We start from the raw sequence: 56,636 nt of genomic DNA, 5'->3' as shown, positions 1-56,636 counted from the left end.
GCCATTGGGAAATCGCCGCCTTGCCTGTCCGCTTCGACTGGGGCTATTTCCCGGACACGGTTCCCGCCTTTCCAGCCGAGCTGACCGAAGCGATCATTCGCGAAGGAAAGGTGCCGGGCATTCTCGGCAATTGCCATGCTCCGGGCACCGAGATCATCGAGCGGTACGGCGAGGAGCATGTCCGCACCAGCAAGCCGATCTGCTACACTTCGGTCGACTCCGTCCTGCAGATCGCCGCGCATGAAGTTCACTTCGGCCTGGAGCGGCTCTACGAATTCTGCAAGGTGGTGCGCAGGCTGGTCGATCCCCTGAACATCGGACGGGTGATCGCGCGGCCATTCATTGGGGAATCCGCCGCCAGCTTCGAACGGACGCACAACCGCCGGGACTATTCGGTGCCGCCACCCGAACCGACGCTGCTCGACCGGCTGACGGCGCGCGGCAGCCGGGTGATCGCGGTCGGCAAGATCGGCGACATCTTCGCCCATCGCGGCATTTCGGAAGTGCGCAAGGCCGCCGGCAACATGGCGATGTTCGACAAAGCGCTCGGCGCGATCGACGACGCGGGCGACGGCGATCTCGTCTTCGCCAATTTCGTCGATTTCGACACCGAGTTCGGCCATCGGCGCGACGTTGCCGGCTATGCCGCCGCGCTCGAGGCCTTCGACCGGCGGCTGCCGGAGGCGCTTGCACGGCTTAGGGAAGGCGACCTTCTCATCCTCACGGCCGACCATGGCAACGATCCGACCTGGCACGGCACCGATCATACGCGCGAACGCATTCCGGTGATCGGAACCGGACCAGGCTTTGGCGGCGACATCGGGTTGAGAGCGACGTTCGCCGACATCGGTGAAACCGTCGCCGAGCATCTTGGGTTGGCACGCGGCCGTCACGGCACCTCCTTCTATACGACGATAGGCGGCCATGCCTGAGTTGCCTGAGGTCGAAACGGTGCGGCGGGGCCTGCAGCCGGTTCTGGAAGGCGCCCGCATCGCCCGCGTCGAGGCGCGCCGGCCCGACCTGCGCTTTCCATTTCCCGAGAATTTTTTGGAGAGGCTGACCGGCAAGACGATTACGGCGCTCGGCCGCCGGGCCAAATACCTGACGATGCACCTGGAAGGCGGTCCGGTGCTGATCTGCCATCTCGGCATGTCGGGCTCGTTCCGCATCGAAACCTCCGATGGCAGCGAAATGCCCGACAGCAGCGAAATGCTGCGCGCGTTCTATCATGAGCGCCCGAAAAGCGCGGTGCACGACCATGTCGTCTTCCATATCGTCTCTCCCCAAGGCGCTCGGTCCCGGGTGACCTTCAACGATCCGCGCCGTTTCGGCTTCATGCTGTTTTCCGAAGGAGCGCCTGACACGCATCCGATGCTGGCGGGGCTTGGCGTCGAGCCGACAGGCAATGCGTTGGACGGCGAGCTGCTTGCCTCGCTGCTGAAAGGCCGGAAGTCGCCGCTAAAGGCAGCACTTCTCGATCAGCGGCTGATCGCCGGGCTCGGCAATATCTATGTGTCGGAGGCGTTGTGGCGCGCCGGCCTGTCGCCGTTGCGCGAGGCAGGCACCATCGCAAAGCCTGGAAAGAAGGCCAAACAGCAGCGCGACGCCCTGGCCGAAGCAATCCGCGCGGTGATCGCCGATGCGATCGCCGCCGGCGGATCGTCGCTGCGCGACTATGTGCAGACCGACGGGTCGCTGGGCTATTTCCAGCATTCGTTCGCGGTCTATGATCGCGAGGGCGAGCCCTGCTCCAAGCGCGGCTGCAGCGGCCATATAGAACGCATCGTGCAAAGCGGGCGTTCCACCTTCTATTGCCGGACCTGTCAGTTGTGACTTAGGTGGGGGTGTAAGCCAGGTGCCGGGTGTGAGTTGGACGCCTGATGCAAGGAGATGACCGAGTGAGGAGATACAGTCATGGCCTATGAAACGATTATCGTCGAAACCCGCGGCAAGGTCGGGCTGATCACGCTGAACCGGCCGAAGGCGCTCAATGCGCTGAACTCGCAGGTCCTGGCGGACGTGGTCGCGGCCGTGAACGGCTTCTGCGCGAATGCCGACATCGGCGCGATGGTCATCACCGGCTCCGAAAAAGCCTTCGCGGCAGGTGCCGACATCAAGGAAATGCAGGCGATCTCCTTTGTCGACGCCTATGTGCAGGATTTCTTTATCGGCTGGGAAGAGCTCACCCGGGTGCGCAAGCCTGTCATCGCGGCGGTGGCCGGCTATGCGCTCGGCGGCGGCTGCGAACTGGCGATGATGTGCGATTTCATCATCGCCGCCGACAACGCCAAGTTCGGCCAGCCCGAGATCACGCTCGGCGTGATGCCCGGCATGGGCGGATCGCAGCGCCTGACCCGTTTCGTCGGCAAGTCGAAGGCGATGGACATGTGCCTGACCGGACGGATGATGGATGCGGCGGAAGCCGAGCGTTGCGGCCTGGTGTCGCGTGTCGTGCCCGCCGGCGAATTGCTCGAGGAGGCGTTGAAGGCGGCGGCCAAGATAGCCGATTTTTCGCTGCCGTCGGTGATGATGGCGAAAGAGGCCGTCAACCGCGCCTATGAAACGACACTGGCCGAGGGGCTGCGGTTCGAGCGCCGGCTGTTTCACTCACTGTTTGCGCTCGATGACCAGAAGGAAGGCATGGCGGCCTTTGTCGAGAAGCGGAAGCCAAATTTCTCGAACCGGTAGCCAAATTTCTCGAACTGGTAGATGGCGACGACATCAGCCGGGAGCGAGCGACAGCAGCGGCCCAAAAAGAAGGCGAAGCAGCGTTGACGCGCCGGAAAAGCTGAACTATAAGCCGCACCAACCGAGGCGGCCCTGTGGCTGCCCGTTTGTTTTTTGCGCCTTGCGGCATCCCGCATGCGCCCACCAGATCAGAAGAGAGGCATCATGGCCAATACCTCCTCGGCCAAAAAGGCAACGCGCAAGATCGCCCGCCGCACGGCGATCAACAAGAACCGCCGCTCGCGCGTGCGGACCTACATCCGCCAGGTCGAAGAGGCGCTCGCCTCGGGCGACAAGGCGGCCGCGCAGGCTGCTTTCAAGGTGGCTGAGCCGGAATTGATGCGCGCCGCGAGCAAGGGCGTGGTGCACAAGAATACGGCATCCCGCAAGGTGTCGCGCCTGGCCCAGCGCCTCAAGGTGTTGTCGGCCTAACCGGATAACCGGGCTGATATACCTTTACTAAACTTGTCCTTTTCAGACCCGGCCGCTCGTGCCGGGTTTTTTCGTTTGCCGGCAAGTACTTAAAAAGAAAGCCCGCAAGCAACACCCCGCACGATTTCGAAGTTCGAATTGCTTTGCCGGCATATACATGCCGGCTGACAGGCGCAGCCGCTGAAAGCGTTCACGGCGAAAATATCAACTGTCGAAAATCACCTTTATTTTTCAAACGGTTGCGGACGGTCATCCACAGCTTGTTCACATCGGGTGCGGGGGATGGGGGACAATTGCCTGTCAAGAAAATTATTTGATAAAATTTCGCGCGACGCGGCCTTTTTCACATTCGCCGGAAAAGGGTTTGAATCACAATGGGTTTGTCAAAACAAGCCAGTGCAACGCAGGCTCCGAACACGTTTGCGCTAACCACATTCCTTAAAAATCCGTTAGTCGTGGCCTTGCCCTATCCACAGCGATTTCGCTAAGGTCTGTCTATCGAGAGGGACGGGCCGTTGGCCCTTAACCCAGCCTGAATCGGCCAGCACAAAATGGCAGAATTCATGACGCGGATCATCTCCGCGTACGGGTTTGGTTTGCCTTTTCGATACGGTAGGGGAATGGCGTAATTGTACATGGCAGATCAATGACGCGCCGGCGTTTCGCCGGGCGGAATTGTATTGCCCTGACATGACCAAAGCGGGCTGGCTCCGAGGAGCCGGCGCCGGTTCCCCGACAATGAGGCGACATCAGCTGCCGGCGGCGGCGATGGTGTCGCTGTGAGGACACGGTCGCCGGAAACATGGATGCAGGAGGCGCATTCCCGGCGGAAAAAGGTACAAAAGGACAAGGAACTCGATCATGCAGAGCGGCATCGAAAGGGAGCTTACGGGCGACCTCCCATTCCCTGGGACCTTAACCGGAGGGGACGCTATGTCGGCTTCCATCGACGCGGAACAAAAGTTCGACCGGGTCAAGGCCCAGTTGAAGGCGCGTCTGGGAACCGAAGTCTATTCGAGCTGGTTCGGGCGCATGAAGGTCGCCGAGGCGTCCCGGGGCATTGTCCGCATCTCGGTGCCCACCGCCTTCCTGCGCTCGTGGATCAACGGCCACTACCTCGACCTCATCGCCGAGCTGTGGAAACACGAGGATCCTGAAATCCTCAAGATCGAGATCGTCGTGCGCACCGCTACCCGCCCGGGGCGCAACGGCGTCGAGCCCGAAGTGGCCCCGGCGCGCAAGATGACCAGGCAGGCGCAAACGGCGCTGGCCGCGGGAACAGCGGCCCCCGGCAGGGTGGAGCGGGTACCGGCACCTCGCCCGGGAATGCCTGCCGAGACCGAGTTCCGGCACAATGTCCTCGGTTCGCCGCTTGACCCGCGCTACACGTTCGGCTCCTTCATCGAAGGACCGTCGAACCGGGTGGCCTTTGCCGCCGCCAAGGCGGTGGCGGAATCGCAGTCGAGCGCGGTGCGCTTCAATCCGCTGTTTCTGCACGCGACGGTGGGGCTGGGCAAGACGCACCTGCTGCAGGCGATCGCGGCGGAATCGCTGAAGCAGAATCCGAAATCGCGCGTCGTCTATCTCACAGCCGAATATTTCATGTGGCGGTTTGCCACCGCGATCCGCGACAACAACGCGCTGACGCTGAAGGAACAGTTGCGCGACATCGACCTCCTCATCATCGACGACATGCAGTTCCTGCAAGGCAAGTCGATCCAGCATGAATTCTGCCATCTTATCAACATGCTGCTCGACAGCGCCAAGCAGGTGGTGGTCGCCGCCGACCGGCCGCCGTCGGAACTGGAATCACTGGAGCCCCGCGTCCGCTCGCGCCTCAACGGCGGCGTCGCGCTCGAAATGTCGGCACCGGATTTCGCCATGCGGATCGGCATGCTCAAGCTGCGCCTTGCCACCGCCAAGGCCGACGATCAATCGCTCGACATCTCGGAGGAGATCCTCAACCATGTCGCCCGCACGGTGACCGGCAGCGGGCGCGAGCTCGAAGGTGCGTTCAACCAGCTTCTGTTCCGCCAGTCGTTCGAACCGCAGATCACCATCGACCGCATCGACGAGATCCTCGGCCACATCTATCGTTCGGGCGAGCCGAAGCGGGTGCGCATCGAGGACATCCAGCGCATCGTCGCGCGCCACTACAATGTGTCGAAGACGGAACTTCTGTCCAACCGGCGCACCCGCACCATCGTCAAGCCGCGGCAGGTCGCCATGTACCTGTCGAAGGTGATGACACCGCGCTCCTTGCCGGAGATCGGGCGGCGTTTCGGTGGCCGCGATCACACGACGGTACTGCATGCCGTGCGCAAGATCGAGGATCTTTCAGGCGTCGACAACACGCTGGCGCAGGAGCTCGAATTGCTGAGAAGACTGATCAACGATCAGGCCTGACCGGCCCGAAAAACAAAGGCGTGTCGCGTCTGGATGGCCGCGACGCGCTCGTTATCTTCGCCCTTATGCACGTCGTTGCCGCAAAACCGCTGCGCACCCTCGGGCCTGACCCGAGGGCATACTTTTGGGCGACGAGCATTGGCTTGCGGGCTTGCCCAGTTTTATCCTGGGAAAGCCCGTGTAACCGGCCCGAACCGTCAGCACGGGCTTGCGTTCACCGGTTTTTTCCTGTCAGTTTGTGCAGATTCTGAGCCTGTTCAGACCTTTCGCGGGTTGCCGCTTGCCGGAGACCCGCTCATTCATTCAAGCGAGCCTGTTTCGTCATGCGTGTTATCCTGGAACGGTCAAATCTCCTGAAGTCGCTCAACCACGTTCATCGCGTGGTCGAGCGGCGCAACACCATACCGATCCTGTCGAACGTGCTGCTGAGCGCCGAAGGCGCCACCCTTGAAATGAAGGCGACCGACCTCGACCTGGAAGTGACCGAAGCCACGCCCGCCAAGGTCGAGCGCGGCGGGGCGACGACGGTTCCGGCGCATCTGCTCTACGACATCGTGCGCAAGCTCGCCGACGGCGCGGAGGTGATGCTGAAGACCGACGAGGACGGCAACGCCATGACGGTGACCTCGGGCCGCTCGAGCTTCCGCCTCCAGTGCCTGCCGCAATCCGATTTCCCGGAGCTTTCGGCCGGATCGTTCTCGCATATCTTCCGGCTCGATTCGGTCGCGCTCAAGGGCCTGATCGAGAAGACCCAATTCGCCATCTCCACCGAAGAGACGCGCTACTACCTGAACGGCATCTACCTGCACACGCATGACGCCGACGGCAGGCTGAAGCTGCGCTCGGTAGCGACCGACGGCCATCGGCTGGCGCGCGCCGAGATCGACGCGCCGGCAGGATCGGAAGGCATGCCGGGCATCATCATTCCGCGCAAGACGGTCAGCGAACTGCAAAAGCTCGTCGATGACCCTGATATCGCGGTGACCACCGAATTGTCCGACACCAAGATCCGCTTCACCATCGGCAGCGTCGTCTTGACCTCGAAGCTGATCGACGGCACCTTCCCGGACTATCAGCGGGTGATCCCGACCGGCAACGACAAGAAGCTGATCATCGACCGCCAGAGTTTCGCCGCCGCCGTCGACCGCGTCTCGACCATTTCGTCCGAACGCGGCCGGGCGGTGAAGCTTTCGATTGGAGAAGGCCAGGTCACGCTTGCTGTCAACAATCCGGATTCGGGCAGCGCCACGGAGGAACTGGCCGCGGATTATTCGTCCGACGCGATCGAAATCGGCTTCAACGCCAAATATCTGCTCGACGTCGCCGCCCAGTTGACCGGCACCGAGGCAAAATTCATGCTGGCGGATGCCGGCTCGCCAACGCTGATCCACGACATGGCCGACGAAACCACGCTCTACGTGCTGATGCCGATGCGGGTCTGATGCATGTCGCGCAAAAGTGTGCAGCGGTTTTGCGATAACGACATGCATAAAACAACAACCTAAAGCGCGTCGCATGAGGCCGGTCAAACGCGGCGCGCTTTAGGCCGGAACGAGGCCATCTTGCTGTCATGACCGGAGTTGCGAAGCAGCCTGAGCGCGATCAGCAGACTCACATAAGTAAGCTTTCGCTTACCAATTTCCGCAATTACACAACACTGTCGATCGATCTCGATCCCGGCCCTGTGGTTTTTTCCGGTGACAATGGTGCCGGCAAAACCAATCTGCTGGAGGCGATTTCCCTGCTGACGCCGGGGCGCGGCCTGCGCCGTGCGCCTTATGCCGACGTGGCGCGCGAAGGCGGCGACGGCGGCTTTGCCATCCATGCCCGGCTCGATGGGCCGGACGGCCCGGTCGAGATCGGCACCGGCATCGCAGGCGGCGACGCCGCCGAGAGCGGCCGGCGGGTGCGGATCAACGGCGCGGCGGCGCGCTCGGCAGAGGACATGCTGGAATGGCTGCGCGTCGTCTGGCTGACACCGGCGATGGATGCATTGTTCACCGGGCCGGCCGCAGATCGGCGGCGCTTTCTCGACCGGCAGGTGATGGCGATCGATCCGGGCCACGGCCAGCGCGCGCTCGACTACGAAAAAGCGATGCGCGGCCGCAATCGACTGCTCGCCGAAGGCTCGCGCGACGGCGCCTGGTTCGATGCGATCGAGACGCAAATGGCCGAAACTGGTGTGGCGATTGCCGCGGCGCGTGCCGAACTGGTGCGCCTGCTCGCCGCCATGATCGACAGGCTGCCAAGCTCCGGTCCGTTTCCGCAAGCCGACATCGGCCTGTCCGGCGCACTGGAAAGCGAGGTCGCAACCAGCGCGGCTGTCGATGTCGAGGAGCGGTTCCGCCGCACTCTTGCCGAAGCGCGCGATCGCGACCGCGCCGCCGGGCGCACGCTCGACGGGCCGCACCGGTCGGATCTCGTGGTACGGCACCGGCCAAAGGCGATGCCGGCCGAACTCTGCTCGACCGGCGAGCAGAAGGCGCTGCTGGTCGGCATGGTCCTGTCGCACGCCCGGCTGACCGGCGAGATGTCTGGCATGACGCCGATCCTGCTGCTCGACGAGATCGCCGCCCATCTCGACGCGGGCCGACGCGCCGCGCTGTTCTCGATCCTCGAAGAGCTGAATTGCCAGGCTTTCATGACCGGGACCGATGCGGCGCTGTTTTCCAGTCTCAACGGACGCGCGCAGTTTTTGACCGTCGATCATGGGGTAGTGAGTAGGGAGTAGGGAATGGTGAATGGTGAATGGTGAATGGTGAATGGTGAATGGTGAATGGTGAATGGTAGTGAGTGCACCCTCACTTCACTGTCCACTGTCCACTGTCCACTGTCCACTGTCCCCCGCTACTTGCTACCAGCTACTCACCACTCACTATTCACCATTCACCATTCACTATTCACCCCCTATATGGTCTGGCGATGATCACCACCGCGCTCACCAACGAAGAACTCGAACGCTACGCCCGCCACATCGTGCTGCCCGAGATCGGCGGCGCCGGCCAGCAGCGACTGAAGCGGGCTCGCGTCCTGGTCATCGGCGCCGGCGGGCTGGGAGCGCCGGTGCTTGAATATCTTGCCGCAGCCGGCGTTGGCACACTCGGCATCGTCGACGACGACAGCGTCTCGCTGTCGAACCTGCAAAGGCAGGTGATCCACGGCACCGGCGCTGTCGGCATGGCAAAGACCGACAGCGCCAAGGCGGCGATCGCCCGCATCAACCCCAACGTCGCCGTGGAACTGCACAATCTCAGACTGACGGCGGACAACGCCCCTGCCCTTGTCGCCGGTTATGACATCGTCGTCGACGGCTCCGACAATTTCGAAACCCGTTATGCGGTGGCCGACGCCTGCGCTGCGGAAAAGCGGCCGCTGGTCCATGCCGCCGTCGGCCGCTTCGACGGCTCGGTGACCGTACTGAAACCGTTCGAGACCGGCACGGACGGCAGGCCGAATCCGAGTTATCGCGATCTGTTTCCGGAACCGCCGCCGCCGGGCCTGATGCCATCCTGCGCCGTGGCCGGCGTGCTCGGCGTGCTGACCGGCGTCGTCGGCACGCTGCAGGCCATGGAGGCGATCAAGCTGATCGCCGGCATCGGCGAGCCGCTGGTCGGCCGGCTGCTGCTTTACGATGCGTTGGCAGCGCGCTTCGACACGATCCGCTACAGGCGCAGCTAGATTTTGGGCAGCCTGGATTCCGTCGCGCAGCTTCCGGCCGATTTCGACCGTTGGGACGAGGTGCTGGCGCTGATTATGCGCGCCTTCGCTGCCATGGACGGCGTCATCGATCCGCCATCCTCGGCGCATCGGCTCACGGTCGAAAATCTCCGGGACAAGGTCCGGCAAGAGACGGGCTTTGCGGCGCTGAAGGGCGGCAGGATTGTCGGCTGCGTTTTTGTCCTGGAGCGGGCCAACGATTTCTATGTCGGAAAGCTCGCGGTCGAACCGGACTTTCAGGGACAAGGCATTGCCAGGCGGCTGATGCAAGCTGTCGAGAATTTTGCCCGCAACCGCGGCAAGTCTGCGATCGAGCTTCAGACGCGGATCGAATTGACCGCGAATCACGCGGCCTTTGCCCGCCTCGGCTTTCGCGAAACGGAACGGACGGCGCACAGTGGCTATGACCGACCGACCTCGATCACCATGCGCAAGGTGCTTTCGTAAGCCTACTCTAACTTACGATGGTAGCCGGTCACGTCCGCAGCGGCAGCACGCGATCCGGCGGCCGATGGCCATCGAAGAAGGCGCGGATGTTGATGATCACCTTCTCGCCCATGTCGATGCGGCCTTCGAGCGTCGCCGATCCCATATGCGGCAACAGCACGACCTTGCCCTTGGCGGCGAGCTTCAGCAATTTGCTGTTCAGCGCCGGCTCATGCTCATAGACATCGAGCCCGGCGCCGGCGATCTTGCCGTCCTGGATCAGCTTGACCAGAGAGTCCTCGTCGATGATGTCGCCGCGCGCCGTGTTGACGATGTAAGCGGACGGTTGCAGAAGCGCCAGCCGCCGCGCCGAAAGCAGATGGAAGGTCGCCGGCGTCGACGGACAATTGACCGATATGATGTCCATGCGGGCAAGCATCTGGTCGAGGCTTTCCCAATAGGTCGCCTCCAGCTCATCCTCGACCGCGGCAAGCACGCGATGGCGGTTGTGATAGTGGATCGACAGGCCAAAGGCCTTGGCCCGTCGGGCGACGGCGGTGCCGATGCGGCCCATGCCGACAATGCCGAGGCGTTTGCCCCAGATACGCCGGCCGAGCATCCAGGTCGGCGACCAGCCGGCCCATTTCTTGTCGCCGGTCAGCACATTGGCGCCTTCCGCCAGCCGCCGCGGCACCGCCAGCATCAGCGCCATGGTCATGTCGGCGGTATCTTCGGTCAAAACGTTCGGCGTGTTGGTGACGGTAATGCCCTTCTTCGCTGCCGCTGACACGTCGATCTTGTCGACGCCGTTGCCGAAATTGGCGATCAGCTTGAGGTTGTCGCCGGCCTGGGCGATCAGCGCCGCGTCGATTTGATCGGTTATGGTCGGCACCAGCACGTCGGCTTCCTTGACCGCCGCGACCAGTTCCGGCTGCGTCATCGGCCGGTCTTCGACATTCAGCCGGGCGTCGAACAGCTCACGCATGCGGGTCTCGACCGGGTCGGGCAGCTTGCGCGTGATGACGACGAGGGGCCTTTTTCTGCCTACCATTGTTTCCTCGAACCCGACCTCGTTGAGACCTCTTTAACCAAGACAGGCGAAACTGCAGGCCGGTCGCGGTGCCAGTTCTCCATGTAACAAGAGGTTCCGCCGAAGACAAAGAAAAAGGGGCGCCAGGGCCGATGAGCCGGCGCCGAAAGGGAACGAAAGTGTCTGGTTTCGCGTCGCTCCGCCTGGCCCTCAGCGCAGCATTTCTCGGCGCTTTGCTTTATTCCCCGGATGTGGCGGCACAGAATGCGGCAGCACCGACCCAGAGCGTCACGCTCGGGCCGAGCGGCCTGCCGCTGCCGCGCTTCGTCAGCCTGAAAGCCGGCCGCGTCAACTCCCGCGTCGGACCAGGCGTCAACTATTCCGTCGACTGGATGTATATGAAGCCCGGCCTGCCGATGGAGATCATCCAGGAATTCGACACCTGGCGTCGTGTGCGCGATGCCGATGGCTCGGAAGGCTGGATCAACCAGTCGCTGCTTTCCGGTCGCCGCACGGCGATCGTAGCACCCTGGCAGCGCGGCAAAGATGCCCGAATCAACCTACTCGACGACCCGCAAAAGGATGCCGGCATCGTCGCAATCGTCGAGCCTGGCGCCATGGGCACGATCAAGTCTTGTGACGGCCAGTGGTGCGAAATGACCTTCAGTGGCCACACCGGCTGGCTCGCCCAGTCGCTGGTCTGGGGCGCCTATCCCGGCGAACGGGTCAAGGACTGACTCTTCTTGCCGGTCGAGTCCGGAGGCCGATACCGGCGAAACGGTATCTCGCGGCCTTATGACGAGCCGGTCACTCGTAGCGTTTGGGGCGCAGCCTCACCACGATATCGACATTGGCGATCTCCATCCCCTCCGGTGGCTCCGGCAGGTTGGAAACCGTGACAGGACCGCTGGCGATGTCGAAAATCCTGTTTTCGCCCTCAATGTAGAAATGATGGTGATCGGAGGTGTTGGTGTCGAAGTAGGTCTTCGACCCCTCGACGGCCAGGATGCGCAGAAGGCCCGCCTGGGTGAATTGATGAAGGGCGTTGTAGACGGTGGCGAGCGATACCGGCACGCCGGCGGCGATCGCCTCCTCGTGCAGTTCCTCGGCCGACAGATGGCGGTCGCCTTTGGCAAAAAGCAGATCGGCCAGCGCAATGCGCTGACGCGTCGGCCTCAGGCCAGCTTCGCGAACCCGCTTGTCCACAGCGACATTTTCCTTCCGGCAGCCCAGATCCATCTATCCGTCCAAGCTCAAGTTTCGCCTCAAGAGCTGCCCAGAACGGCAAAAAACGAACATTGACCGAACCTGGACATAACCCGACATATATTCTGTCGGCCGAATACGATCAATAGCGCGCATTGACCCCGGCAGGCGGGCAGGTTAAGCGCAAACGCCGGTTTCCGGCCGGAAATAGATTGTGTTAGGAACCAACGACAGGGCGCGCTACCGCCCGGACGATTATTGGGGACGGAGACTGATGGCGGTTTCGAAATCCAGCTACGATTACGAGGAACTGCTTGCCTGCGCCCGCGGCGAGCTGTTCGGACCTGGAAACGCCCAGCTGCCCTATCCGCCGATGCTGATGTTCGACCGCATCACCGAAATCAGCGAGACCGGCGGCGCCTTCGACAAGGGCTTCATCCGCGCCGAGTTCGACATCAAGCCGGATCTGTGGTTTTTCGCCTGCCACTTCATCGGCAACCCGATCATGCCGGGATGCCTGGGCCTCGACGCCATGTGGCAATTGACGGGATTCTACCTCGGCTGGCTCGGCGAGCCGGGCAAGGGCATGGCGCTGTCGACCGGCGAAGTGAAATTCAAAGGCATGGTGACGCCGTCGGTCAAGAAGGTAGAATATGGCGTGGACTTCAAGCGCGTGATGCGCGGCCGGCTGGTGCTGGGTATCGCCGATGGCTGGCTGAAGGCGGATGGCGAACCCATATACGCAGCAACGGATCTCAAGGTGGGTCTGTCCAAGCAATCGGCCGCCGCCTGACCGGCGCCTGCGCAGCGCGGCGAGTCCGCGGGAGGCGCAAAGGAAGCTGTAGAACTTAATTTGCGCATCCTTGTCCGGCAGGTTTCGGTCCGGCAGGTTTCGGGTTCATGCGCTGGAAGGAGTTGCGAATGAGACGGGTCGTAGTGACAGGCCTCGGCATCGTGTCGTCGATCGGCAACAACGCCAACGAGGTGCAGGCCTCGCTGCATGATGCCAGATCCGGCATCAGCTTCTCCGATTCCTTCGCCGAACACGGCTTCCGCTGCCAGGTCTGGGGAGCGCCGACGCTCGACCCCTCGGCGCTGATCGATCGCCGCGCCATGCGCTTCCTGTCGCAAGGTGCGGCCTGGAACCATGTCGCCATGGACCAGGCGATCGTGGACGCTGGACTTGGCGAGAACGACATCACCAATGAGCGCACCGGCATCGTCATGGGATCGGGCGGACCATCGACCAGAACCATCGTCGAGGCCGCTGAAACCACGCTCAAGAACGGCAGCCCCAAGCGAATCGGCCCGTTCGCGGTGCCGAAGGCGATGTCGTCGACCGCTTCGGCGACGCTCGCCACCTGGTTCAAGATCCACGGCGTCAATTATTCGATCTCTTCGGCCTGCTCGACCTCGGCGCATTGCATCGGCAATGGCTACGAACTGATCCAGTGGGGCAAGCAGGACATGGTCTTCGCCGGCGGCCATGAGGACCTCGACTGGACGATGTCGGACCTGTTCGATGCGATGGGCGCCATGTCCTCCAAGTTCAACGATCGGGCATCGGCTGCCTCGCGCGCCTATGACGTCGATCGCGACGGCTTCGTCATTGCCGGCGGCGCCGGCGTGCTGGTGCTGGAAGAACTCGAGCACGCCAAGGCGCGCGGCGCCAAGATCTACGCCGAGGTCGTCGGCTATGGCGCGACCTCGGACGGCTTCGACATGGTGGCGCCTTCGGGCGAAGGCGCGGTGCGCTGCATGCGGCAGGCGTTGGCGACCGTCTCTTCGCCGGTCGACTACATCAACACGCACGGCACCTCGACGCCGGTCGGCGACTCCAGGGAGATGGGCGCGATCCGCGAGGTGTTCGGCGAAAACATGCCGTTCATCACCTCGACGAAATCGCTGACCGGCCACTCGTTGGGTGCGGCCGGCGTGCAGGAATCGATCTACTCGATCCTGATGATGCAAGGCGGATTCATCGGCGAGAGCGCCCACGTCGAGCAGCTCGATCCGGAATTCGAGGGTATGCCGATCGTGCGAGAGCGCATCGACGATGCCAGGATCGACACCGTCCTGTCCAACTCGTTCGGTTTCGGCGGCACCAACGCAACGCTGATTTTCCAGCGCTATTCCGCATAAGGACTGCCAACCATGGACGGATTGATGAAGGGCAAGCGCGGGCTTGTCATGGGTGTCGCCAACGACCATTCGATCGCCTGGGGCATCGCCCGGAAACTGTCCGAACATGGGGCGGAACTCGCCTTCACCTATCAGGGCGAAGCCTTCGGGCGCCGGGTCAAGCCGCTCGCCGACAAACTCGGCTCCTCGCTGGTCGTGCCTTGCGACGTCGAGGACAGCGCATCGGTTGCCGCTACCTTCGAGACCTTGGGCGAGGCCTGGGGCGGGCTGGACTTCGTCGTCCACGCCATCGGCTTTTCCGACAAGAACGAGCTGAAAGGCCTTTACGCCGACACCAGCCGCGACAATTTCGTCCGCACCATGGTCATCTCCTGCTATTCCTTCACCGAGGTCGCCCGTCATGCGGCCGCGCTGATGAGGGACGGCGGCTCGATGATCACGCTGACCTATGCCGGTTCGGTCCGCGTCATGCCGAACTACAACGTCATGGGCGTCGCCAAGGCCGGGCTTGAAGCCAGCGTCCGCTATCTCGCCAACGACTACGGCCCGCGCGGCATCAGGGTGAACGGCATATCCGCCGGACCGGTGCGGACACTGGCCGGCGCCGGGATTTCCGACGCACGCCACATGTTTTCCTACCAGCAGCGCAATTCGCCGCTGCGCCGTACAGTGACCATCGACGAAGTCGGTGGTTCCGCGCTTTATCTGCTGTCCGACCTGTCGTCGGGCGTCACCGGCGAAATCCACTATGTCGATTCCGGCTACCACATCGTGTCGATGCCGGCGCTCGACGAGCTGAAGCGGACCGACAGCGGACGAGAGTAATTTCGGCCGCAGATGATGCCTTAAAGCGCGTCGCGTTTGAATGGATTCATGCGACGCGCTTTAAGTTCTTGTTTATGCATGTCGTTATCGCAAAACCGCTGCGCACTTTTGCGCGACATGCATTGGTCCCGTGAACCAGCCTTCAGCGGCGCGCCGCGAAAACCTTGAACATGCCGTCGCGGGCAATCTCGGCATGGCTGGAGAAGGCCGCCAGCACCGGCTCGTAGGGAAGCTGGCGGTTCGCCACCATGAACAGCCGACCGCCCGGCTTCAGCGCCTTTGCCGCGGCGCGGATCATGCCGGCGCCGATCTCGGGCTCGGCCGCCCGGCTGCGGTGGAAGGGCGGGTTCATGGCGATGGCGTCATAGCGCCGCTCGACCGGCTCGCTCAAAAGATCGATCCAGAAGAAGTTGGGTTCCGCTGTGTTGCCGATATTGAATTTCGCCGCCTCCAGCGCATCGAACTCGGCCTCGTAGAGATCGAGCGCCGATATGCCAGGTGAGCGGGCGGCGACCTCGGCCGCCACATAGCCCCAGCCGGCGCAGAAATCGGCAACGCTGCCACGCAGGTCGCCGGGCAGATTGTCGGCCAGCAATCTCGAACCTGCATCGATCTTGTCGAAAGAGAACATGCCTGGTGCGGTGCGGAACCGATCCTCGACCAGAAGGGCTGGATTGGCGGCGCGAAGTGCCGTTGCGAGCGCAGCATCGGCAGGTCGATGAAACCAGAAGGCGATGCCGTGATGTTTCGGCAAATGGCCGTCGAGCGGCACAAGCTCGTCGATGCGCTTGCGCAGGCTGGCAATGCCATCGTCCTTGGCGCCGGCAACGATAATCGATCCGCCCGGCCTCACACACTCGATCGCCTCGGCGATGCGCAATTCGTTCTGCCCGCGATGGCGGCCGGCAAGCACCAATGCCGCATCGAAGCCTTCGCCCTCCAGGCGCGGCGTGACGGTGAAACCGGCCGCCTGCAACGCGCGATAGTGCGGCCGGAAGCCTTGCACCAGATGCAGCGCTGCATCAAAACCTTCGGGCAGGCGGAAGCCCGGCTCAGCGCCCAGAAAGAGGACACGCTCGCCCTTACGCGGCAAGGAAACAGCCTCCGCCTCGAACGGATGGAACAGTGTCTTCAGCGGCTCAGCGGACATTTTTCGATCTCGAAGTGCAGCTGGCTTGACCAGAAAATGAAAGCGGGCGCGACCTGTCGGCGCGCCCGTTTCGATTGTTCGGTCAGATCGCTCAGGCGGCGTCTTCTTCGCCGTCGGCCTTCTTGTCGCGGGCGATTTCCTTGCCGGTGGCCTGGTCGACGACCTTCATCGACAGGCGGACCTTGCCGCGCTCATCGAAGCCCATCAGCTTGACCCAGACCTTGTCGCCTTCCTTGACGACGTCGGAGGTCTTGGCGACGCGATCATTGGCGAGCTGCGAGATGTGGACGAGGCCGTCACGCGGACCGAAGAAGTTGACGAAAGCGCCGAAGTCGGCGGTCTTGACGACCGTGCCCTCGTAGATTTCGCCGACTTCCGGCTCGGCGACGATGGTGTGGATCCACTTCTTCGCCGCCTCGATCTCCTTGGCGTTGGACGAAGCGATCTTGACCGTGCCGTCGTCCTCGATGTTGATCTTGGCGCCGGTCTTTTCGACGATCTCGCGGATGACCTTGCCGCCCGAGCCAATCACGTCGCGGATCTTGTCGGTCGGGATGTGCATGACCTCGATGCGCGGCGCGAATTCGCCGAGTTCGGAGCGCGCGCCGGACAGCGCATGGCCCATTTCGCCGAGGATATGCTGGCGGCCGTCCTTGGCCTGATCCAGCGCGATCTTCATGATTTCCTCGGTGATGCCCTCGATCTTGATGTCCATCTGCAGCGAGGTAATGCCGTTGGCGGTGCCGGCAACCTTGAAGTCCATGTCGCCGAGATGGTCCTCGTCGCCGAGGATGTCGGAGAGCACCGCGAAGCGCTCGCCTTCCTTGATCAGACCCATGGCGATGCCGGCGACCGGCTTGGCCAGCGGCACACCGGCATCCATCAGCGCCAGCGAGGTGCCGCAGACGGTAGCCATCGACGACGAGCCGTTGGACTCGGTGATCTCCGAGACGACGCGCAGCGTGTAGGGGAACTGGTCCGATGTCGGCAGCATCGGGCGGATCGCGCGCCAGGCGAGCTTGCCGTGGCCGATTTCGCGGCGGCCGGGCGAACCCATGCGACCGGTTTCACCGACCGAATAGGGAGGGAAGTTGTAGTGAAGGAGGAACTTCTCCTTGTACATGCCGGTCAGCGAATCGACATACTGCTCGTCCTCGCCGGTGCCGAGCGTGGCGACGACCAGTGCCTGGGTCTCGCCGCGGGTGAACAGCGCCGAGCCGTGGGTGCGCGGCAGGACGCCGACTTCGGAGACGATCTTGCGAACCGTCTTCAGATCGCGGCCGTCGATGCGCGAACCGGTGTCGAGGATGTTCCAGCGTACGACCTTGGCCTGGAGCTCCTTGAACACGGTGCCGATCTGCTCGGACGTATACTTGGCTTCTTCGCCTTCTGCGGGTGCGAACGCAGCCTTGACCTTCGCCTTGACGGCGTCGACGGCGGCATAGCGCTTCTGCTTGTCGGTGATCTTGTAGGCATCGCGAAGCTCGCCTTCGACGATCTTCAGCATCTCGGCTTCAAGCGCCGAATAATCCGGCGCGGTGAAGTCACGCGGATCCTTGGCGGCGACTTCCGCCAGCTTAATGATCGCGTCGATCACCGGCTGGAAGCCGCGATGGCCGAACATGACGGCGCCGAGCATCAGATCCTCGCCGAGTTCCTTGGCTTCGGACTCGACCATCAGCACGGCGTCGGAGGTGCCGGCGACGATCAGGTCAAGCTTGGATTCCTGCATCTCGTCGACATGCGGATTGAGCACATATTCGCCGTTGATGTAGCCGACGCGGGCGCCGCCGATCGGACCCATGAAAGGGACGCCGGACAGCGTCAAAGCCGCCGAGGTGGCGACGATCGACAGGATGTCCGGGTCGTTTTCGAGATCATGCTGGACGACGGTGACAACGATCTGCGTGTCGTTCTTGTAACCGTCAGCGAAGAGTGGGCGGATCGGACGGTCGATGAGACGGGAAACCAGCGTTTCCTTTTCGCTCGGACGGCCTTCGCGCTTGAAATAGCCGCCCGGGATCTTGCCGGCGGCATAGGTCTTTTCCTGGTAGTTGACGGTCAGCGGGAAGAAATCGAGGCCGGGTTTTGGTTCCTTCATCGAAACGACGGTGGCGAGAACCTTGGTTTCGCCGTAGGTGGCGAGCACCGCGCCGTCAGCCTGGCGCGCAATCTTGCCGGTTTCGAGGATGAGCGGACGGCCGCCCCATTCGATTTCCACTTTGTGGTGATTGAACATGTCTTGTCCTTCATATGCGGAAAGGGCCGCGCCATTTCACCGTGCGCGAGTGCCCCTTTCCCTTGGCTTCGTTTCTCGGGCAGCCACGGGCAAGACAACGGGAAGCTCGGGTAAATCCGGCGCGGGTGCCGCGCGAGCGTCCTGCAATCCTGCCCCATGACCGTCCATGGGCGGTTTCGAATGGCCCTGTGCTATATCGAAACCGGGTCTGGCCAATCGATCCGACTGGCCTTGCGCATGACCCGAAAACCGCGGCTCTCGGAAATGCCTTGCGCAAATTCAAAGTTTCAGAGCGTCCCATGTGCGCGTCCAAATCGAAGCGCGGCGCTCTACTTCCTTCATTGGAGCAATGGACTGCTCCAATGCGCGACCGGCGGGCTCTCGAAAGAACCCGCCGGTCAATTCGTCAACGGCGCAGACCGAGCTTCTCGATCAGCGTCTGATAGCGCGCGTCGTCCTTGCGCTTGAGATAATCAAGCAGGCTGCGGCGCTGGGAGACGAGAGCGAGCAGACCACGGCGGGAATGGTTATCCTTCTTGTGGTCCTTGAAATGGTCGGTCAGGTTCTTGATGCGCTCGGAAAGGATGGCCACCTGGACTTCCGGAGACCCGGTATCGCCCTTGGCGGTTGCGAATTCACCCATCAATTCCTTCTTGCGCTCGGCAGTAATCGACATCGTGTTTTTCCTTATCTGTTTGAGGAAACGGGACGCCCTCGGCCGGGATGTCGTCCAGCAGGGGCCGGTACAAGCAACGTGGCATTGCACGATGCTGCGGCGCATATAGGGCAATTCAGGCAAAAACACCAGCCCAATTCACAAGCCGGCTTTTTGCTGCACAAACGAAGATTTCGCCTCGGCTAAAGCCACTTCTTCCATCTGAAGAAGGCGACAAGCCCGAGCGCGACAACGGCCATGAACACCAGCGCTGCCGGATAGCCGTATTGGGCCTTCAGCTCCGGCATGTTCCATGGCGAGGCTTCGGGATCGAAGTTCATGCCCCACACGCCAGCGAGAAAGGTGAGCGGGATGAAGATCACCGAGACGATCGTCAGATAGCTGATGACGTCGCTGGTGCGTGCCTGACTCAGCGACAGATGCATCTCGATCAGACCGGTCAGCATGTCGCGCTGGGTTTCGACCAGTTCGATGAGCCGAAGCGAGTGATCGAGCGTGTCGTTCAGGAAGATCTTGGTCTCGGGCTTGACGTAGGGCACGTCGTTGCGGATCAGCGTCGCCAGCGCGTCGCGCATCGGCCAAAGCACCCCCTTCAGCACGTTGGCGTCGCGCCGCAACTCGTGAAGCCGCCGCATCTGGTGCTTGTCCGTCGCGCGCAGCATCTGGTCCTCGATGCTGTCGACCAAGTCGCCGGCGGTCTCGATCGGCGGGAAATAACTGTCGACGATGGCGTCGATCAGCGCATAGGCGAGATAGTCGGCGCCGCGTGAGCGCAGCCGGTTGGGCATCGAGCTTTCGATGCGCTTGCGCACGGGATCGAACGGATCGCCTTCGCGCTCCTGGAAGGTGACGACGAAGTTCCTGCCGAAGAAGACCGCGATCTGCTCGTAGCGATGCGCGGTGACGTCGTCGATCATCCTGACGACGACGAAGGCATGGTCCTCGAAGAAGTCCACCTTCGGCCGCTGGCCGGTGTTGACGACGTCTTCCAGCGCCAGCGGATGCAGGCTGAAAATCCGGCCGATCTCCTCGATCAGCGGGATGTTGGCGAGACCGGTGCAATCGAGCCAGATGACCGGCCATGCGTTGCAATGACCATTCAGGTCGTTGATGCTGGCATCTTCGATTGTCTCGAATTTGTCGGGCGACATCAGTGTCAGTCGCAGTTCGCTGCGCCGCGCCGCAGGGTCGGCGATCAGTGTGCCTGGTGATGCGCCGATCGGCGGCCGCCGTGCTGTCACCGGCGCCCGCTTCCTGATCGTCTCGGCCTTTGCCATGTGCCCCTCGAATGTACCTCTGATCGAGATTAGACGAGGGGGCTCAGCCGGCAAAGACCCGCTTCGGCTTGAACATGCCTTGCTCGATGGCGCCGATGGCGACCAGCTTGCCGCGCGCCGTGGCGCAGGCTTCCTCGGCTTCCACCGGCGCGTCGCGGCCACGGATGATGACCGGGTTGCCGAGGCGGATTTTTGTTGCCGCGTCGTCGCTGATCGCGATCTGCGGCAGGCAGTCGAGCGCGGCTGACGTGTCGACCAGAAACACGTCGATGGCGTCGAAGTCGACCGGCACCGTGTCCGCTGAATCCGAACCCTCATCGGGCTGTTCGCCGAAGCGGGCGGCTTCCAGCTCGGCGATGGTGACGAAGTCTTCCTGCGTGAACGGCTCGACCTCGATCCGGCGCAGTTCGGCGATGTGACCGAAACAGCCGAGATCGCGGCCCATGTCGCGGGCCAGCGAGCGGACATAGGTGCCCTTGCCGCATTCGACCTCGAAAATGGTGCTGTCAGCACTGTGCTCGATCAGGTCGAGGCGGCCGATCTCGACTTCCCGCGCCGGAATGTCGACCGTCGCGCCGTCGCGGGCAAGATCATAGGCGCGCTCGCCTGCGATCTTGATGGCCGAAAATTGCGGCGGCGTCTGCATGATGACGCCGGTGTATTTCGGCATCAGCAAAAGCACATCGGCTTCAGCCGGACGCTGGTCGGAGCTTTTCGTCACCGGCCCTTCGAGGTCATCGGTCGAACGCTCCTCACCCCAGGCAACCGTGAAGCGGTAGACCTTGGCGCCATCCTGGACATAGGGGACGGTCTTGGTCGCTTCGCCGAGCGCGATCGGCAGCATGCCGGAAGCGAGCGGGTCGAGGGTGCCGGCATGGCCGGCCTTTTCCGCCTGGAACAGCCATTTGATCTTGGAGACGGCTTCGGTCGAACCCATGCCGACGGGTTTGTCCAGCACCAGCCAGCCGGAGATCGGCCGACCCTTCTTCTTGCCGCGACGCGCCACTATTTTTCGTCCTTGTCGTTGTCTTTGTTCTGGTCGCCGATCTGGGCGTCTGGGCCGAGATCGCGCGCCACTTCGGGCGAGTGCAACAATTCGTTGATCTTCTGGAAATTGTCGTAGCTGGTGTCGAGCCGGAAGCGGAATTCCGGCATGTACTTCATCTGCCGGAGCGCGCCGGAAACGCGGCCGCGCACGAATTTCGCATGCTTGTTGAGCGCCTCGACCACCGCATCGGCATCACTGGCGCCAAGCGGCGAGACGAAAGCGGTGGCGATCTTCAGATCGGGCGACATGCGCACCTCCGAGACCGAAACCACCGAATTCTCGATCAGCGGATCGAGGATCTCGCCACGTTGCAAGGTTTCCGACAGCGCATGCCGCACCTGCTCGCCGACGCGAAGCATGCGCTGGGATGGACCTGACGTGGTTGAACGGGGCATTTTTCTCTATCCTGAAATCGTGAGGCACGGGATGGGACCGCGCCGCATGTCTCATATGCTTTAAAGCCTGATCCATCCCGATAGAAATCGGGATGGATCAGGCTCTATTTTTTGTTGACCATGATCTTCTCCGAAAACCGGATACCACTTTTCGGGATCATGGTTTAGGCGGCAGCCTTTCGACCACCGCCCGGTCTGTAAATGCTCGAACTCAAGTTGCTCGAACTCAGAGCGTCCTGGTCACCATCTCGACGCGGAAGCACTCGATGACGTCGCCGACGCGCATGTCTTCGTAGTTCTGGAACGCCATGCCGCATTCCTGGCCACCCGGAACCTCTGCAACTTCGTCCTTGAAGCGCTTCAGCGTCTTCAGCGTGCCTTCGTGGATGACGACGTTGTCGCGGATCAGGCGAACGCCCGCACCGCGCTCGACCTTGCCTTCGGTGACACGGCAGCCGGCGATCTTGCCGACCTTGGTGATGTCGAAGATCTCGAGGATCTCGGCATTGCCAATGAAGGTCTCGCGACGCTCCGGCGACAGCAGGCCGGACAGCGCCGCCTTCACGTCATCCACAAGGTTGTAGATGATCGAGTAGTAGCGGATCTCGATGCCTGCAGCCGCGGCCGCCGCACGCGCCTGCACATTGGCGCGAACGTTGAAGCCGATGATTGCGGCGCCCGAGGTTTCCGCCAGCGAGACATCGCTTTCGGTGATGCCGCCGGCGCCCGCATGAACGATGCGCGCACGCACCTCGTCGGTGCCGAGCTTGTCCAGCGCCGCGCTGATCGCCTCGATCGAGCCCTGCACGTCGCCCTTGATGACCAGCGGGAATTCCTTCAGCCCGCTCGTCTGCAGTTGCGACATCATCTGTTCGAGCGAACCACGCTGGCCGGCATGCTTGGCCACCGCCTTCTCACGCGCCAGACGCTGGCGATATTCGGTGATCTCGCGGGCGCGGGCCTCGTTGTTGACGACGGCGAAGCGGTCGCCGGCCTGCGGGGTTCCCTGCAGTCCGAGCACTTCCACGGGCATCGCCGGCGGCGCTTCCTTGATCTGCCCGCCGCGGTCGTTGACCAGCGCGCGCACCCGGCCCCATTCGTTACCGGCAACAAGGATGTCGCCAGGCATCAGCGTGCCGGTCTGGACCAGCACCGTGGCGACGGGGCCGCGGCCCTTGTCGAGCTGGGCTTCGATGACGACGCCCTCGGCGGTGCGGTCCGGATTGGCCTTCAGGTCGAGGATTTCGGCCTGCAGCAGGATCGCTTCGAGTAGCTTGTCGAGATTGGTGCCCTTGGTCGCCGACACTTCGACGTCCAGCACCTCGCCGCCCATCGATTCGACGAAGACTTCGTGGCGCAGCAGTTCCGAGCGCACCTTCTGCGGGTCGGCGTCATGCTTGTCGATCTTGTTGATCGCCACAATGATCGGAACGCCGGCCGCCTTGGCATGGCTGATCGATTCGATCGTCTGCGGCATCACGCTATCGTCGGCCGCCACTACCAGGATGGCGATGTCGGTCGCCTGAGCGCCACGGGCGCGCATCGCCGTGAAGGCGGCGTGGCCAGGCGTGTCGATGAAGGTGATCTTGTTACCGTTCTTCTCGACCTGATAGGCGCCGATATGCTGGGTGATGCCGCCGGCCTCGCCGGACACAACATTGGCATTGCGGATGGCATCGAGCAGCGACGTCTTGCCGTGATCGACATGGCCCATGATGGTCACCACCGGCGGACGCGGCTCGAGATCCTCGGGACGATCGGCGATGTTGAAGAGGCCTTCCTCGATGTCGGACTCGGCGACGCGGCGAACCGTGTGGCCGAATTCGGTAGCGACCAGTTCGGCCGTGTCGGCGTCGATGACGTCGCCCGGCTTCAGGATCTGGCCCTGTTTCATGAAGAACTTGACCACATCGACGGCGCGCTCGGACATGCGCTGCGCCAGTTCCTGGATGGTGATGGTTTCGGGAAGTATCACTTCGCGCATGACTTTCTCGCGCGGTTCGTTATGCAGCGCGCGCTTGAATTTCTCCTGGCGCCGACGCATCGACGACAGCGAACGCGCACGCGCATCCTCATCGGAAAGTGCGGCATTCAGCGTCAGCTTGCCGCGGCGGCGATCTTCCTCGCCCTTGGTCGGCTTGGCCGGACGCGCCACTTCCGGCGTGACCGGACGGCGCACCGGGGCGCCGGCGCCGGTCCGCTTCGGCTTGATGTCCTCGTCGTCGACTGTCGCCAGTTCGGCGGTCAGCGGCGCGCGGCGGCGCGCCTCTTCCTCGGCACGCCGGCGGGACTCGGCCTCGGCCTGCAGCCGGGCTTCTTCCTCGGCCTGGCGGCGCGCGGATTCCTCGCGCTCGCGACGGCGGCGCTCTTCATCCTCGGCGCGGCGCTTGGCCTCGTCGATGGCGCGCTGGCGATCCTCGACGTCGCGCACCTTCGAACCCTCAAGAGCCCGGCGGCGCGCCTCCATTTCATCGCGCGACAATTGGTTCAGCACCATGCCGCCGCGTTCGACCGGCGGCGGAGGCGGCGGCGCCTTGGGCGCTTCCTGCACAACCGGCGCTGCCGCGACCGGTGGCTTCGGCGTGAAGACGGACACAGGGGCAGCAGCCGGCTCCGGCTTGTCACCAGGCAGCGAGAACTTGCGCTTCTTGGTCTCGACCACGACCGCCTTGGTGCGGCCATGCGAGAAGCTCTGGCGCACGGTGCCCTGTTCCGTACCGGGGCGCTTCAGCGTCAAAGTCTTCTTCGGCGTAACACTCAACGTCTTGTCGTCGCCCGATTTCGTATCGCTCATTCCATATCCTCTGCGGCATCATCTTCGTCAGCAACGGCCGCAAGCATTGCCAGATCGTCCGGGGAACCGCCCCGATACCGGTCGAGCGCAACCATGCGCTTCTGGACCGCCCTGCCCGCGTCTCCCGCGAGAACGGCAGCATGTATCACATTTGTACCCCCCAATGCCAAGCTCAACTCGGCCTCGGAGAAAAGTTTGTAGGCAAGGATGGCGGGGCCACCGAGGTGGACGGTTGCCCGTCGCGCCTGGCTGATCTTGCGGACGCCGTCATCTGACGCCTCGGTCGCATGCAACACGAAAAGCGCCAGCCCGCCACGCACCGCGCTCTCAACCTTGGTGGCGCCGAGCGCGATCGCGCCTGCCTTGCGGGCAAGACCGAGCATGCCCAGAGCGTATCTGGAAAGCAGCCCGTCGACCATGTCGCCGAGATCGGTCGGCACGGTCACCTGCGCCTTGAAGGCGCGAGCGAACAGGTTTTTCGCTGCCGCCTTGTCGATATGTAGGCGGTCGGCAGTCACCCAGCAACCGCGTCCGGGCAGGTTTTTCTTGATATCCGGAACGACGGCCGAATCCGGGCCGACGACGAAACGGATCAGTTCATCCGGTTCGGCCTGTTTGCGCGTGACGATGCAAGTGCGATCGTTCATCTCGTCCAAGGGCGGCTTGTGTGCGATGCGGTTTCACCTCACGCACCAACGGCTTCGTCAGCCGGCACGTCTTCGGCTGCAAGCTCGTCTTCGGTGATCCAGCCGGCCTTGAGGCGAGCAGCCAGAACCATCTGTTCAGCATCGGCCCGCGACACGCCGTGATTGGCGAGCACGCCCGGGAATACCTTCGTCTCGCCGTCCTTGCGTTCCTTCCAACCGGTCAGATCATCGGCCGCATAGCCGGCGAAATCCTCGATCGTCTTCACGCCGTCCTCGCCGAGCGTCACCATCATGGCGGTGGTCACGCCTGGAATCTCACGCAACTCGTCCTTGACGCCCAGCGCCTTGCGCTTCTCGTCATGCTCGGCTTCGATCTTCTCCAGATATTCGCGGGCGCGGGCCTGGATTTCCGAGGCGGTGTCCTCGTCGAAGCCGTCGATCGACGCGATCTCGTCGGCATCGACATAGGCGACTTCCTCGACGCTGGTGAAGCCTTCGGAGGCGAGCACCTGGCCGACCATCTCGTCGACGTTGAGCGCATCCATGAACAGAGCCGAGCGTTCGACGAACTCCTTCTGGCGGCGCTCGCTCTCTTCCTGCTCGGTCAGGATGTCGATATCCCAGCCGGTGAGCTGCGAGGCGAGCCGGACGTTCTGGCCGCGGCGACCGATGGCCAGCGACAGCTGGTCGTCCGGCACCACCACCTCGATGCGTTCGGCGTCCTCGTCGAGCACGACCTTGGCGACTTCCGCCGGCTGCAGCGCGTTGACGATGAAGGAAGCGGCCGAAGGCGACCACGGAATGATGTCGATCTTCTCGCCCTGCAATTCGCCGACCACCGCCTGAACACGGCTGCCGCGCATGCCGACGCAGGCGCCAACCGGATCGATGGAACTGTCACGCGAGATGACGGCGATCTTGGCGCGCGAACCTGGATCGCGGGCGACCGACTTGATCTCGATGATGCCGTCGTAGATTTCCGGCACTTCCATGGTGAACAGCTTCGCCATGAACTGCGGATGGGTGCGCGACAGGAATATCTGCGGACCGCGCTGCTCGCGGCGCACGTCATAGACATAGGCGCGGACGCGATCGCCATATTTGTAATTTTCGCGCGGGATCAGCTCGTCGCGACGGATTATCGCCTCACCGCGGCCGAGATCGACGATGACGTTGCCGTATTCGACGCGTTTGACAGTACCGTTGACGATCTCGCCGATACGGTCCTTGTACTCGTCGTACTGGCGGTCACGCTCGGCCTCGCGCACCTTCTGCACGATGACCTGCTTGGCCGACTGGGCGGCGATGCGGCCGAAATCCATCGGCGGCAGCTGTTCGGCAATGAAGTCGCCGAGCTGGGCGTCAGGATTGCGCTCACGCGCCGAGGATATGGCGATCTGCGTCGCATAGTCGTCGACCTTCTCGACCACTTCCATCAGCCGCTGCAGCTTCATCTCGCCGGTATTCGGATTGATGTCGGCACGGATGTTGGTTTCCTGGCCATAGCGCGAGCGCGCCGCCTTCTGGATCGCATCGGCCATGGCGGCGATGACGATCGACTTGTCGATCGACTTCTCACGCGCGACCGCATCGGCGATCTGCAGCAGTTCAAGCCTGTTTGCGCTTACAACCATCTTTTTTCTCCCGAGCCTGTTGCCGAGCCTTTGCGCCCGGCAGCCCAATCACATTTCCTGTTCGGTTTGATCTTCCGCGCCCGCTTCCACGCCCTCTGGCGCGTCTTCGGGCTCGCCGCGGCGCTTCTTGGCTTCCTTGCGCGCCCTGTTGTCCTTCGACAGTGCGTCGCGGATAAGGTCGTCGGTCAGGATCAGCCGTGCTTCGGCAATCGCATCGTAGGGCACACGCACCGTCGGCTGTTCGCCATAGGCCGCCTTGTCGCGCTCGATCAGCACGCCGTCCGCGTCGCTCTCGGCGATCTTGCCCTTGAAGCGCTTGCGGTCGGCGACGAGGACCGAGGTTTCCATCTTCACCAGATGACCCGTCCAGGTCGCGAAATCCGACTTGCGAACCAGCGGCCGGTCGATTCCCGGCGACGACACTTCGAGATGATACGCCTTTTCGATCGGATCATCGACATCGAGCGCCGGCGACACTGCCCGGCTGACCTCTTCGCAATCCTCGACGGTCATGGTGCCGTCCTCGCGTTCGGCCATGATCTGCAGCGTCAGCCCGTTCTGGCCCGTCAGATGCACCCTGACAAGGCGGAAACCAATGGCACGCAGAACCGGCTGCACGATCAGCGCGATGCGCGCATCGATGCCGCTTTCGCGGATGATGCGGTCGTCGCTGTCGGGTACCGTTGCCGTCATTCTATTCCTGTCGCTTCGTCGGCGGTCGGAAGGTAACAAAAAAGAGCGGGACCGGGTGGACCCACTCTTCGCCATACCGACCAAGAATTTGAGCCTGATATAGACGATCGCAGCCGTCGTTTCAAGTCCGTATGCGGTCCGTGTCGTAAGCAGATGCGTTGTCCGCATGCAGGGTGGGCGAAACTGTCGGGGGCGGCAGCGTTGCACACGGCGCATGGCGGCCATGCGCCAACGTCCCTGTGATATCAGGCAGTACGCGCCTATCTATGTTGCGTTGCACAAAATCAATCACGCATTGCAGCAGGCGAAAGGGCATAATCATGACCAACCGCAAGGTTTTCTCGGCCATCGGCGATTTCTTCACCGTGTTCGGCAGCGCCGTCGCCGCTTCGCACGCCGTCGAAGCCGGCCGCAAGCCGCGCGCACGCGATCTGCGCAATCTCGGCATGGATCCGGCCGCCTTCAACAAGATCGGCCGCGTCTAAGTCCGGCGACGCAGGGACGAGGACATCTCTGGTCCTCGTCGACGGCAAAGTGCGCTAGGCGCGCTTTGAATAGGACTATCTTCGGACGAAGGTGAGGTAGGCTGGCCGCCGGCCTTCGCGAACGGCCTTCGCCTCGTAGCGTGTACCCGGCCAACCCTTATAGGGCCGCTGCCAGTCGGCTGCCTCTTCAGCCTGCCACGCAAACGCTTCATGTGCCCGGCAGTGCAGCAGCGTCCAGTTCACATAGCTATCGATATCGGACGCAAAGCGGAATGTTCCGCCTGACTTCAGCACGCGCGCGAAACGGTCGAGATTGACCGGACTGACGAAGCGGCGCTTCCAGTGTTTCTTCTTCGGCCAGGGATCGGGATAGAGAAGGTCGATGCCGTCGAGCGAGGCTTGCGGGAGCCAGTCGAGCAGGCGCGTGGCGTCGTCGTCATAGACCCGAAGATTGGCAAGCGGCCGTTGCCTGACCGCCATCATCATCTTGGCCATGCCGTTGACGAAAGGCTCGACGCCGACAAAACCGGTCTCAGGAGCCGCCGTCGCCCGATGCAGCAGGTGCTCGCCGCCACCAAAACCAATTTCGAGATGAATGGCGCGGACATCGGCTTCGAACAGGCTGCGCAAGTCGGCCGGCGGTCCGGCCGTCAGATCAAGCCGGTAGGTGCTGAAACCGCTTTCCAGTGCCGCTGCCTGCTGCGGACGGATGGCCTTGCCGCGCCGGCGACCGAAAAATGCTTCGGTCGCACGGCTTGGCCGGTCTTTCGGATCCATGTCTTCCGGATCTATGGACGCCGCGGCTAGGCCGCGACTGCTTCGGCAGGCGCTTCGGCGAGTGCGTCCTTGAGAGCCTTGGCGAGGTCGGTCTTTTCCCAGGAGAAGGACCCGTCGCGGCCGGCCTTGCGGCCGAAATGACCATAAGACGACGTCTTGGCATAAATCGGCTTGTTGAGATCGAGATGGCGGCGGATGCCGGACGGCGACAGATCCATCACGGTGCGCAGCGCCTGCTCGAGCTTTGCCTCATCGACCCTGCCGGTGCCGTGCAGGTCGACATAGACCGACAGCGGCTGGGCCACGCCAATGGCATAGGAAAGCTGGATGGTGCAGCGATCGGCGAGCTTCGCCGCCACCACGTTCTTGGCGAGGTAGCGGGCCGCATAGGCCGCGGAACGGTCGACCTTGGTGGTGTCCTTGCCGGAAAAAGCCCCGCCGCCATGAGGCGCAGCACCGCCGTAAGTGTCGACGATGATCTTGCGCCCGGTCAGGCCGGCGTCGCCGTCGGGCCCGCCGATGACGAACTTGCCTGTCGGGTTGATGTACCAGTTGCAGCTGTCGGCGATCTTAAGGTCGCCCAGCGCCTCGCGAATATAGGGTTCGACGACGTTGCGGACCTTCTTCGAATCCCAGCTGGCGTCGAGATGCTGGGTGGACAGCACGATCTGCGTCACTTCCGCCGCCTTGCCGTCGATATAGCGGACGGTAACCTGGCTCTTGGCGTCCGGCCCGAGCCGGCCGGCATCGCCGTTGCCTTCATGGCGCGCGGCGGCCAGCAGTTCGAGGATCTTGTGGCTGTAGTAGATCGGCGCCGGCATCAGATCCGGCGTCTCGCGGCAGGCATAGCCGAACATGATGCCCTGGTCGCCGGCCCCTTCCTCGCCTTGCCGGTCGGAGGCATTGTCGACGCCCTGGCCGATATCCGGTGACTGGCCGTGCAGCAGAACCTCGATCTTTGCCGTCTTCCAGTGGAAACCGGCCTGTTCATAGCCAATTTCGCGGATCGCCTTGCGGGCGGCCGACTTGAACTTGGCCGGATTGACGAGCGGATGACCGGCGGCATCCATCAGGATGTTGCCGCCCTTGTCCTTCTTGAGCAGGGTCTCGGGAACGCGCACCTCGCCAGCGATGACGACGCGATTCGTGGTCGCCAGCGTTTCGCAGGCGACGCGGACCTTCCAGGGGTCCATGCCGGTCTTTCTGGCCTCGCGATAGACCAGATCGACGATCTCGTCGGAGATACGGTCGCAGACCTTGTCGGGATGACCCTCGGCAACGGATTCCGAGGTGAATAGATAGTTTTGCCGCGTCACGGGTGTCCCCTCTTGAAAAATCATCGGCACGCTGCCGATTGGCGCGCCACGTGTTAGCTGTGCCGAGCAGCGCTCGTCAAGCGGTGGGTGCCATTATCTTGTACCACTTTGACCGCCGGCAGGATGCCGCCAGCCTGCCTGGCTCCAGCACGTGCTTTAGCTTCAACACATTGATGAGAAAGACTTTAAGCATGGCTGTCGAGCAAAATCGATCCGCTCTCCGGCATACCTGCGGGATGTAAATTCCACGATGCGCGAGATCGCAAGAATTTGCATGCCCGCAATGACGGCTTTGCTATCTTCGACGTTTCAACGGCTGCCAATCAATCGACCCAGACCAATCTGCGTAATCAATCGACTGCGTCGGAGGAAAGGGCCTTCACAAGCTCGATAACCTTGCGGCGTATCTTCACGTCGGTGATCTTGACGAAGGCCCGGTTGAGTTGAAGACCTTCAGGACTGCCGCAGAATTCGACGGCAGAAGCCATTGATGCATCCTCCGCAAATCCGCGGTTGCCCACGGCCTCCTGGCCCGGCGCGTCCTCGAAAAAGAAAGCGACAGGCACACCCAATATCGAGGCGATTGCCTGCAAACGGCTGGCGCCAACGCGATTGGTACCCTTTTCGTATTTCTGTATCTGCTGAAACGTTATGCCGAGGTTCTCGCCCAGCTTTTCCTGGCTCATTCCCAACATATTGCGACGAAGCCTGATGCGACTTCCGACATGGATGTCGATAGGATTCGGCTTCTTCTTGTTTTCTTCTGCCATTTTTTCCTCGCCGAATTTTTCCGGCTTTTTGTGTTTTTTCTGCCCAAAACGAAGCCGGCGGCCAGTGCCCCAACAGAACCGACGTGCTGACTTCGAGAAATTTCAGGCGGTTACAGTATGAGTTTCTAATGTGTCGACTGTCAATTCGCCCGTAGCCGTTGCCTTACATTCATTGTGAAAGCGGCGAGAGCGAACAGCAACATGATCATCAGTCCATTAATGCGTCTTTGGCTGGAAGAAACGATGGCTCGATTGGAAATCGGCACGTGGACATCGATGGCTCCGCGGGTGTCGATTGCCAGCGCGTCGAGGATGTGTCCGCGCGGATCGACGACAGCGGAAATGCCGTTATTGGCTGCACGCAACAATGGCACCCCGTTCTCCACCGCACGAATCTGCGCCTGCCTGAAATGCTGGTACGGACCCGGCGTGTCACCGAACCACGCGTCGTTCGTGACATTCACAATAAGCTCAGCTGACGTTGCGTCAACCGCCACCAGATCGGGAAAGATGACTTCGTAGCAAATGAACGGAAGCACGCGGATGCCGCCGGGCAACGCGATCGGGTGCCGCTCATTGCCCGCCGCATAGGTTGTCGGCCCGGCGACGAGTTGTTTGAGCCCCAAACGGCCAAGCAGGTCGGCAAAAGGCAGATATTCGCCAAAGGGCACCAGATGAACCTTGTCGACTGCATCGGCGATTTGACCCTTGTCGTCGATTGCCACCACCGAATTGTAGTACCGCCTGTCGGCATCTTCCGCCGACCCGCCTTCCTCCCGGACGACGCCGGCGATCAGCGTCTGGCCGTCGCCAAGCATCTCTCCCAGCGCGGTCAGCGCATCGGGACGTTCGGCGAAAAAAAACGGCACGGAGGTTTCCGGCCACAGGATCAATTGCGGCTTGGCATGACCAGTCTCTGGCGCCTTGGCCGAAAGCCCCATCAGTGTAGCGAAAATCCGGTCGGGCACTGAAGGGTCCCACTTTTCGCTGAGGTCGACGGCCGGCTGCACGATGCGGACGTCGATTGCGCGGGTTGCGGGTTCGACCTTGGCAGCAAGCCTGACATAGCCGAAGCCGACATGGGCCGCGACGAGAACGGCAGCCAGTGCACCCCCAAGGCGGATATGCCGGCGCGCCGCAAGCAGGGCCGGCAAGGCAAAGACGAAGACCGCCAGCGCGTTGATGCCGACCATGCCGGTCACCGACACGCTCTGCATAAGCAAGGGCACCGGCATCGCCGCGTAGCCGACTGCATTCCAGGGAAAGCCGGTGAACAGAAAGTCGCGCAGCCATTCCGCCAGGCCGAAGCCGAAGGCAAGGGCGGCGATGCGGCCGATGTCGTTGCTCCACAGCAGCCGGGCAACCGCTGTCGCGAAGCCATAGAAAAAGGCGAGCGCCAGCGGAATTCCGACCACTGCGAAGGGAAGCGCCCAGGCGAAACTGTCGGCCTCGACCAGAAGTGCTGAGCCGATCCACCATAGGCCGGCGAGAAAATAGCCGAAGCCGAAGCACCAGCCGACGGCGAAGGCCGGCCGCAAATGCCGGAACCAGCCATCGGAGGCTTCGCCGGTTGCGCCGTCGAGGAGCCAGACCAGCAGCGGAAACGAAACGAAACAGACGGCGAAGAAATCGTAAGGCGCCTGGGCAAGAACCGCCAGCGCACCGGCAAGAAACGCCACAAGCGCGCGGCGCCAGCCCCACAGCAGAATTATCCGGCCGGCCAGGCGCTTCATCGATGCTTCCGAGTCGTGCGAATCACGGCAGAAGATTTATCAGGCCGCAGTCCGCGCTCCAAACGCCACGACTTCAGCCAGCGCGCCGGATTAGGCTGCTGGATGGGCGACCGACGCCGGCAAGATAAGTGTCGCATGTGGCAAGATAAGTGTCGCATGTGAATTGTCGCGCAGACCGCTCGTGCCGGTGTATCGCTATAATGCGCGCGATAGAAAAGCGTTCAGCCGCTCCAGCACGAGATCCGGGGCTTCGAGCTGAGGCAAGTGACCGACGCCAGGTAATGTTTCAAACGATGCCTGCGGGATCAGCGCATGAAGCGCTTTGCCTCGCTCCAGCGGGATCCATGGATCGTCCTTGCCCCAAATTATCTTTACCGGACACCTGATATCCCCGAACGCCGGCTCGACTTCGGCGGTATATTTTTCGTCGGCTTGCGCGAATTGCCGATAGAAGCTTCCGCGTCCCTCTTCGGCAAGCCACGGCTCGACAAGCCTCTCGAAATCTCCGGACGCGATGTTATTTACGATCGCCCCCTTGATATATGCTTCCACGACCGCTCTGTGGATATGCGGCGGCAGGCCCAGAAAGGCATCCACATGGCGACCGACATGATCGAAGAACTCCGATCCCCAAGGGCGCATGGCGACGACATTCATCAGGACATACCGCTCGAAGTCGCAGCCATGCAGCAAATGCGCCCGTAGCGTCGTCGCTCCGCCGAAATCATGGGCAACAACGATGGGCTGCTTCAGGTCCCAATGCGCGAATCTCGGCGAATACTTCTCCTTGCACGTCGAGTGAGGTGCGTTGCTCCGCGCCTTTGTCCGATCGCCCATATCCGGGCATATCGTACCAGTGGACACGATACCGCCTTGCAAGATCTGGAATAATCCGATGCCATGAGAACGAAGACCACGGCCAGCCGTGCGCCAGCATGAGCGCAGGCCCGCTACCAGATCGCCCCGCTGCCACAGTGCCCGCGGATGTTTCCACGGTCTCATCGAGTTTCCACGACATCAGATATTCTCATAGAGCGTCGGCCCTAAAGGTGGAAACCGGTTTTTGGGAAAATCCGACGCTCAAATAAAGCTGGTATTCAGGACAGAGCCGTCCGTACGAATTGGTTCGCAAGTGCTTGAACGGATCGTCGACCGTCATCTGGCGAGCGGCGTCTTTCACGCCTGCTCGGCGCGGACGGCGCGCCGCCGGCGCTCGCTTTTCTGGGTCTCCACGATGCGCACCCGCTTGACGCGGCGTGGATCGGCGTCGAGCACATGGAATTCGAAGCCGGGGATGGCCTGCACCACTTCGCCGCGGGCCGGGACCCGGCCAAGCGTGTTGAAGATCATGCCGCCGATCGTGTCGACATATTCGCCATGCTCGCCGGCGGCGAAATCCTCACCGATCATCTTGGCGACATCGTCGATCTCGGCCTTGCCGTCGACGACGAACACGCCCTCGCCGGTCTGGGTGATCATCGGCTCGTCCTCGTCGTGCTCGTCCTCGATGTCGCCGACCACCATCTCGACGATATCCTCGAGCGAGACCAGACCATCGGTGCCGCCATATTCGTCGATGACCAGCGCCATCTGGGTGCGCATCGCCTGCATCCGCCCCATCAGATCGGAGGCGAGCATCGACGGCGGCACGAAAAGCACCGGGCGGATCAGGGTCAGGTCGCCGATGGTGCGCGTGAGATCGACCTTGGCGAGATCGAGAAGCGTGGCAGGGGCGGCTTTCCTGGTCGTCCTGCTCTTTCTGACGCGGGCCAGCTTGGTGATGTGAGCGAGCACGTCGCGGATGTGGACCATGCCACGCGGGTCGTCGAGCGTCTCCGAATAGACCGGCATGCGGGAATGGCCGGACTGCTCGAACAGCCCCAGAAGATCGCCCAGGTTCGTCGTGATCTCGACCGCCTCGATGTCGGCGCGCGGCACCATGACATCCTCGACGCGAACCTCGCGCAGGCGCAGAATGTTGTTGAGCATGGCCCGTTCGCCGGGCGAAAAGGCGCCGGCATCGCTCGCCGTTTCGGCAAGCGCGTCGGCGATCTCCTCGCGCAGGCTGGTGCCGTTGCGCTGCCTGAACAGGCCGAGCACGCGATCGAACAGGGAAGGACCGGCAGGCGATGGCTCGCTGGCGAAGCTGCCGGTCGTGGTACTCGGACTAGAGTCCTCTTCCGTCTGTTCGGATGGCTTGGTCGCACTGCCGGCGTCTGGGTGGGCGGCAGTCTCTGGTTTGTCGTTCATCGTCGTCCGGTCATTTGATCTTTTTAGTTACGCGTAGGGATCGGGAATGGCAAGCCTTGCAAGTGCTGCGCGTTCGACGGCTTCCATTTCTTCGGCCTCGGCGTCGGTCTCGTGATCGTAGCCCAGCAAATGCAGCAGGCCGTGGATGACGAGATGGGTGATATGGTTGTCGACAGGCTTGTCTTCCAGTGCGGCTTCGCGCGCAACCGTCTCGGCGGCCAGCACAATGTCGCCCAGCATGGGCGGAAGCGGACCGCCCTTGGCGAGCGGAAAAGCCGGGAAAGACAGGACGTTGGTCGGTTTGTCCTTGCCGCGCCATCCCGCATTGAGACTGCGGATATAGGCATCGTCAGAAAAAACGATGCTGAGCTCGGAACGGCCGGCCGCGCCGGTTTCGGCAAACGCGGCGGCTACGGCGCGATCGACCAGCCGCGTCAGCGCGGCCTCATCGGGCCAGTCGCCCGCTTCGACTGCTATATCGATGTCGACGGGGACCGGAAGATCCCCGCCTACAGATTTTTTGTCCTCAGCCATAAGGCTGCATCTTCAGCCTTCGGCGCCCAGGCCCCGGGCCAGCTTGCCGTCGCGGTCGTAGGCCTTGACGATCTCGGCGACCAGCGGATGCCTGACGACGTCGCCTTCGTTGAAGCGCACCGTCACCATGCCGGTGACGCCGTCGAGGATCCTGAGCGCCTCGACCAGACCGGATTTGGTGTTTTGCGGCAGGTCGATCTGGGTCGGATCGCCGGTGACGATCATGCGCGAATTCTCGCCGAGACGGGTCAGGAACATCTTCATCTGCATCGGCGTGGTGTTCTGCGCCTCGTCGAGGATGACGGCGGAGTGCGCCAGCGTGCGGCCGCGCATGAAGGCCAGCGGCGCGATCTCGATCACCTCGGCGGCAATCGCCCGCTCGACCTTGTCGGCCGGCATCATCTCGTAAAGCGCGTCATAGAGCGGCCGCAGATAGGGATCGACCTTCTCCTTCATGTCGCCTGGCAGGAAGCCGAGCCGCTCGCCGGCCTCGACGGCAGGCCGCGATAGCACGATGCGCTCGACCATGCCACGTTCGAGCAGCATCGCCGCATGCGCCACCGCCAGGAACGTTTTTCCAGTGCCAGCCGGGCCGATGCCGAAGACGAGCTCGGACCGCTCCAGCGCGCGCATATAGGCGTCCTGGTTGAGCGAGCGGGCATAGATCGTCTTCTTGCGCGTCGATATCTGGGCGGCTGACACCTTGCCCTTGCGCTCCAGCGTCGGCAGCGTCAGCTGGTCGTCGGCGGCGATCGCCATGCGCACGGCGCCGTCGACGTCCGACTGGCCGATGTCAGCGCCTTTCTGGAGAATGCCGTAGAGATTATCCAGGGCGCGGCGCGCCTGCTCGGCGGCCGAGGCGGAGCCCTTGATGGTCAGCTGGTTGCCGCGCGAGCGGATATCGACGCCAAGCTTCTGCTCGAGCCTGGCCAGATTCTCGTCGAACTGGCCATAAAGGGCGCTGGCAAGCTTGTTGTTGTCGAAAGTCAGAACGATGTGCGCCATATCCGAAGCCCCCGAGGGTAGGTTCTGGGGCAGGTTCTTCACTTCCGCAGCGCTCAACCGTCTCTCCTCATCTGCCGAGACCTTCAGGCCAATTCGGCGAACAGGCTGTTGTAACCCGTCTTCGTGATTCGTACCTGGATAATCTCACCGATTTCGCCGGACTTTTCATCAACAATAACCGGCTGCAGCCACGGTGAGCGGCCGACCTTCTGGCCAGCCTGGCGGCCCGGCTTCTCGATCAGCGTGTCGATGGTGCTGCCGACCAGGCTGGCGCCGAACTCCTGCTGCTGGGTCAGCAACAGCGCCTGCAGTCGCTGCAGGCGCTCGTCCTTGACCGCTTCCGGCACATGATCGGCCATTTCCGCGCCCGGCGTGCCGGGGCGCGGCGAATATTTGAACGAGAAGGCCGAGGCATAGTTCACCTGGTGGACAAGGTCCATCGTCGCCTCGAAATCCGCATCCGTCTCGCCGGGAAAGCCGACAATGAAGTCGCCCGAAAGCGCGATATCGCTCCGTGCGGCGCGGATCCGGTCGAGCAGCGTCAAATAATCTTTTGCCGTATGCCTGCGGTTCATCGCCTTGAGGATGCGGTCGGAGCCGGATTGCACAGGCAAATGCAGATAGGGCATCAGCGCCGGCAAGTCACGGTGAGCGGCGATCAATTCGTCGTCCATGTCGCGCGGGTGGCTGGTGGTGTAGCGCAACCGCGCCAGCCCGGGAATCTCGGCCAGCCGGAACAGCAAGCGGCCAAGACCCCATTCCTCGGTCTTGCCCCCTTTGGCTTCGCCTTCGCCGTGCCAGGCATTGACGTTCTGTCCAAGCAGCGTCACCTCGCGCACGCCGGCTTGCGCCAGCCGCTCGGCCTCGGCGACGATCTGCGCCACCGGCCGCGACACTTCCGAGCCTCTGGTATAGGGCACCACGCAGAAGGTGCAGAACTTGTCGCAGCCTTCCTGCACCGTCAGGAACGCGGTGACGCCGCGCCTGATGATCTCGGCGCGCTTCGGCTGCGGCAGATGCTCGAACTTGTCCTCGATGGCGTAGTCGGTCTCGACGATCTTTTCGCCACCGCGCACCCGTGCCAGCACGTCGGGCAGCCGGTGATAGGTCTGCGGGCCGATGACCAGATCAACAGAAGGCGAGCGGCGGATGATCTCGGAGCCCTCGGCCTGCGCCACGCAGCCGGCGACGCCGACCAGCATCTCGCGGCCGGCCCGAGCCCGTTCGGCCTTCATCTCACGAATGCGGCCGAGTTCGGAATAGACCTTTTCGGCGGCTTTCTCGCGGATATGGCAGGTGTTGAGCAGCACCAGATCGGCCTCGCCGATCGTATCCGTCGCAGTATAGCCGTCGGCGGCCAGCGCGTCGGTCATGCGCTGCGAATCGTAGACGTTCATCTGGCAGCCATAGGTCTTGACGAAGACCTTCCGGCTCGCGGCAGGCGGCGCGACCGCAGTTTCGGTCGCAGTATCGATGTCGTCCCGTTCGATCGTGTTCAATTCCATCTGGCGGCTTCTAACGCCTTTCCCCGACAAAAAACAGACGATTCTGCCTTACAGCGCCGCGCCTCCTTTGGACGCGCAAAGCGCTGGAGCTTTTCCGGCTTACCGGCTCGGGCGCGGATCGGCGAGCGCCGCCTGCACCATATCACGCACCTGACTTTCCATCAGCCTGGCCGTTTCCTTGCGCCTGGAGCCCTTGGAGAAGGCGACCGGCTCGCCGAAATGCACTTCGACATCGAGCCCGCCCTCCGCCATCAGCACCTTGAGATGCGGCATCAAATCCTCGTCGCCGATCCAGGCGGCAATCGGCCGGTGTCTGCGTCCGAGCGGCACGCCGTGCAGGCGCGTATAGACGATCGCCACCGGCTGGATGAAGACCGTTTCGGCCGCCCCTTCCGAAATCGCCATCGAGGCGGCGCCGAACAGCGTGCTCTTGAACGGCAAGATCATGTTGCCGTCGCTGGTCGAACCTTCGGCAAACAGCACCATGGCGTCGCCCTTGGCCATGCGGCTGGCGATCTCGCTCGCCTGGTCGCCCGACGAACGTTTGCGCTCGCGCTCGATGAAAACGGTGCGCTGCAGCTTCGACAACATGCCGATCAACGGCCAGCCGGCCATGTCGGCCCTGGCGATGAACGTCACGTCGGCCATCGACCCCAGCACCATGATGTCGGTCCATGAAACGTGGTTCGACGCAACCAGTAACGGGCGCTGATTGGACAAGGTCCCCTTGACGTGAATGCGCATGCCGAGCGCCCGGATGATGAGCCGGTGCCAGATCTTCAGGATGAACGTCTCGCGCCACAGGCCGGTCTTCATCGACAGGATCTGCAACGGCACGAGGATCAACGAGCCTGCGACAACGAGGCCCAGCGCCAGGAAAATCCTGATTTTTCCGATCATTCGCTCTTGGCCCTGTCCCGAGTTCTGGCTAGAGCGACGCGTCCAACTGGACGTCCAAGCACGCTCTAGCGCTTTTTAATCTGCGCATCTCAACCTGCGCATCGTGCTTTCCGAGAATCGGTTCCGATTTGCGGGCCGATGCGCTAGCGAAGATCGCGGCGCATGACAAGCGCTCCGGTCGGGCCGTGCTCGGGCGATCTGTAGTAGTTGGCACGTTTGCCGACCTCGCGGAATCCCAGCCGCCGATAGAGCGCGATCGCGGCGACGTTGGTCTCGTCGACCTCGAGGAAAAGCGCCTCGGCGCGTTGCGCATGCAGTTCGCGCAGCACCGCATCCATCAGTTGCCAGCCAAGGCCCTGGCGGCGATGGGAGCGCGCCACCGCGACAGTCAGGACCTCGCCTTCGCCGGCCGCCAGGCGCGCCAGCACGAAGCCGACCGGCGGCTTGGCACCCTGGCCGGTCTCGCGCGCGGCATAGCCGAACACCGTGTCCTGCTCGATCAGCGCGGCGAATTCGTCATCACTCCACGGCCGGACGAAATCCTCGCGATGCAGCACCGACAGGGCCGCACTGTCGGCGACCGCCAGCGGCTCGAGCGCAAAGTCCCTGCGGCGCGGCTGGAGGAAAGGAATGCGCATCAGTTTATCTTCCCGGCTTTCTTCCTGGACAGGATAAACCCGGCCTGCGGCTTGGCGTCAGCTCCGCGCAGATAAAGCGGTTTCGGCTTTTCGCCTTCACCCTTGGCAGCGGCCAGCCGGGCATAGATTGCGATATCCGTAGTGGCGCTTGTCGGGCCGACGTCGAAGGCGCGCCCCGCCGATGCAGCAATTTGCGTGGCCGCGGTGCCGGCCAGAACCGGAAACCCGTCAACCGCCATGGCGGCGGCTTGCGAAAGCGTGGCCACCGCGGGACCATAAATCAAAACGGATGCTTCGTCGTAAAGCGCTGCATGGATCTCCTCGCGGCCGGCGTCGAGCGCGGCCAGCACGGCGCGGCCGGGAAATGTCTCTTTCGCCTGCGCCGCCAGCGCTTCCAGCGTCGTCACCCCGATTGCCGGGATTTTCAGCGCCAGCGCCAGGCCCCGCGCCGCCGAGACGCCGACGCGCAGGCCGGTGAAGGAGCCCGGGCCGGTGGAGACAGCGATGGCGCCGAGACCGGCATAGTCGGTGCCGCCGGTCGTCAACGCCTCTTCGATCACAGCCATCAGATGTTCGGCATGGCCCTTGCCGAGATCGAGCACCGAGCGGCCGAGTTCCTTCCCGGCCGCCGCGTCGTAGACACAGGCGGCGCAGAGATTGGCGGCACAATCGATAGCAAGCAACTTCATGAGACCGCCGGTCGGCAGCGCCCGCTTGGGGCACAGGGGGTTCGAAAGACAATTTCCCTGTGCCTGCCATGGCTCGTCCCTGCAAGGGGATAATGCATAAATCGTTTGGCGGCTTCGCTTCGACCTCGCCCAAAAAGAGGTAACTCTCGGCGACCACAACCGTCAATGAACCAGTGCCGCACTATGCGGCCTGGTCGATGCGCAGCATGTGATTGTCCCAGACATAGTCCGGCTCGGACCGTGTCGCGCCGCCGGCTTGGGCTATCTGCCCCGTGCCGGTCGTCGCCATGAAGCTCGCCCCGTCGGGCGCCACGCCGCAGACCTCGGCGAGTGCGCTGGTGGCGACGATCCGGCCGCTGGCCGCATCGATGATGGCAAGCGAGTTGCCTTCCGGCGAGGACACCGCGACGGTACCGGCAGCAGGGTTGGCGGCGACCGAGCCGATGTAATTCCTGAAGCCGAACAGCACGTCCTGCGGCATGTCGAGCAGTTGCAGATCCTTGCCGCGCGCGGCGCGGCCGACCAGCAACGGACGATCGCCGCCCGGCCCTCTGTACTGGCAGCCGAACCAGACCGCGCCGGATTTGTCGGTATCCATATGCCGGATCGAAAGCTGGTGCAGCGCCGGCGGCAATTCGTGCTTTTCGACAAGGTCGCCGGCAAGGCGGTCGACCAGCACATAAGATGGCTTCATCGTCGCGATGTTGAGCTCGGCGCGGCCATAATCGGGATGCGTCTCGATGCCGCCATTGGCGACGGCAATCGTCCTGCCGTCGCCGAGCAGCAGCAGCTCGTGCGGACCCATGCCATAGGTCGGGAACTCGCCAACGCGCTTGAATTTCGCACGCGTGTCATAGACGCCGACCACGCCGGCGGCATTGTCGAAATCGTTCTCGGTGGCGTAGAGCAGCGCACCGTCGGTCGAAAACACGCCGTGGCCGAAGAAATGCCGGCCACTGATGCTGGCAATGGTCAGCGGCTCGTCGCGGCCGGTATGGTCGAATACAACCGCGAAAGTGCCGGGCTGCCTGGCAAAGACCACCGAGCGTTTCGACAGCGGATCGAAGGTGACGTCGTGACCGCGGGCGGGCAGGTCGATGGCATGCAGCACCTTGCCGGCCTCGGACAGGATCGCCGCGCCATAGCTGCCGTCGCGCTTGACGAAAGCGGTGGCGAAGACGGCGTCCGTGCTAAGCGTCTTCGCCCATGCCGACGGCGCCATCGCGGCAACAAAGCCTGCCCCGGCAGCCCTCAGGAAGTCGCGGCGATCGATCAGCGACGTTTTCAGAATCAGTCTCCGTCGAGCGACGAGAACCCGGCGGTCAGGCCGAATTCGGCGGTTAGCCTGGTGCCGATGAGGGTCGACAGGCTGGATGTCACAAGCGAGAAGTGGTCGAGCTTCTGGCGCAGCGCCGGATCGGCAAGCGCCTTGTCGATCGGGCCTCTGATGGCGGTGGCGTCGGCGGCGCCGTTGACGAGCTGGATGTGGATCGATTCCGCCATCCAGCGCGCATCGGGCGACAGCGCGTCGCCAAGCTGCGAAGCCTGGAACAGAGCGTCCATCCCCGAAAGATTTCCGGTCAGCGAACGCGCGGTGTTTTGTGAACGCCAGTAGATCGCCTGTTTCGGCTTGTCGGCCTGCGGGCTACTGCCCAGAAAACCTTTCAGGCGCACGTCACGGACCATCTCCAGTTCGTTGATGAAGACGCCGACCAATTCGGTCACCGCTTCCGTGCCGTCGCGGTAGAGTGCGTTTTGCGGCCCCGGATCGGCCCAAAGTGCTGCAAAGCCGTCGGGCTTGTTCCAGGCGTCGCTGACCTCGGCGGCAATCGTTTCGATGTTGCCGGCGACGGCCGCGCCGTAAGCGCAGCGATAGGGATCGTCCCTGCCGGCGAGCCGCTCGGCGCCGTCGCCGTAAAGCACGAATTCCAGCGCGCCGAGCCCTTGCATGGCGACGCTCTTTTTCGCCAGATGGGCCGGATCGGCGGCGGTCCGGTCTTTACTGGCCAACGCCGCCTGCACCTGCCTCAGGCCGATGCTCTTGCGGTCCGGCCAAAACAGCATGCGTTCCAGCCGGTTGTTCTGCGTGATCGGTCCGATGCGGATGATCTCGACGACCGACCAGGCATCCACGGTGCCGGAGAATTCGGCGCGCGCCGCATCGAGATGGTCCTGCGAAGGCGCGTCGCACAGCGTCCGCACTGCCTTGCTCAGGCTGTCGGCATGGTCTTGCAGGCGTGCATAGGCTGGGCGGACAAAGCCGTCGATCGCTCGCTGGATCACGTCGGAAGCCTTCACCGCTGCGGACGCCGGCAATGCGCCCCCGAGGACCAGCAAGAGGACCAGCGGGAGAACCAGAACAAACGCCAGACGCTTCGACATCACAAAGACTCCAGGAATTTGACCAGTGCGGCGCGATCGGGCGCGGCGGCGGCGGCAAAGCGGTCGCGCGCCTTCTGCCCCTCGCCGCCATGCCACAGGATCGCCTCGGTCAGGGTGCGCGCCCGCCCGTCGTGCAGGAAGAAGGTGTTGCCGTTGACGGTCTGGGTAAGACCGATGCCCCACAGCGGCGGCGTGCGCCATTCGCTCCCGCTGGCATCGCCCACCGCTTGCCCGTCGGCGAGGCCCGGCCCCATGTCGTGCAGCAGAAAATCGGAATAGGGCCAGATCAGTTGGAAGGCCTGCGCCTTGTTGGGCGTGCCGCGGCGGGTGACGAATTTCGGCGTATGGCAGGCAATGCAGCCCATGTCGTAGAACAGCTTCTTGCCGGCCAGCACATCGGGCTTGTCGAGATCGCGCCGCGCCGGCACGGCGAGGTTTTGCGAATAGAAGGTGACCAGGTCCATCACCGGCGGCGGCGCCTCGACCGGGCCGAGGCGCTCCTGTACGCCGTTTGCCATGGCAAGGCAGTTCTTTTCGGCCGCGGTGCAATCGCCCCAGTGGTTCGGCACTTCCGGCGTCGAAATGCCGATGTCGCCAGCGAATGCGTCCGCCGCTTGCTGGCGAATCGAAGGGGTCTGCGCCTTCCAGCCAAAGCGGCCGAGCGTCGGCTCGCCGCTGTGGCCGTCGCGCACAATATTGGGCTTTCCGGAGATGCCGTCACTGTTGCGATCGCCCGGATCGGCACTGGCGAGAATGTCGGCCGGCGCGATTTGCTCGACCAGGCCGAGGCCGATCATCGGCGGCGTCAAGCGCGGCGAAAGCGTGGTGTGCGGATCGAGCGGCCCGTTGGCAAGATCACCGACCGAATAGCTCGGCTTGCGCAGCCAAACCACGGTGCCGTCCGGCAGGATGACTTTTTGCTCCTGATAGACGACACGCATCCTGCCTTCGCCGCGAAGGCCCGGAACGGCCAGTTCCTGCAATTGCGAGCCGTAGACCGGATCAGGGAAGTTGAGCACCTTGCCGGCGGCGAGCGCTGCTTTCTCCTCCTCGGTGCTCGCCTGCCGCGCCAGCCGCAGGAACATCGAGGTGGTGCCGCTGTCGGCTTGCGGCGGATGACCGCGACCGTCCTTCAGATGGCAATTCTGGCACGCCCGCTCGTTGAACAGCGGACCAAGCCCGTCCGATGCCTGCGTCGACGAGGGCGACGACACCCAGTTCTTGCGGAAAAGAGCATTGCCGAGCTTGAAGGTGCCTTGTTCCTCGAAAGTGATATTGGCGGAAGATTGCGAGAAAGCGTCCTTGTTGGCGCCTTTCCGCGACGTGCCGGCGCCGCCCTGCATCGGCTCGAACTGCTCGGGCTTGGAGAAATCCCTGGTCGGCCTGGCGATGGCAATGACGCGCGCCAGATCCTTCGGCGTCAGATCGGCACGGCTGGTGGCGAGACCCGCCGGTTCGGGCGCGCCGGCCAGCGCCGAGGCGGTCAGCGCGACCACTACGGCAGGCGAAAGCCGGCGAAGCCAGCTGTATCGCAGGTTGTGCTGGGACGGCAGGCCGCAATCCTCGGCCCGCCGCAAGCGGCGCAAGTAGTCTAAGCGGCGCCGCATTCCCGCATGTCCCTAATCCGCCTCGTCGGCCGATGCGGCGTTGAGCTGGCCGTATTTTTCCTCGCCGATCGAGGCGAGCAGGTCGAGTTGCGTCTCGAGGAAGTCGATGTGACCTTCCTCGTCGGACAACAAATCCTCGAACAGCTTCATCGTCACATAGTCACCTGCTTCGTCACAAATCTCGCGCGACCGTTTGTAGGCAGTGCGCGCGTCATACTCGCCGGCAAGATCCGATTCGAGCACTTCCTTGACATTCTGTCCGATGCGCAGCGGCGCTACCGACTGCAGGTTCGGATGGCCTTCAAGGAAGATGATGCGGGCCACGAGCCGGTCGGCATGGTGCATCTCCTCGATCGATTCCGCGCGTTCCTTCTTTGCCAGCTTGGCGTATCCCCAGTCCTCCAGCAGGCGGAAATGCACCCAGTACTGATTGACTGCTCCAAGTTCCAGAAACAGAGCCTCGTTAAGCCGCTCTATGATCTGTTGTTCGCCTTTCATGGGTTCTGCTCCCGTATTGGACGCGCAGGCCTCTGACGCGATCCAGGTGTGAAACGACGTCCACGCCGCTCGCCTCCGAGCGGGCGTGGTAATTTTCGGTTACCCGAATGATCGTTTCGACCACATTTGGGAAGCAGCCGCAACAGCGACCACGCTTCTGCATGGCATGATAGATCTTCGCCGGCACGATAAGCTGCCAGGGATCCTGATCCAGCAGCCCGACGATCGTCTGCTCAATCTCCTTCTCGGTGATGATGTTGCAATGGCAGATCAGCATTATTTGCTCTGTGTGGCTGACGGCGCGTGCTCGGCGCCATGTGGCTTATTTTCTTAGTGGAGCCTGGGCTTTCTGTTCGGGCTCCGGGCATCGACGCCTTACTGAAACACCTTGTCCGGCGCATCGAGGCTGTCCGAGCCCTCGAAGGCTATGGCATTGAGTTTCAGGGTGCCGACGGCGCGTTCGATCGACTTGGTCTGGTCGACCAGCGCGTCGATCGCCGCCTGCACGGTGGCGTTGCCTTGCGTATTGCCTTCGCCGATCTGCTGGTCATAGGCCTCGCCGCCAAGCGCTCGCGCCTTGATGGCTTCCATCTTGGCGACGGTGACATCAAGCTTGTCCGACAGTTCCTTGTCGACCGCCGGATCGGCCTCCTTGACCATGTCGGATACCGACGGTCCTTCGACGACGGTGCCGTCGAGGCGGGTGTAGTTGCCCTTATAGGCGGCGCGAATGCCGACGGCATCGTAGAGATGGGAATCGTAGGTGTTGTCGGAGAAGCAGTCATGCTCCTCTTCCGGGTCATGCAGCAGCAGGCCGAGCTTCATGCGCTCGCCGGCGAGTTCGCCGTAGGACAGCGAGCCCATGCCGGTGAGGATGGTCGAGATGCCGGCTTTCGGCTCGCCATCGACAAGGTTCTTGCGGGCGGCGCCGCCTTCCTTCCAGTCGTTGACCATGTCCTGCAGATCGGAAACCAGAAGCTCGCTCGCCGACTTCAGGTACTGCGCGCGACGATCGCAATTGCCGCCGGTGCAGTTGGCGAGGTCGTAGTCGGTATAGGGCCGTTCGCCAGCGCCCGGGCCGGTGCCGTGCAGGTCCTGGCCCCACAGCAGGAATTCGATGGCGTGATAACCGGTCGCCACATTGGCCTCGATGCCGCCGGCCTCCTGCAGCGTGCCGGAGAGGAACTCGGGAGTAAGATTGGTGGCGTCGATCTTCTTGCCGTCGATCTCGATCGACTTGTTGGCGATCACATTGGCGGTATACAGCGCATTCGCGTCCGACTCGGTGCCGTAGTTCTCGGCGACATAATCGATCAGGCCTTCGTCCAGCGGCCAGGCGTTCACCTTGCCTTCCCAGTCGTCGACGATGGCGTTGCCGAAGCGATAGACTTCGGTCTGCTGATAGGGAACGCGCGACGATTTCCAGGCCTCGCGGGCGGCGGTGAGCGTTTCCACCGAAGGCTTGGCGAGCAGCGCGTCGACAGCCTTGCCGAGCGCCTGCGCCGTGGTCAGCGAATCCTCATATTTGGCGAGCGCAATATCGGAATAGGTCTTGATGACCGCCTTGGCATCGGTTTCCGCCTTGGCCGGCAGCACGAATATCGCCGCCGTCAAGACCACGGTGGCGCCGATCGCTGCAAGCCTGCTGCCATATCGCGCCGTGATCATCGTTCTCATGATTGTCTTCTCCCTCGGGATTTCAGTGAAAATGCCGGCGCCAAAGGCGCGTCGGCAGGCAATCGGCGCCAAGGCAGGTCCATGCCATTGAGCGAGATACAGGCCGCGGCATAGCGCGGTTTGCGGAAGAAAGACATCGAAATGCCTCCAATCGAAAGGGTTCAAGGCCCAGACATCAAAGGGATGCGCTTGACGCGCACGCTTCCATAAAGCGATGAAGGTGCCGGAAGTCAACCAATTTCAGAGAGAAAAGCCAATTGAAACAACAGTTTAGAATTATTCTAAACTGCAAGTATCAACTTTAGCCGTATTTGCCGCGCCGCCGTCGAACGAACGATTGACAGACCGTCATTCCGGGTGCGACCCGCAAGGGTGGTCTTGCGGCGGCGTCAGACAATCGCCACTTGGCGAGACGTCCTAGACTTGGATAACGCCTAGGAGAGATGAGGAATTGGGGCTGCGATGAAAAACGGTGTGGTCATTGTCGGTGCGGGTCATGCGGGCGTGCAAGCGGCCGCCAGCCTGCGCGAGGACGGCTACGACGAACCCGTGATCCTCATCAGCGATGAGGACGAACTGCCCTACCACAAGCCGCCGCTGTCGAAGACCTTCATCAAGGATCAGGAGGCCAAACCGCAGCCGCTGCGCGGCGAGGCTTTTTATACCGGAAGCGGGATCAACTACCGGCCGGGCGTCCGCATCGATCGCATCGATGCCGGCGGCCGCAGGCTGGAGCTATCGGATGGCGGCACACTGCCGTTCGACCGGCTGATCCTGGCGACCGGTTCGCGGCCGCGCATGCTGTCGCTGCCGGGTTCGGATTTTTCGGGCGTGGTGTCGCTGCGCTCGCTCGCCGACGCGCGCCTGATCCGCGAATTGAGCGCGCAGAGCGAGGATGTCGTCATCCTCGGCGGCGGCTTCATCGGGCTGGAGATCGCCGCGACGCTCACAGCAGCCGGCCGCAAGGTCATCGTGGTCGAGGCGGTCGACCGGCTGCTCGGCCGGGCGGTGGCGCCGATCATCGCGCGCCACGTGCGGCAGCGGCTGGAAGCGACCGGCGTGCGCATTCTCACCGGCACCACGATTGCACGGCTCGAAGCCGAGAACGGCCATGTCTCGGCGGCAATCACCGCATCCGGCGATCGGCTGCCGGCGCAGATGGTCATCATCGGCATCGGCGTCGTGCCGAATGTCGAACTGGCGCAAGCCGCCGGCATCACTATCGCCAACGGCATCCGCGTCGACCAGCAGATGCGCACGTCGGTGCCCGAAATCCTCGCCATTGGCGATGCCGCTTCCTACCGGCACTGGCTCACCGGCGGCGATGTGCGGCTGGAATCGGTGCAGAATGCGACCGACCAGGCGCGTCTTGCAGCACGCACCGTTGTCGGCCATGCGGACGCCTTTGCGGCGGTGCCGTGGTTCTGGTCCGATATCGGTGACATCAAGCTGCAGATGGTCGGCCTGATTTCGGGCGGCGACAGCCATATCGTGCTGGGCGACGTCAACGAGAACCGGTTCTCCATCTACCACTATGCTGGGAATCGTCTGCTCGGCATCGAATCGGTCAACCGGCCTGGCGACCACATGCTTGGCCGCAAGATGCTCGGCGCCGGCTTTTCGCCGACGCCGCAGACGGTTGCGACGGGACCGGACGGATTGAAGGCAGCGCTCGCCGCTTTCCAGCAGGTAGAGCCCGTCCGCGCCGCTGAATAGGCGCAGCCCTTGCCTTCTCCCCTTGTGGGAGAAGGTGGATCGGCGCGTAGCGCCGAGACGGTTGAGGGGTGCTGGACGGAGTGCTGTCGGTGCCAAGCTGGAGCACCCGTCATCCGGCCGCTTCGCGGCCACCTTCTCCCACAAGGGGAGAAGGGAAGAAAGATCCGCTCAACCGGCGCGGACCTCGCGGATCGAGCTTTCCAGGATGTCGAGAGCTTCGTTCATGACGCCGTCCTGGATGGTGATCGGAGCGAGGAAGCGGATGACGTTGCCGTAGACGCCGCAGGTGAGCAGGATCAGGCCTTTGTCGAGCGCCTTCAGCCGGACCGCATTGGCGATCTCGGCCGACGGCAGGCCCTTCTTCACATCGTTGAACTCGACAGCGTTCATGAAGCCCGGGCCTCTGATATCGACGATCTCCGGCGTGTCGTCGCGGATCGATTGCAGCCGCTGCTTCAGCCGGTTGCCCAGCGTGTTGGCGCGGTCGCAGAGCTTTTCCTCGTCGATCACGTCGAGCACGGCATGCGCCGCGGCAACGCCGATCGGGCTGCCGCCATAGGTGCCGCCGAGCCCGCCGGGGCTGGGCGCATCCATAATCTCGGCGCGGCCGGTGACCGCCGACAGCGGGAAGCCGCCGGCAAGGCTCTTGGCCATGGTGGTGATGTCGGGCGCCACCTCGTGATGATCCATGGCGAACATCTTTCCGGTGCGGGCAAAACCGGTCTGCACCTCGTCGGCGATCAACAGCATGCCGTGCTGGTCGCAGATCTTGCGCAGCGCCGTCATGAAGTCGCGCGGCGCCTCGTAAAATCCGCCCTCGCCCTGCACCGGCTCGACGATGATGGCGGCGACGCGGGCCGGATCGACATCGGCCTTGAACAGCCGGTCGAGCGCGGCCAGCGAATCGGCGACCGTGATCCCATGCAGCGCCACCGGGAACGGCGCGTGGAAAACATCGGCCGGCATGGCGCCGAAGCCGACCTTGTAGGGCAAAACCTTGCCGGTCAGCGCCATGCCCATGAAGGTGCGGCCATGGAAGCCGCCGGCAAAGGCAATGACCGCCGGACGGCCGGTGGCGTTGCGGGCGATCTTGATGGCGTTCTCCACCGCTTCGGCACCGGTGGTGACGAAAATCGTCTTCTTGTCGAATTTGCCCGGCAGCAAGCCGTTCAGCCGTTCGGCCAGCCTGACATAGCTCTCATAGGGCACCACCTGGTGGCAGGTATGGGTGAAGCGGTCGAGCTGCGCCTTGACCGCCTCGATCACCTTGGGATGGCGGTGGCCGGTGTTGACGACGGCGATGCCGGACGAGAAATCGATGTAGCGACGGCCCTCGACATCCCAGATTTCCGAGTTCTCGGCGCGGTCGGCATAAATCTGCGTGGTCATGCCGACGCCGCGCGAGATCGACTGGTTCTTGCGTTCGGAGATGGCTGAGTTCTTCATGATGTTCCCTCACCGGGCCGGCGCCCGTTCTCGGTTGGTGGTGGTTCAGATTTGTTCTGGCGTTATTTCACGTTTTCCTCAAGTTGGCACCGCCACCAGGCGATTGGGCCTGCCGCCGCTAAGGTCGCATTCCTTCGCGGACAGCTGATTTGACTCACGCCGTCCGCACAAACCCCTCGCTCGCCCTGAGCAAATTGCGCGTGTAATCCTTGCTGACGCGGCGCTCGACGAGGTCATCAGCGGTGAGGTGCTCGACCGCCTCGCCGTTCTGCATCACCATCAGCCGCTCGCACATATGGGTGATGATGGCGAGGTCGTGGCTGACCATCAGGAAGGTCAGCTTGCGCCGCCGCCGGATGTCTTCCAACAGGTTGAGCACCTCCGCCTGCACGGAAGCGTCGAGCGCCGAGGTCGGCTCGTCGAGCAGCAGGATCGCCGGTTCGAGGATCAGCGCCCGCGCGATCGCCACCCGCTGGCGCTGGCCACCCGACAATTGATGCGAATAGCGGAAGCGGAAGCCGGTGCCGAGCCCGACCTCGTCGAGCGCCCGCTGGATGCGTTTCTCGCCATCGGCAAAGCCGTGGATGGCGAGCGGCTCCTGCAGCAGTCGGTCGACGGTTTGGCGCGGATGCAGCGAGCCGTAGGGGTCCTGGAAGACCATCTGCACCTCGCGATAGAAGGCCTTGTCGCGGCGCTTGCCGAGTTTTTTTCCGTTGACGGTGATGCTGCCCGAAGCGGCCGGCGCGAGGCCGGCGATCGCCCGCAGCAGCGTCGATTTGCCGGAGCCGGATTCGCCGACCAGGCCGAAGGATTCGCCGGATTGCACTTCGAGGCTGACACCCTTCAGCGCGCGAAAGCGGTCGAAGACCACCTCCAGCCTGTCGACAGAAAGTGCTGCCGTCATGCCGCCCACTCCGGCTTGCGGTCGAGCACCGGCAGCGGGTGGCGGTCGGCGCCGATCTTGGGCATGCAGTTGAGCAGGCCGCGCGTATAGGGATGCTGGGCGCGGCCGAGCTCCGACGCCTTGAGCTGCTCGACCACCTTGCCGGCATACATGACGATCACCCGATCGCAGAAGGACGAGACCAGGCGCAGATCGTGCGAGATGAAGATCAGGCCCATGCCGCGCTCGCTGACCAGCCTGTCGAGGATGCCGAGCACGTCGAGCTGAACGGTGACGTCGAGCGCCGAGGTCGGCTCGTCGGCGATCATCATCTCCGGCCCGGCAATCAGCATCATGGCGATCATGGCGCGCTGGCCCATGCCGCCCGACACCTCGTGCGGATGCAGGTCGAAGACACGGGCGGGATCGCGGATCTGCACCGCCTCCAGCATGGCGAGCGCCCGGTCGCGGGCCTCCGCCTTGCCGACCTTCTCATGCGTGCGCAGCGTCTCGACAATCTGGCGGCCGATGCTCATCACCGGGTCGAGCGAGTATTTTGGATCCTGCAGGATCATGGCGATGCGCTTGCCGCGCAGCGCCCGGCGGTCGCGGGGCGGGGCCGCGAGCAGGTCGGTGCCGTCGAAGGCAAGTTTCCTGGCCGTGACCTCGGCCTGTGGCGGGGTCAGGCCCATGATGGCGCGGCCGGTCTGCGACTTGCCGGAACCGCTCTCGCCGACGATGCCGAGCCGTTCGCGGCCGAGCGAGAAGGAGACGCCGCGCACCGCCTCGATCCGGCCGGTGCGCGTCGGGAAGGTGACGCGCAGATCGTCGACCTCGAGAAGCGTGCTCATTGGTCACCACTGCGGGGGTCGAGCGCGTCGCGCAGGCCGTCGCCGAGCAGGTTGAAGCCGAGGCTGACGAAGAGGATGGCAAAGCCCGGTGCACCGGCCACCCACCATTGGTCGAGCACGAAGCGGCGGCCCGACGCGATCATCGCGCCCCATTCCGGCAGCGGCGGTTGCGCGCCGAGGCCGAGGAAGCCGAGACCGGCGGCGGTCAGGATGATGCCGGCCATGTCGAGCGTCACCCTGACGATCAGCGAGGAGATGCAGAGCGGCATGATGTGGCGCAGCACGATGCGGAACGGCGAGGCGCCCATCAATTGCACCGCCTTGATGTAATCCGAATTGCGCACGGTGAGCGTTTCGGCACGCGCGATACGGGCGTAGGGCGGCCATGAGGTGACGGCGATAGCGAGCACCGCATTCTCGATGCCGGGGCCGAGTGCGGCGACGAAGGCCAGCGCCAGGATCAGCTTCGGAAAGGCGAGAAAGATGTCGGTGATACGCATCAGGATCGCATCGATCCAGCCGCCGGCATAACCGGCGACGGTGCCGACCAGCAGGCCGATAGGAGCGGCGATGACTGCGACGAGAATGACGACGTAAAGCGTCCATCGCGAGCCGAAGATGACGCGCGAAAGGATGTCGCGGCCAAGGTCGTCAGTGCCGAACCAGTGCTCGGCACTTGGCGCCAGCAGCCGCGAGCCCTTGAGGTCGCCGAATGTCGGCGAATAGGGCGCCAGCACATTGGCAAAGGCGGCGACCACCAGCAAAGCGATGATGATGAGCAGGCCGAGAAACGCCAGCCGGTTGGCTGAAAAGCGCCGCCACGCGACATAGGCGCGGCCGAGCCTGGCCTGCATGCGCGAAGCCGGCCGCTCGCTGAGCAGCCAGTCGCGGCGGGAGAGGGGGCCGGCGTGGGAGGCGGTCATGACGATGCCTCTTGAAGCTGTCGACCCCCACTCCGGTCTGCTTCGCAGACCACCTCTCCCCCGTTCGACGGGGGAGAGGAAAGGCGCCACGCGTGCGACCAGCTTTTCCTCTCCCCCGGGCAGGGGGAGAGGTGGCCCGAAGGGCCGGAGTGGGGGTGATTGGCCGCAGCCAAGCCAGAAAGTGCGATACCTCTGCTCATCTCACCTTGGTCCTTGGGTCGAGCACCCGGTAGAGCAGGTCGGACAGGAGATTGATGCCGATGAACACCGAGCCGATGATGATGGTGCCGCCGAGCACGGCGTTCATGTCGGCGTTCTGCAGGGAATTGGTGATGTAGAGGCCGATACCCGGCCAGGAAAACACAGTCTCGGTGAGCACCGAGCCTTCGAGCAGACCGGCATAGGAGAGCGCGATCACGGTGACCATCGGCACGGCGGCGTTGCGCAGCGCGTGGCCCCAGATGATGCGTGTTTCCGACAGGCCCTTGGCGCGCGCCGCGACGATATATTCCTGGGCAAGCTCGTTCAGCATGAACGATCGGGTCATGCGGCTGATATAGGCGAGCGAGAAATAGCCAAGCAGCGAGGCCGGCAGGATGATGTGGCGGAAGGCATCGCGAAACACATCCCACTGTCGCTGCCACAGCGCATCCAGGAGATAAAAGCCGGTGATCGGGGTGAAGGTGTATTCGTAGACGATATCGAGGCGGCCGGGAAAAGCCACCCATTGCAGCCTGGCATAGAACAGCACGAGCGCCAGCAGTCCCAGCCAGAAGATCGGCACGGAGTAGCCGACAAGGCCGATGATCCGCACGATCTGGTCGATGATGCTGCCGCGCCGGACCGCGGCCAGCACGCCGAGCGGCACGCCAAGCAAAGCGCCGATCAGCGTTCCCAGCGTCGCCAGCTCGATGGTCGCCGGAAAGGCGCGGCGAATGTCGGTCATGACCGGATTGGTGGTCAGCACCGAGGTGCCGAAATTGCCGTTCAGGGCATTCTTCACATAAATGTAGAACTGCTCGATCAGCGGCAGGTCGAGCCCCATCTCGCGGCGGGTGCGCTCGACGACATTGGCCGGCGCCCGGTCGCCGAGCACCGCCAGCACCGGGTCGATCGGGATCACCCGGCCGATGAAGAAGGTTACCGCGAGAAGACCGAGATAGGTGGTTATCGCGATGACCAGGAAACGGGCGATCGACGACGCGACAGCGACTGCACGGGCGCTGCCGCGCTCTGCCGTCGCTTCGCTTTCAACAGTACTCATGCGGCGCGTCCGCCGGCGTCACTCCTTCGAGATCTGGCTGACGAAATTGGTGTCGAAGCTCGGGCCGAGTGCGAAGCCCTTGAGGTTCTTGCGCAGGCCGGCCACTTCCAGCTGCTGGTGAACGATGATGAACGGGCTGGTTTCGAGAATCTTCCTCTGCAGATCCTGGTACATTGCGGCGCGCTTGGCCGAATCCTTCTCGAGCAGGGCCGCATCCGTCTGCTTGGTCAATTCCGGAATGTCCCAGGCGTTGCGCCAGGCCAAGGTCTTGGTCTTGCCTTCATCCGAATTGTCGGGGTTGCTGGCGAAGGTCTGGGCGTTGGAGTTCGGATCGAAATAATCCTGGCCCCACACGCCGATATAGATGTCGTGATTGCGGGCGCGGTATTTGGTCAGCGTCTGCTTGCCGTCGCCGGGAATGATCTCCAGCTTGATGCCGGCCTGTCCCAGCGTCTGCTGGATCGATTCGGCCATGCCTGTCTCCGGCTGTCTGCTGCGCACGTCCATGGTGACGCTGAAGCCGTCGGCGAGGCCGGCCTTGGCAAGCAGTTCCTTGGCTTTGGCGACGTCGAACGTGAAAGGATTCTCGTCCAGCTCGCCGAGCACGCCTTTCGGCAGGAAGGTCTGGTGGATCTCGCCGATGCCTTTGAGGATGGTCGAGCTCAAGGCATCATAGTCGACGAGATATTTGAAGGCCTGGCGAACCTCCGGCTTGGCGAGGTTCGGGTTCTTCTGATTGAGGCTGATGTAGAAGACCGTGCCCTTCGGGGCGCTGGTGGTGGTGAGATCGGCGTTCTTGGCGATGGCGTCGAGGTCGTTCGGCTCGAGATTGCGGGCAACGTCGATGTCGCCGGCCTCCAGCGCCAGGCGCTGGCCCGAGCTTTCCTTCATGTTGCGATAGATGACGCGGGCGAGCTTGGCCTTTTCGCCGTGGTAATTGTCGTTGCGCTCCATGACGACGACCTCGTTGGCCCGCCATTCGCGCAGCTTGAAGGCGCCGGAGCCGGCATAGCCGGTCTTCAGCCAGGCGTTGCCGAAGTCGTTGTCGTATTTGTAGTCATCGCTGGGCGTCACCGCGGCGGCATGCTCCTTGACCAGCTTGCTGTCGACGACCGACGCGACCGTTGCCGACAGGCAGTTCAGGACGAAGCTCGGCGCATAAGCCTTGTCGACGGTGAACTGGAACGTCGTATCATCGACGGCCTTGGCCTTCTCGGTGACGTTGTCGCCATTGATGCCGAACTGGCCGATGATGAAGGCCGGGCTCTTGTCGAGCTTGATGGCGCGCTCGAACGAATAGGCGACATCAGCCGCGGTGATCGGATTGCCCGAGGCAAATTTCAGGCCGGGCTTGAGCTTGAAAGTGTAGGTCAATCCGTCGTCGGAGACAGTCCAGCTTTCGGCGAGATCGCCCTTGACCTTGGAGGTGTCGCTCAAGTCGAGGCGGACAAGCAGGTCGTAGGTGTTGCCGGTGACCTCGGCGGTCGACAGCTCGAACGCCTCGCCCGGATCCATCGAGATGATGTCGTCGATGGCGAAACCCTCGACCAGCGTGTCGGCCGGCGTGACAGCAAGGGCAGGCGCACCGGCCAGAAGCAGCGCGGACATGGCTGCGCCGGCAAGCAAGACGCGGGAGCGTAGGGCAAACTTTTCCATCATCATTTTTAACTGTTCCCTGTTTGTTGACCTGAGTTCCCGGCTCAGGGTTTTGGCATTTACTTGCCAGATCGAACGGTGACCCTGAACCGGTCGTCTAGGTGATTTTTATCCAGTTCGGCCTCACCATATCCGGCGGTTTCAGGCGCGGCAACGAGCATTTGCAAAGCTGTTTGTTGGACCGGATCAGGCAAGCCACCACCGCCGAAAGCGACACCCGCAGTCCAGCTATTGCAACGCATTGACCAGGTCTGCGTCTGGAAAACAGGTGGCGGCGCGACCGTTCTTCGCCTGCCATTTGCCGATCGACCGGCGCGTCTTGAAACCGGGCAGGCCGTCGGCGCTGCCGACATCGTGGCCATCGGCCTCCAGCGCCCGCTGCAAGTCGGCGATATCAGACCTGTGGAGCCCGCCGACCACGCCCCAACGCCCTGAAAAATTGCTGTCGCCGTGGGCGATGCGGTCAGCGCCATGACCAATGAACAGGGCGTAGAGGTCGCTGGTGTTGTATTGCTTCAGCACGTAGAAATTGGGCGTGACGATGAAGGCTGGACCGCTGCGCCCGGCCGGCATCAGAAGAAAGCCTTCGGCCTTCAATTCGCGCGCCGGGAACGGTCTTGCCGCGATGCGCTTGATGCCCAGATCAGCCCACTCGGAAATCCTCTTGCCCTGGTCCGGGCCTTCGAGCGAACAGGAGACCGCTTCCGGCACCGTCACCTCAAAACCCCAGCCACGGCCCTTCACCCAGCCATAATGGACGAGGTAGTTGGCGATCGAGGCCAGCGTGTCCGGCACCGAGTTCCAAATGTCGACCCGACCGTCGCCATCGAAGTCGACGGCATGTTTGAGGAACGAACTCGGCATGAACTGCGGCTGGCCGAGTGCGCCGGCCCATGACGATTTCATCGCGCCGACCGGGGCCAGCCCGCGCTCGACGATCTCGAGCGCTGCCATAAGCTCGGTGCGGAAGAAATCCTTCCTGGTCGCCATGAAGGCCTTGGTCCCCAGCACTTCGAAGGCGTCGTAAGGCATTTTCGCCGCGCCAAAGCCGCTCTCGCGGCCCCAGATCGCCAGCAGCACCTCGCCCGGCACGCCGTAGCGCTTCTCGATCGCAGCAATGGTCCTGGCATTGGCCGCCTTGCGGGTGCGCCCACCAGCGGTCACGGCGCGAACCGTCTTTTCGGCGAAATAGGCGCCGGGCGAACCGAACTCCGCCTGATGCTGCTTTTGCGGCGTCGTCGCCTTTTTGCCCGGCATTACCAGGTCGGGCAGTTTGAGGTTCGGTTTGATGCCGTCGAAGGCGGCGTCGAAGGTTTTTCTGGAGGTGCCGTTGGCGTTGGCTTCGGGCCAGAGGTCGTTGTTGAGCCAGGCGCGGAACTGGGTGTCGAGTTTTGTGGCGGAGGCGGGAGTGGAAATAAGAAGGCCGGTTAGCGCGGCCAGAAGAAATGCAAAGACGAGATTGCGAACGTTGCGTTCTGTGGCGCCCCCCTCTGTCCTGCCGGACATCTCCCCCACTTGGGGGGAGATTGGATGTCACCTCGGCTTTCGCCATTCTCCAACGTTGTTGAACAGGCGCAGCCCGCGAAGCTGCCAATCTCCCCCCAAGTGGGGGAGATGTCCGGCAGGACAGAGGGGGGCGCCACAGAACGCAATCATCTCCAGAATAC

General features: G+C 63.0%; 53 protein-coding genes (1 of these 53 running past the window's edge). 15 read left to right on the top strand and 38 right to left on the bottom strand.

Features of this window, described 5'->3' with window-relative positions:
* The 9 genes from AC0L2A_RS23640 to AC0L2A_RS23600 all read left to right on the top strand — a co-directional run.
* On the top strand, positions 1-932 hold the 3' portion of the coding sequence (locus AC0L2A_RS23640; protein ID WP_473610894.1) for a phosphopentomutase. 301 nt of this gene lie to the left of the window's left edge; 932 of the gene's 1,233 nt are visible here — the last part of the coding sequence; its start codon lies off the left edge, out of view; the stop codon is at positions 930-932.
* On the top strand, positions 925-1,833 hold the full coding sequence (gene mutM, locus AC0L2A_RS23635; RefSeq protein ID WP_473610892.1) for a bifunctional DNA-formamidopyrimidine glycosylase/DNA-(apurinic or apyrimidinic site) lyase: 909 nt from the start codon (positions 925-927) through the stop codon (positions 1,831-1,833). The genes AC0L2A_RS23640 and mutM overlap by 8 nt, the downstream gene beginning before the upstream one ends.
* A gap of 81 nt (positions 1,834-1,914) precedes the next feature.
* Positions 1,915-2,688 carry an enoyl-CoA hydratase gene (locus AC0L2A_RS23630; RefSeq protein ID WP_287281042.1) on the top strand — a complete coding sequence of 258 codons (774 nt, stop codon included), beginning with the start codon at positions 1,915-1,917 and terminating at the stop codon, positions 2,686-2,688.
* A 204-nt stretch (positions 2,689-2,892) separates the two neighbouring features.
* A complete protein-coding gene (gene rpsT, locus AC0L2A_RS23625; protein WP_023802137.1) occupies positions 2,893-3,159 on the top strand; it encodes a 30S ribosomal protein S20 in 267 nt (88 codons plus the stop codon).
* Positions 3,160-4,092: 933 nt separating this feature from the next.
* Positions 4,093-5,565 (top strand): chromosomal replication initiator protein DnaA, encoded by a 1,473-nt coding sequence (gene dnaA, locus AC0L2A_RS23620; RefSeq protein ID WP_023802135.1) that lies wholly within the window; start codon positions 4,093-4,095, stop codon positions 5,563-5,565.
* Positions 5,566-5,888: 323 nt separating this feature from the next.
* Entirely contained in the window at positions 5,889-7,007 is a 1,119-nt protein-coding gene (dnaN, locus tag AC0L2A_RS23615) for a DNA polymerase III subunit beta (protein ID WP_473610891.1), read from the top strand.
* A gap of 128 nt (positions 7,008-7,135) precedes the next feature.
* The gene (gene recF / locus AC0L2A_RS23610) at positions 7,136-8,296 is read left to right on the top strand and encodes a DNA replication/repair protein RecF (RefSeq protein WP_473610890.1); all 1,161 of its coding nucleotides are present in this window, start codon (positions 7,136-7,138) and stop codon (positions 8,294-8,296) included.
* A gap of 191 nt (positions 8,297-8,487) precedes the next feature.
* Positions 8,488-9,243, top strand: coding sequence for a molybdopterin-synthase adenylyltransferase MoeB (locus AC0L2A_RS23605; protein ID WP_473610889.1), 756 nt, complete (start codon positions 8,488-8,490; stop codon positions 9,241-9,243).
* Positions 9,244-9,246: 3 nt separating this feature from the next.
* Positions 9,247-9,729: a GNAT family N-acetyltransferase gene (locus AC0L2A_RS23600; protein WP_473610887.1), complete on the top strand. Its 483-nt coding sequence runs from the start codon at positions 9,247-9,249 to the stop codon at positions 9,727-9,729.
* Positions 9,730-9,757: 28 nt separating this feature from the next.
* Here AC0L2A_RS23600 and AC0L2A_RS23595 read toward each other — a convergent pair whose 3' ends face one another.
* Positions 9,758-10,759 (bottom strand): 2-hydroxyacid dehydrogenase, encoded by a 1,002-nt coding sequence (locus AC0L2A_RS23595; protein WP_023802130.1) that lies wholly within the window; start codon positions 10,757-10,759, stop codon positions 9,758-9,760.
* Between the two features lie 158 nt (positions 10,760-10,917).
* On the opposite strand from AC0L2A_RS23595, the gene AC0L2A_RS23590 reads away from it, so the two are divergent.
* Complete coding sequence (locus tag AC0L2A_RS23590) at positions 10,918-11,475, top strand: SH3 domain-containing protein (RefSeq protein WP_027151699.1); 558 nt, start codon at positions 10,918-10,920, stop codon at positions 11,473-11,475.
* Between the two features lie 70 nt (positions 11,476-11,545).
* Here AC0L2A_RS23590 and irrA read toward each other — a convergent pair whose 3' ends face one another.
* A complete protein-coding gene (gene irrA, locus AC0L2A_RS23585; protein WP_473584991.1) occupies positions 11,546-11,977 on the bottom strand; it encodes an iron response transcriptional regulator IrrA in 432 nt (143 codons plus the stop codon).
* A gap of 241 nt (positions 11,978-12,218) precedes the next feature.
* On the opposite strand from irrA, the gene fabA reads away from it, so the two are divergent.
* The 3 genes from fabA (at position 12,219) to fabI (ending at position 14,911) form a co-directional block, all read left to right on the top strand.
* Positions 12,219-12,737: a 3-hydroxyacyl-[acyl-carrier-protein] dehydratase FabA gene (gene fabA / locus AC0L2A_RS23580; RefSeq protein WP_023802127.1), complete on the top strand. Its 519-nt coding sequence runs from the start codon at positions 12,219-12,221 to the stop codon at positions 12,735-12,737.
* A gap of 128 nt (positions 12,738-12,865) precedes the next feature.
* The gene (fabB, locus tag AC0L2A_RS23575; protein ID WP_473610886.1) at positions 12,866-14,086 is read left to right on the top strand and encodes a beta-ketoacyl-ACP synthase I; all 1,221 of its coding nucleotides are present in this window, start codon (positions 12,866-12,868) and stop codon (positions 14,084-14,086) included.
* Between the two features lie 12 nt (positions 14,087-14,098).
* Entirely contained in the window at positions 14,099-14,911 is an 813-nt protein-coding gene (fabI, locus tag AC0L2A_RS23570; protein WP_473532909.1) for an enoyl-ACP reductase FabI, read from the top strand.
* A gap of 142 nt (positions 14,912-15,053) precedes the next feature.
* Here the strand turns inward: fabI and AC0L2A_RS23565 are convergent, their stop codons facing one another.
* From AC0L2A_RS23565 to rimP, 10 genes are all read right to left on the bottom strand, one after another.
* Positions 15,054-16,061 (bottom strand): class I SAM-dependent methyltransferase, encoded by a 1,008-nt coding sequence (locus tag AC0L2A_RS23565; protein WP_473610884.1) that lies wholly within the window; start codon positions 16,059-16,061, stop codon positions 15,054-15,056.
* Positions 16,062-16,152: 91 nt separating this feature from the next.
* A complete protein-coding gene (gene pnp, locus AC0L2A_RS23560) occupies positions 16,153-18,300 on the bottom strand; it encodes a polyribonucleotide nucleotidyltransferase (protein WP_023802123.1) in 2,148 nt (715 codons plus the stop codon).
* A 406-nt stretch (positions 18,301-18,706) separates the two neighbouring features.
* Positions 18,707-19,081, bottom strand: a complete 375-nt coding sequence (rpsO, locus tag AC0L2A_RS23555; protein ID WP_274609416.1) for a 30S ribosomal protein S15 — start codon at positions 19,079-19,081, stop codon at positions 18,707-18,709.
* 77 nt (positions 19,082-19,158) lie between these two features.
* Positions 19,159-20,253, bottom strand: a complete 1,095-nt coding sequence (gene corA, locus AC0L2A_RS23550; RefSeq protein ID WP_473610883.1) for a magnesium/cobalt transporter CorA — start codon at positions 20,251-20,253, stop codon at positions 19,159-19,161.
* 43 nt (positions 20,254-20,296) lie between these two features.
* Positions 20,297-21,259: a tRNA pseudouridine(55) synthase TruB gene (truB, locus tag AC0L2A_RS23545; protein WP_473610882.1), complete on the bottom strand. Its 963-nt coding sequence runs from the start codon at positions 21,257-21,259 to the stop codon at positions 20,297-20,299.
* Positions 21,259-21,696 (bottom strand): 30S ribosome-binding factor RbfA, encoded by a 438-nt coding sequence (gene rbfA / locus AC0L2A_RS23540; RefSeq protein ID WP_128169859.1) that lies wholly within the window; start codon positions 21,694-21,696, stop codon positions 21,259-21,261. The genes truB and rbfA overlap by 1 nt, the downstream gene beginning before the upstream one ends.
* A gap of 226 nt (positions 21,697-21,922) precedes the next feature.
* Complete coding sequence (gene infB, locus AC0L2A_RS23535) at positions 21,923-24,490, bottom strand: translation initiation factor IF-2 (protein WP_023802118.1); 2,568 nt, start codon at positions 24,488-24,490, stop codon at positions 21,923-21,925.
* Complete coding sequence (locus AC0L2A_RS23530) at positions 24,487-25,137, bottom strand: RNA-binding protein (protein ID WP_091599993.1); 651 nt, start codon at positions 25,135-25,137, stop codon at positions 24,487-24,489. The genes infB and AC0L2A_RS23530 overlap by 4 nt, the downstream gene beginning before the upstream one ends.
* Before the next feature lie 38 nt (positions 25,138-25,175).
* Positions 25,176-26,771: a transcription termination factor NusA gene (nusA, locus tag AC0L2A_RS23525; RefSeq protein WP_023802116.1), complete on the bottom strand. Its 1,596-nt coding sequence runs from the start codon at positions 26,769-26,771 to the stop codon at positions 25,176-25,178.
* Between the two features lie 48 nt (positions 26,772-26,819).
* Positions 26,820-27,464, bottom strand: coding sequence for a ribosome maturation factor RimP (rimP, locus tag AC0L2A_RS23520; RefSeq protein WP_473610880.1), 645 nt, complete (start codon positions 27,462-27,464; stop codon positions 26,820-26,822).
* Between the two features lie 320 nt (positions 27,465-27,784).
* Between rimP and AC0L2A_RS23515 the strand changes: the two genes are divergently transcribed.
* Positions 27,785-27,949, top strand: a complete 165-nt coding sequence (locus tag AC0L2A_RS23515; RefSeq protein WP_091599997.1) for a hypothetical protein — start codon at positions 27,785-27,787, stop codon at positions 27,947-27,949.
* Between the two features lie 75 nt (positions 27,950-28,024).
* Here the strand turns inward: AC0L2A_RS23515 and trmB are convergent, their stop codons facing one another.
* The 19 genes from trmB to AC0L2A_RS23420 all read right to left on the bottom strand — a co-directional run bounded on the left by trmB (position 28,025) and on the right by AC0L2A_RS23420 (position 46,221).
* Positions 28,025-28,726, bottom strand: a complete 702-nt coding sequence (trmB, locus tag AC0L2A_RS23510; RefSeq protein ID WP_473610879.1) for a tRNA (guanosine(46)-N7)-methyltransferase TrmB — start codon at positions 28,724-28,726, stop codon at positions 28,025-28,027.
* Between the two features lie 26 nt (positions 28,727-28,752).
* Positions 28,753-30,066: a methionine adenosyltransferase gene (gene metK / locus AC0L2A_RS23505; RefSeq protein WP_287226893.1), complete on the bottom strand. Its 1,314-nt coding sequence runs from the start codon at positions 30,064-30,066 to the stop codon at positions 28,753-28,755.
* Between the two features lie 326 nt (positions 30,067-30,392).
* Complete coding sequence (locus AC0L2A_RS23500) at positions 30,393-30,812, bottom strand: helix-turn-helix domain-containing protein (RefSeq protein ID WP_023802110.1); 420 nt, start codon at positions 30,810-30,812, stop codon at positions 30,393-30,395.
* 140 nt (positions 30,813-30,952) lie between these two features.
* Complete coding sequence (gene lnt, locus AC0L2A_RS23495) at positions 30,953-32,545, bottom strand: apolipoprotein N-acyltransferase (protein ID WP_473610878.1); 1,593 nt, start codon at positions 32,543-32,545, stop codon at positions 30,953-30,955.
* Positions 32,546-32,740: 195 nt separating this feature from the next.
* Complete coding sequence (locus AC0L2A_RS23490; RefSeq protein ID WP_473610876.1) at positions 32,741-33,382, bottom strand: alpha/beta fold hydrolase; 642 nt, start codon at positions 33,380-33,382, stop codon at positions 32,741-32,743.
* A complete protein-coding gene (locus AC0L2A_RS23485; RefSeq protein ID WP_473610875.1) occupies positions 33,270-33,563 on the bottom strand; it encodes an alpha/beta fold hydrolase in 294 nt (97 codons plus the stop codon). The genes AC0L2A_RS23490 and AC0L2A_RS23485 overlap by 113 nt, the downstream gene beginning before the upstream one ends.
* Positions 33,564-33,721: 158 nt before the next feature.
* On the bottom strand, positions 33,722-34,795 hold the full coding sequence (locus AC0L2A_RS23480; RefSeq protein ID WP_023802107.1) for a hemolysin family protein: 1,074 nt from the start codon (positions 34,793-34,795) through the stop codon (positions 33,722-33,724).
* A gap of 27 nt (positions 34,796-34,822) precedes the next feature.
* Complete coding sequence (gene ybeY, locus AC0L2A_RS23475) at positions 34,823-35,329, bottom strand: rRNA maturation RNase YbeY (RefSeq protein ID WP_473610874.1); 507 nt, start codon at positions 35,327-35,329, stop codon at positions 34,823-34,825.
* A 12-nt stretch (positions 35,330-35,341) separates the two neighbouring features.
* Positions 35,342-36,334: a PhoH family protein gene (locus AC0L2A_RS23470; RefSeq protein WP_287305617.1), complete on the bottom strand. Its 993-nt coding sequence runs from the start codon at positions 36,332-36,334 to the stop codon at positions 35,342-35,344.
* 83 nt (positions 36,335-36,417) lie between these two features.
* Positions 36,418-37,839 (bottom strand): tRNA (N6-isopentenyl adenosine(37)-C2)-methylthiotransferase MiaB, encoded by a 1,422-nt coding sequence (miaB, locus tag AC0L2A_RS23465; protein ID WP_473610872.1) that lies wholly within the window; start codon positions 37,837-37,839, stop codon positions 36,418-36,420.
* A gap of 99 nt (positions 37,840-37,938) precedes the next feature.
* The gene (gene olsA / locus AC0L2A_RS23460) at positions 37,939-38,739 is read right to left on the bottom strand and encodes a lyso-ornithine lipid O-acyltransferase (protein WP_023802103.1); all 801 of its coding nucleotides are present in this window, start codon (positions 38,737-38,739) and stop codon (positions 37,939-37,941) included.
* Between the two features lie 143 nt (positions 38,740-38,882).
* A complete protein-coding gene (gene rimI, locus AC0L2A_RS23455; RefSeq protein ID WP_473610871.1) occupies positions 38,883-39,377 on the bottom strand; it encodes a ribosomal protein S18-alanine N-acetyltransferase in 495 nt (164 codons plus the stop codon).
* Positions 39,377-40,066 (bottom strand): tRNA (adenosine(37)-N6)-threonylcarbamoyltransferase complex dimerization subunit type 1 TsaB, encoded by a 690-nt coding sequence (tsaB, locus tag AC0L2A_RS23450; RefSeq protein WP_473610870.1) that lies wholly within the window; start codon positions 40,064-40,066, stop codon positions 39,377-39,379. The genes rimI and tsaB overlap by 1 nt, the downstream gene beginning before the upstream one ends.
* A gap of 181 nt (positions 40,067-40,247) precedes the next feature.
* Positions 40,248-41,354: a DUF1513 domain-containing protein gene (locus AC0L2A_RS23445; protein WP_473610901.1), complete on the bottom strand. Its 1,107-nt coding sequence runs from the start codon at positions 41,352-41,354 to the stop codon at positions 40,248-40,250.
* Positions 41,355-41,356: 2 nt separating this feature from the next.
* Positions 41,357-42,448 carry an imelysin family protein gene (locus AC0L2A_RS23440; protein WP_473610868.1) on the bottom strand — a complete coding sequence of 364 codons (1,092 nt, stop codon included), beginning with the start codon at positions 42,446-42,448 and terminating at the stop codon, positions 41,357-41,359.
* Entirely contained in the window at positions 42,448-44,055 is a 1,608-nt protein-coding gene (locus tag AC0L2A_RS23435) for a di-heme oxidoreductase family protein (protein ID WP_473610867.1), read from the bottom strand. Before AC0L2A_RS23435 ends, AC0L2A_RS23440 begins: the two co-directional genes overlap by 1 nt.
* Before the next feature lie 12 nt (positions 44,056-44,067).
* Complete coding sequence (gene bfr, locus AC0L2A_RS23430; RefSeq protein WP_023802097.1) at positions 44,068-44,553, bottom strand: bacterioferritin; 486 nt, start codon at positions 44,551-44,553, stop codon at positions 44,068-44,070.
* Entirely contained in the window at positions 44,519-44,830 is a 312-nt protein-coding gene (locus AC0L2A_RS23425) for a (2Fe-2S)-binding protein (RefSeq protein WP_023802096.1), read from the bottom strand. The genes bfr and AC0L2A_RS23425 overlap by 35 nt, the downstream gene beginning before the upstream one ends.
* A gap of 98 nt (positions 44,831-44,928) precedes the next feature.
* On the bottom strand, positions 44,929-46,221 hold the full coding sequence (locus AC0L2A_RS23420) for an imelysin family protein (RefSeq protein ID WP_473610900.1): 1,293 nt from the start codon (positions 46,219-46,221) through the stop codon (positions 44,929-44,931).
* Positions 46,222-46,692: 471 nt separating this feature from the next.
* Here AC0L2A_RS23420 and AC0L2A_RS23415 point away from each other — a divergent pair, with 471 nt between their 5' ends.
* Positions 46,693-47,946: an NAD(P)/FAD-dependent oxidoreductase gene (locus AC0L2A_RS23415; RefSeq protein WP_473610866.1), complete on the top strand. Its 1,254-nt coding sequence runs from the start codon at positions 46,693-46,695 to the stop codon at positions 47,944-47,946.
* Positions 47,947-48,114: 168 nt separating this feature from the next.
* Here the strand turns inward: AC0L2A_RS23415 and AC0L2A_RS23410 are convergent, their stop codons facing one another.
* The 7 genes from AC0L2A_RS23410 to AC0L2A_RS23380 form a co-directional block, all read right to left on the bottom strand.
* Positions 48,115-49,392 (bottom strand): 4-aminobutyrate--2-oxoglutarate transaminase, encoded by a 1,278-nt coding sequence (locus AC0L2A_RS23410; protein WP_473610864.1) that lies wholly within the window; start codon positions 49,390-49,392, stop codon positions 48,115-48,117.
* Positions 49,393-49,546: 154 nt separating this feature from the next.
* A complete protein-coding gene (locus tag AC0L2A_RS23405; protein WP_473610863.1) occupies positions 49,547-50,296 on the bottom strand; it encodes an ABC transporter ATP-binding protein in 750 nt (249 codons plus the stop codon).
* Positions 50,293-51,126: an ABC transporter ATP-binding protein gene (locus AC0L2A_RS23400; protein ID WP_473610862.1), complete on the bottom strand. Its 834-nt coding sequence runs from the start codon at positions 51,124-51,126 to the stop codon at positions 50,293-50,295. Before AC0L2A_RS23400 ends, AC0L2A_RS23405 begins: the two co-directional genes overlap by 4 nt.
* Complete coding sequence (gene nikC / locus AC0L2A_RS23395) at positions 51,123-52,049, bottom strand: nickel transporter permease (RefSeq protein ID WP_419695864.1); 927 nt, start codon at positions 52,047-52,049, stop codon at positions 51,123-51,125. Before nikC ends, AC0L2A_RS23400 begins: the two co-directional genes overlap by 4 nt.
* A 196-nt stretch (positions 52,050-52,245) precedes the next feature.
* Positions 52,246-53,313, bottom strand: a complete 1,068-nt coding sequence (locus AC0L2A_RS23390) for an ABC transporter permease (protein WP_473610860.1) — start codon at positions 53,311-53,313, stop codon at positions 52,246-52,248.
* 18 nt (positions 53,314-53,331) lie between these two features.
* Positions 53,332-54,975 carry an ABC transporter substrate-binding protein gene (locus AC0L2A_RS23385; RefSeq protein WP_473610859.1) on the bottom strand — a complete coding sequence of 548 codons (1,644 nt, stop codon included), beginning with the start codon at positions 54,973-54,975 and terminating at the stop codon, positions 53,332-53,334.
* Between the two features lie 222 nt (positions 54,976-55,197).
* Entirely contained in the window at positions 55,198-56,475 is a 1,278-nt protein-coding gene (locus AC0L2A_RS23380; protein WP_473610858.1) for a lytic murein transglycosylase, read from the bottom strand.
* Between the last annotated feature and the right edge of the window lie 161 nt (positions 56,476-56,636).

The organism is Mesorhizobium sp. WSM4844, from assembly GCF_055811775.1.
The sequence above is the reverse complement of the archived record's forward strand: the minus strand, read 5'-3'. Positions and strand labels throughout refer to the sequence as shown.

Bases quoted from the DNA above. Each gene is read 5' to 3' on its own strand.
- mutM (WP_473610892.1), top strand. From the start codon at position 925: ATGCCTGAGTTGCCTGAGGTCGAAACGGTGCGGCGGGGCCTGCAGCCG.
- AC0L2A_RS23630 (WP_287281042.1), top strand. From the start codon at position 1,915: ATGGCCTATGAAACGATTATCGTCGAAACCCGCGGCAAGGTCGGGCTG.
- rpsT (WP_023802137.1), top strand. From the start codon at position 2,893: ATGGCCAATACCTCCTCGGCCAAAAAGGCAACGCGCAAGATCGCCCGC.
- dnaA (WP_023802135.1), top strand. From the start codon at position 4,093: ATGTCGGCTTCCATCGACGCGGAACAAAAGTTCGACCGGGTCAAGGCC.
- dnaN (WP_473610891.1), top strand. From the start codon at position 5,889: ATGCGTGTTATCCTGGAACGGTCAAATCTCCTGAAGTCGCTCAACCAC.
- recF (WP_473610890.1), top strand. From the start codon at position 7,136: ATGACCGGAGTTGCGAAGCAGCCTGAGCGCGATCAGCAGACTCACATA.
- AC0L2A_RS23605 (WP_473610889.1), top strand. From the start codon at position 8,488: ATGATCACCACCGCGCTCACCAACGAAGAACTCGAACGCTACGCCCGC.
- AC0L2A_RS23595 (WP_023802130.1), bottom strand. From the start codon at position 10,759: ATGGTAGGCAGAAAAAGGCCCCTCGTCGTCATCACGCGCAAGCTGCCC.
- irrA (WP_473584991.1), bottom strand. From the start codon at position 11,977: ATGGATCTGGGCTGCCGGAAGGAAAATGTCGCTGTGGACAAGCGGGTT.
- fabA (WP_023802127.1), top strand. From the start codon at position 12,219: ATGGCGGTTTCGAAATCCAGCTACGATTACGAGGAACTGCTTGCCTGC.
- fabB (WP_473610886.1), top strand. From the start codon at position 12,866: ATGAGACGGGTCGTAGTGACAGGCCTCGGCATCGTGTCGTCGATCGGC.
- fabI (WP_473532909.1), top strand. From the start codon at position 14,099: ATGGACGGATTGATGAAGGGCAAGCGCGGGCTTGTCATGGGTGTCGCC.
- AC0L2A_RS23565 (WP_473610884.1), bottom strand. From the start codon at position 16,061: ATGTCCGCTGAGCCGCTGAAGACACTGTTCCATCCGTTCGAGGCGGAG.
- pnp (WP_023802123.1), bottom strand. From the start codon at position 18,300: ATGTTCAATCACCACAAAGTGGAAATCGAATGGGGCGGCCGTCCGCTC.
- rpsO (WP_274609416.1), bottom strand. From the start codon at position 19,081: ATGCGCCGCAGCATCGTGCAATGCCACGTTGCTTGTACCGGCCCCTGC.
- corA (WP_473610883.1), bottom strand. From the start codon at position 20,253: ATGGCAAAGGCCGAGACGATCAGGAAGCGGGCGCCGGTGACAGCACGG.
- rbfA (WP_128169859.1), bottom strand. From the start codon at position 21,696: ATGCCCCGTTCAACCACGTCAGGTCCATCCCAGCGCATGCTTCGCGTC.
- infB (WP_023802118.1), bottom strand. From the start codon at position 24,490: ATGAGCGATACGAAATCGGGCGACGACAAGACGTTGAGTGTTACGCCG.
- AC0L2A_RS23530 (WP_091599993.1), bottom strand. From the start codon at position 25,137: ATGAACGATCGCACTTGCATCGTCACGCGCAAACAGGCCGAACCGGAT.
- nusA (WP_023802116.1), bottom strand. From the start codon at position 26,771: ATGGTTGTAAGCGCAAACAGGCTTGAACTGCTGCAGATCGCCGATGCG.
- rimP (WP_473610880.1), bottom strand. From the start codon at position 27,464: ATGACGGCAACGGTACCCGACAGCGACGACCGCATCATCCGCGAAAGC.
- AC0L2A_RS23515 (WP_091599997.1), top strand. From the start codon at position 27,785: ATGACCAACCGCAAGGTTTTCTCGGCCATCGGCGATTTCTTCACCGTG.
- trmB (WP_473610879.1), bottom strand. From the start codon at position 28,726: ATGGATCCGAAAGACCGGCCAAGCCGTGCGACCGAAGCATTTTTCGGT.
- metK (WP_287226893.1), bottom strand. From the start codon at position 30,066: ATGATTTTTCAAGAGGGGACACCCGTGACGCGGCAAAACTATCTATTC.
- AC0L2A_RS23500 (WP_023802110.1), bottom strand. From the start codon at position 30,812: ATGGCAGAAGAAAACAAGAAGAAGCCGAATCCTATCGACATCCATGTC.
- lnt (WP_473610878.1), bottom strand. From the start codon at position 32,545: ATGAAGCGCCTGGCCGGCCGGATAATTCTGCTGTGGGGCTGGCGCCGC.
- AC0L2A_RS23490 (WP_473610876.1), bottom strand. From the start codon at position 33,382: ATGGGCGATCGGACAAAGGCGCGGAGCAACGCACCTCACTCGACGTGC.
- AC0L2A_RS23485 (WP_473610875.1), bottom strand. From the start codon at position 33,563: ATGTCGTGGAAACTCGATGAGACCGTGGAAACATCCGCGGGCACTGTG.
- AC0L2A_RS23480 (WP_023802107.1), bottom strand. From the start codon at position 34,795: ATGAACGACAAACCAGAGACTGCCGCCCACCCAGACGCCGGCAGTGCG.
- ybeY (WP_473610874.1), bottom strand. From the start codon at position 35,329: ATGGCTGAGGACAAAAAATCTGTAGGCGGGGATCTTCCGGTCCCCGTC.
- AC0L2A_RS23470 (WP_287305617.1), bottom strand. From the start codon at position 36,334: ATGGCGCACATCGTTCTGACTTTCGACAACAACAAGCTTGCCAGCGCC.
- miaB (WP_473610872.1), bottom strand. From the start codon at position 37,839: ATGGAATTGAACACGATCGAACGGGACGACATCGATACTGCGACCGAA.
- olsA (WP_023802103.1), bottom strand. From the start codon at position 38,739: ATGATCGGAAAAATCAGGATTTTCCTGGCGCTGGGCCTCGTTGTCGCA.
- rimI (WP_473610871.1), bottom strand. From the start codon at position 39,377: ATGCGCATTCCTTTCCTCCAGCCGCGCCGCAGGGACTTTGCGCTCGAG.
- tsaB (WP_473610870.1), bottom strand. From the start codon at position 40,066: ATGAAGTTGCTTGCTATCGATTGTGCCGCCAATCTCTGCGCCGCCTGT.
- AC0L2A_RS23440 (WP_473610868.1), bottom strand. From the start codon at position 42,448: ATGTCGAAGCGTCTGGCGTTTGTTCTGGTTCTCCCGCTGGTCCTCTTG.
- AC0L2A_RS23435 (WP_473610867.1), bottom strand. From the start codon at position 44,055: ATGCGGCGCCGCTTAGACTACTTGCGCCGCTTGCGGCGGGCCGAGGAT.
- bfr (WP_023802097.1), bottom strand. From the start codon at position 44,553: ATGAAAGGCGAACAACAGATCATAGAGCGGCTTAACGAGGCTCTGTTT.
- AC0L2A_RS23425 (WP_023802096.1), bottom strand. From the start codon at position 44,830: ATGCTGATCTGCCATTGCAACATCATCACCGAGAAGGAGATTGAGCAG.
- AC0L2A_RS23420 (WP_473610900.1), bottom strand. From the start codon at position 46,221: ATGATCACGGCGCGATATGGCAGCAGGCTTGCAGCGATCGGCGCCACC.
- AC0L2A_RS23415 (WP_473610866.1), top strand. From the start codon at position 46,693: ATGAAAAACGGTGTGGTCATTGTCGGTGCGGGTCATGCGGGCGTGCAA.
- AC0L2A_RS23410 (WP_473610864.1), bottom strand. From the start codon at position 49,392: ATGAAGAACTCAGCCATCTCCGAACGCAAGAACCAGTCGATCTCGCGC.
- AC0L2A_RS23405 (WP_473610863.1), bottom strand. From the start codon at position 50,296: ATGACGGCAGCACTTTCTGTCGACAGGCTGGAGGTGGTCTTCGACCGC.
- AC0L2A_RS23400 (WP_473610862.1), bottom strand. From the start codon at position 51,126: ATGAGCACGCTTCTCGAGGTCGACGATCTGCGCGTCACCTTCCCGACG.
- nikC (WP_419695864.1), bottom strand. From the start codon at position 52,049: ATGACCGCCTCCCACGCCGGCCCCCTCTCCCGCCGCGACTGGCTGCTC.
- AC0L2A_RS23390 (WP_473610860.1), bottom strand. From the start codon at position 53,313: ATGAGTACTGTTGAAAGCGAAGCGACGGCAGAGCGCGGCAGCGCCCGT.
- AC0L2A_RS23385 (WP_473610859.1), bottom strand. From the start codon at position 54,975: ATGATGATGGAAAAGTTTGCCCTACGCTCCCGCGTCTTGCTTGCCGGC.
- AC0L2A_RS23380 (WP_473610858.1), bottom strand. From the start codon at position 56,475: ATGTCCGGCAGGACAGAGGGGGGCGCCACAGAACGCAACGTTCGCAAT.